At 69.9% G+C, this 55,986-nt stretch carries 57 protein-coding genes (1 of these 57 only partly in view); 22 read left to right on the forward strand and 35 right to left on the reverse strand.

Features of this window, described 5'->3' with window-relative positions; genetic code table 11:
• Positions 1-91: 91 nt before the first annotated feature.
• A complete protein-coding gene (locus ABZX10_RS20915) occupies positions 92-415 on the reverse strand; it encodes a hypothetical protein (protein ID WP_355544557.1) in 324 nt (107 codons plus the stop codon).
• Between the two features lie 483 nt (positions 416-898).
• On the opposite strand from ABZX10_RS20915, the gene ABZX10_RS20920 reads away from it, so the two are divergent.
• Positions 899-2,407 carry a glyceraldehyde-3-phosphate dehydrogenase gene (locus tag ABZX10_RS20920; RefSeq protein WP_355544560.1) on the forward strand — a complete coding sequence of 503 codons (1,509 nt, stop codon included), beginning with the start codon at positions 899-901 and terminating at the stop codon, positions 2,405-2,407.
• An 85-nt stretch (positions 2,408-2,492) separates the two neighbouring features.
• Here the strand turns inward: ABZX10_RS20920 and ABZX10_RS20925 are convergent, their stop codons facing one another.
• The gene (locus ABZX10_RS20925) at positions 2,493-3,500 is read right to left on the reverse strand and encodes a DUF5685 family protein (RefSeq protein ID WP_355544563.1); all 1,008 of its coding nucleotides are present in this window, start codon (positions 3,498-3,500) and stop codon (positions 2,493-2,495) included.
• 58 nt (positions 3,501-3,558) lie between these two features.
• Entirely contained in the window at positions 3,559-4,101 is a 543-nt protein-coding gene (locus ABZX10_RS20930) for an Imm51 family immunity protein (RefSeq protein ID WP_355544566.1), read from the reverse strand.
• 182 nt (positions 4,102-4,283) lie between these two features.
• Between ABZX10_RS20930 and ABZX10_RS20935 the strand changes: the two genes are divergently transcribed.
• Positions 4,284-4,733, forward strand: coding sequence for a hypothetical protein (locus tag ABZX10_RS20935; RefSeq protein WP_355544569.1), 450 nt, complete (start codon positions 4,284-4,286; stop codon positions 4,731-4,733).
• 84 nt (positions 4,734-4,817) lie between these two features.
• Here the strand turns inward: ABZX10_RS20935 and ABZX10_RS20940 are convergent, their stop codons facing one another.
• Entirely contained in the window at positions 4,818-7,394 is a 2,577-nt protein-coding gene (locus ABZX10_RS20940) for a LuxR C-terminal-related transcriptional regulator (protein WP_355544572.1), read from the reverse strand.
• Between the two features lie 147 nt (positions 7,395-7,541).
• On the opposite strand from ABZX10_RS20940, the gene ABZX10_RS20945 reads away from it, so the two are divergent.
• Both ABZX10_RS20945 and ABZX10_RS20950 read left to right on the forward strand, forming a co-directional pair.
• Entirely contained in the window at positions 7,542-7,904 is a 363-nt protein-coding gene (locus tag ABZX10_RS20945; protein ID WP_068572557.1) for a hypothetical protein, read from the forward strand.
• Between the two features lie 67 nt (positions 7,905-7,971).
• Positions 7,972-9,393: a cytochrome P450 gene (locus tag ABZX10_RS20950; protein WP_355544577.1), complete on the forward strand. Its 1,422-nt coding sequence runs from the start codon at positions 7,972-7,974 to the stop codon at positions 9,391-9,393.
• Here the strand turns inward: ABZX10_RS20950 and ABZX10_RS20955 are convergent.
• On the reverse strand, positions 9,390-10,133 hold the full coding sequence (locus tag ABZX10_RS20955) for a YggS family pyridoxal phosphate-dependent enzyme (RefSeq protein ID WP_355544580.1): 744 nt from the start codon (positions 10,131-10,133) through the stop codon (positions 9,390-9,392). The genes ABZX10_RS20950 and ABZX10_RS20955 overlap by 4 nt on opposite strands.
• Before the next feature lie 48 nt (positions 10,134-10,181).
• The gene (locus tag ABZX10_RS20960; RefSeq protein WP_355544583.1) at positions 10,182-11,792 is read right to left on the reverse strand and encodes a bifunctional NAD(P)/FAD-dependent oxidoreductase/class I SAM-dependent methyltransferase; all 1,611 of its coding nucleotides are present in this window, start codon (positions 11,790-11,792) and stop codon (positions 10,182-10,184) included.
• A 68-nt stretch (positions 11,793-11,860) separates the two neighbouring features.
• Here ABZX10_RS20960 and ABZX10_RS20965 point away from each other — a divergent pair, with 68 nt between their 5' ends.
• Positions 11,861-12,427, forward strand: coding sequence for an XRE family transcriptional regulator (locus tag ABZX10_RS20965; RefSeq protein WP_355544586.1), 567 nt, complete (start codon positions 11,861-11,863; stop codon positions 12,425-12,427).
• Positions 12,428-12,472: 45 nt separating this feature from the next.
• Positions 12,473-12,715, forward strand: a complete 243-nt coding sequence (locus tag ABZX10_RS20970) for a hypothetical protein (RefSeq protein WP_068572888.1) — start codon at positions 12,473-12,475, stop codon at positions 12,713-12,715.
• A 12-nt stretch (positions 12,716-12,727) separates the two neighbouring features.
• On the opposite strand, the gene dnaG is transcribed toward ABZX10_RS20970, so the two are convergent.
• From dnaG to ABZX10_RS20985, 3 genes are read right to left on the reverse strand one after another with little or no spacing between them, the layout of a single operon-like run.
• Positions 12,728-14,653, reverse strand: coding sequence for a DNA primase (gene dnaG / locus ABZX10_RS20975; protein WP_355544590.1), 1,926 nt, complete (start codon positions 14,651-14,653; stop codon positions 12,728-12,730).
• Between the two features lie 20 nt (positions 14,654-14,673).
• Positions 14,674-15,996 carry a deoxyguanosinetriphosphate triphosphohydrolase gene (locus ABZX10_RS20980; protein WP_355544593.1) on the reverse strand — a complete coding sequence of 441 codons (1,323 nt, stop codon included), beginning with the start codon at positions 15,994-15,996 and terminating at the stop codon, positions 14,674-14,676.
• Positions 15,997-16,464: a cold shock domain-containing protein gene (locus tag ABZX10_RS20985; protein WP_355544596.1), complete on the reverse strand. Its 468-nt coding sequence runs from the start codon at positions 16,462-16,464 to the stop codon at positions 15,997-15,999. It abuts the gene before it with no gap.
• A 50-nt stretch (positions 16,465-16,514) separates the two neighbouring features.
• Between ABZX10_RS20985 and ABZX10_RS20990 the strand changes: the two genes are divergently transcribed.
• Positions 16,515-16,925, forward strand: a complete 411-nt coding sequence (locus tag ABZX10_RS20990; protein WP_355544599.1) for a lipoprotein LpqH — start codon at positions 16,515-16,517, stop codon at positions 16,923-16,925.
• Positions 16,926-16,980: 55 nt separating this feature from the next.
• On the opposite strand, the gene ABZX10_RS20995 is transcribed toward ABZX10_RS20990, so the two are convergent.
• A complete protein-coding gene (locus tag ABZX10_RS20995) occupies positions 16,981-18,384 on the reverse strand; it encodes a glycine--tRNA ligase (RefSeq protein WP_355544602.1) in 1,404 nt (467 codons plus the stop codon).
• Positions 18,385-18,562: 178 nt separating this feature from the next.
• Between ABZX10_RS20995 and ABZX10_RS21000 the strand changes: the two genes are divergently transcribed.
• Together ABZX10_RS21000 and ABZX10_RS21005 are read left to right on the forward strand one after the other, a co-directional pair.
• Entirely contained in the window at positions 18,563-18,904 is a 342-nt protein-coding gene (locus ABZX10_RS21000; protein ID WP_355544710.1) for a metalloregulator ArsR/SmtB family transcription factor, read from the forward strand.
• Between the two features lie 95 nt (positions 18,905-18,999).
• The gene (locus ABZX10_RS21005) at positions 19,000-19,377 is read left to right on the forward strand and encodes a Fur family transcriptional regulator (RefSeq protein ID WP_355544713.1); all 378 of its coding nucleotides are present in this window, start codon (positions 19,000-19,002) and stop codon (positions 19,375-19,377) included.
• 33 nt (positions 19,378-19,410) lie between these two features.
• Here the strand turns inward: ABZX10_RS21005 and ABZX10_RS21010 are convergent, their stop codons facing one another.
• The 5 genes from ABZX10_RS21010 to ABZX10_RS21030 are packed head-to-tail and all read right to left on the reverse strand — an operon-like array spanning position 19,411 to position 22,854.
• Positions 19,411-20,016: a TetR family transcriptional regulator gene (locus ABZX10_RS21010; protein WP_355544605.1), complete on the reverse strand. Its 606-nt coding sequence runs from the start codon at positions 20,014-20,016 to the stop codon at positions 19,411-19,413.
• On the reverse strand, positions 20,013-21,197 hold the full coding sequence (locus tag ABZX10_RS21015) for an FAD-dependent oxidoreductase (protein ID WP_355544608.1): 1,185 nt from the start codon (positions 21,195-21,197) through the stop codon (positions 20,013-20,015). Before ABZX10_RS21015 ends, ABZX10_RS21010 begins: the two co-directional genes overlap by 4 nt.
• Positions 21,194-21,382 (reverse strand): rubredoxin, encoded by a 189-nt coding sequence (locus ABZX10_RS21020; RefSeq protein ID WP_068521261.1) that lies wholly within the window; start codon positions 21,380-21,382, stop codon positions 21,194-21,196. Before ABZX10_RS21020 ends, ABZX10_RS21015 begins: the two co-directional genes overlap by 4 nt.
• Before the next feature lie 51 nt (positions 21,383-21,433).
• Positions 21,434-21,595, reverse strand: a complete 162-nt coding sequence (locus ABZX10_RS21025) for a rubredoxin (RefSeq protein WP_355544612.1) — start codon at positions 21,593-21,595, stop codon at positions 21,434-21,436.
• Positions 21,592-22,854, reverse strand: coding sequence for an alkane 1-monooxygenase (locus ABZX10_RS21030; protein WP_355544615.1), 1,263 nt, complete (start codon positions 22,852-22,854; stop codon positions 21,592-21,594). Before ABZX10_RS21030 ends, ABZX10_RS21025 begins: the two co-directional genes overlap by 4 nt.
• Before the next feature lie 211 nt (positions 22,855-23,065).
• Here ABZX10_RS21030 and ABZX10_RS21035 point away from each other — a divergent pair, with 211 nt between their 5' ends.
• From ABZX10_RS21035 to ABZX10_RS21045, 3 genes are read left to right on the forward strand one after another with little or no spacing between them, the layout of a single operon-like run.
• On the forward strand, positions 23,066-23,494 hold the full coding sequence (locus tag ABZX10_RS21035) for a MarR family transcriptional regulator (RefSeq protein ID WP_355544619.1): 429 nt from the start codon (positions 23,066-23,068) through the stop codon (positions 23,492-23,494).
• Positions 23,495-23,523: 29 nt separating this feature from the next.
• Positions 23,524-23,946: an organic hydroperoxide resistance protein gene (locus tag ABZX10_RS21040; RefSeq protein ID WP_355544622.1), complete on the forward strand. Its 423-nt coding sequence runs from the start codon at positions 23,524-23,526 to the stop codon at positions 23,944-23,946.
• 34 nt (positions 23,947-23,980) lie between these two features.
• A complete protein-coding gene (locus ABZX10_RS21045; RefSeq protein ID WP_355544625.1) occupies positions 23,981-24,976 on the forward strand; it encodes a zinc-binding dehydrogenase in 996 nt (331 codons plus the stop codon).
• Positions 24,977-25,037: 61 nt separating this feature from the next.
• On the opposite strand, the gene ABZX10_RS21050 is transcribed toward ABZX10_RS21045, so the two are convergent.
• The 3 genes from ABZX10_RS21050 to recO are packed head-to-tail and all read right to left on the reverse strand — an operon-like array spanning position 25,038 to position 27,023.
• Positions 25,038-25,445 carry a hypothetical protein gene (locus ABZX10_RS21050; protein WP_355544628.1) on the reverse strand — a complete coding sequence of 136 codons (408 nt, stop codon included), beginning with the start codon at positions 25,443-25,445 and terminating at the stop codon, positions 25,038-25,040.
• Entirely contained in the window at positions 25,442-26,248 is an 807-nt protein-coding gene (locus ABZX10_RS21055; protein WP_355544631.1) for an isoprenyl transferase, read from the reverse strand. The genes ABZX10_RS21050 and ABZX10_RS21055 overlap by 4 nt, the downstream gene beginning before the upstream one ends.
• On the reverse strand, positions 26,226-27,023 hold the full coding sequence (gene recO / locus ABZX10_RS21060) for a DNA repair protein RecO (RefSeq protein WP_068572882.1): 798 nt from the start codon (positions 27,021-27,023) through the stop codon (positions 26,226-26,228). Before recO ends, ABZX10_RS21055 begins: the two co-directional genes overlap by 23 nt.
• Before the next feature lie 408 nt (positions 27,024-27,431).
• On the opposite strand from recO, the gene ABZX10_RS21065 reads away from it, so the two are divergent.
• Positions 27,432-27,644 carry a hypothetical protein gene (locus tag ABZX10_RS21065; protein ID WP_355544634.1) on the forward strand — a complete coding sequence of 71 codons (213 nt, stop codon included), beginning with the start codon at positions 27,432-27,434 and terminating at the stop codon, positions 27,642-27,644.
• A gap of 3 nt (positions 27,645-27,647) precedes the next feature.
• Here the strand turns inward: ABZX10_RS21065 and era are convergent, their stop codons facing one another.
• From era to hrcA, 10 genes are all read right to left on the reverse strand, one after another.
• On the reverse strand, positions 27,648-28,586 hold the full coding sequence (gene era, locus ABZX10_RS21070; protein WP_355544718.1) for a GTPase Era: 939 nt from the start codon (positions 28,584-28,586) through the stop codon (positions 27,648-27,650).
• Positions 28,587-28,600: 14 nt separating this feature from the next.
• Positions 28,601-28,924 carry a cytidine deaminase gene (locus ABZX10_RS21075; protein ID WP_355544637.1) on the reverse strand — a complete coding sequence of 108 codons (324 nt, stop codon included), beginning with the start codon at positions 28,922-28,924 and terminating at the stop codon, positions 28,601-28,603.
• Positions 28,921-30,237, reverse strand: coding sequence for a hemolysin family protein (locus tag ABZX10_RS21080; RefSeq protein WP_355544640.1), 1,317 nt, complete (start codon positions 30,235-30,237; stop codon positions 28,921-28,923). Before ABZX10_RS21080 ends, ABZX10_RS21075 begins: the two co-directional genes overlap by 4 nt.
• A 3-nt stretch (positions 30,238-30,240) precedes the next feature.
• Positions 30,241-30,780: an rRNA maturation RNase YbeY gene (gene ybeY, locus ABZX10_RS21085; RefSeq protein ID WP_355544643.1), complete on the reverse strand. Its 540-nt coding sequence runs from the start codon at positions 30,778-30,780 to the stop codon at positions 30,241-30,243.
• Positions 30,777-31,826 carry a PhoH family protein gene (locus ABZX10_RS21090; protein WP_355544646.1) on the reverse strand — a complete coding sequence of 350 codons (1,050 nt, stop codon included), beginning with the start codon at positions 31,824-31,826 and terminating at the stop codon, positions 30,777-30,779. Before ABZX10_RS21090 ends, ybeY begins: the two co-directional genes overlap by 4 nt.
• Positions 31,827-31,931: 105 nt before the next feature.
• Complete coding sequence (locus ABZX10_RS21095; protein WP_355544650.1) at positions 31,932-34,298, reverse strand: serine/threonine-protein kinase; 2,367 nt, start codon at positions 34,296-34,298, stop codon at positions 31,932-31,934.
• A gap of 47 nt (positions 34,299-34,345) precedes the next feature.
• Positions 34,346-35,152 carry an alpha/beta fold hydrolase gene (locus ABZX10_RS21100; RefSeq protein WP_355544653.1) on the reverse strand — a complete coding sequence of 269 codons (807 nt, stop codon included), beginning with the start codon at positions 35,150-35,152 and terminating at the stop codon, positions 34,346-34,348.
• On the reverse strand, positions 35,128-35,916 hold the full coding sequence (locus tag ABZX10_RS21105; protein WP_355544656.1) for a 16S rRNA (uracil(1498)-N(3))-methyltransferase: 789 nt from the start codon (positions 35,914-35,916) through the stop codon (positions 35,128-35,130). The genes ABZX10_RS21100 and ABZX10_RS21105 overlap by 25 nt, the downstream gene beginning before the upstream one ends.
• A 6-nt stretch (positions 35,917-35,922) precedes the next feature.
• Positions 35,923-37,089 carry a molecular chaperone DnaJ gene (gene dnaJ / locus ABZX10_RS21110; RefSeq protein WP_355544659.1) on the reverse strand — a complete coding sequence of 389 codons (1,167 nt, stop codon included), beginning with the start codon at positions 37,087-37,089 and terminating at the stop codon, positions 35,923-35,925.
• Between the two features lie 125 nt (positions 37,090-37,214).
• The gene (gene hrcA, locus ABZX10_RS21115) at positions 37,215-38,249 is read right to left on the reverse strand and encodes a heat-inducible transcriptional repressor HrcA (RefSeq protein WP_355544662.1); all 1,035 of its coding nucleotides are present in this window, start codon (positions 38,247-38,249) and stop codon (positions 37,215-37,217) included.
• A 60-nt stretch (positions 38,250-38,309) separates the two neighbouring features.
• Here hrcA and ABZX10_RS21120 point away from each other — a divergent pair, with 60 nt between their 5' ends.
• From ABZX10_RS21120 to ABZX10_RS21130, 3 genes are all read left to right on the forward strand, one after another.
• The gene (locus tag ABZX10_RS21120; protein ID WP_355544665.1) at positions 38,310-38,663 is read left to right on the forward strand and encodes a type II toxin-antitoxin system VapB family antitoxin; all 354 of its coding nucleotides are present in this window, start codon (positions 38,310-38,312) and stop codon (positions 38,661-38,663) included.
• Between the two features lie 11 nt (positions 38,664-38,674).
• Entirely contained in the window at positions 38,675-39,301 is a 627-nt protein-coding gene (locus ABZX10_RS21125) for an SIMPL domain-containing protein (RefSeq protein WP_355544668.1), read from the forward strand.
• Positions 39,302-39,368: 67 nt separating this feature from the next.
• A complete protein-coding gene (locus ABZX10_RS21130) occupies positions 39,369-40,109 on the forward strand; it encodes an SIMPL domain-containing protein (RefSeq protein ID WP_355544671.1) in 741 nt (246 codons plus the stop codon).
• A 1-nt stretch (position 40,110) separates the two neighbouring features.
• Here ABZX10_RS21130 and hemW read toward each other — a convergent pair whose 3' ends face one another.
• A complete protein-coding gene (gene hemW, locus ABZX10_RS21135; RefSeq protein ID WP_355544674.1) occupies positions 40,111-41,283 on the reverse strand; it encodes a radical SAM family heme chaperone HemW in 1,173 nt (390 codons plus the stop codon).
• Between the two features lie 259 nt (positions 41,284-41,542).
• On the opposite strand from hemW, the gene ABZX10_RS21140 reads away from it, so the two are divergent.
• From ABZX10_RS21140 to ABZX10_RS21155, 4 genes are read left to right on the forward strand one after another with little or no spacing between them, the layout of a single operon-like run.
• Entirely contained in the window at positions 41,543-43,264 is a 1,722-nt protein-coding gene (locus ABZX10_RS21140; protein WP_355544677.1) for a nitrite/sulfite reductase, read from the forward strand.
• Entirely contained in the window at positions 43,261-43,983 is a 723-nt protein-coding gene (locus tag ABZX10_RS21145; protein ID WP_355544680.1) for a phosphoadenylyl-sulfate reductase, read from the forward strand. Before ABZX10_RS21140 ends, ABZX10_RS21145 begins: the two co-directional genes overlap by 4 nt.
• Complete coding sequence (gene cysD / locus ABZX10_RS21150) at positions 43,962-44,909, forward strand: sulfate adenylyltransferase subunit CysD (RefSeq protein ID WP_355544683.1); 948 nt, start codon at positions 43,962-43,964, stop codon at positions 44,907-44,909. Before ABZX10_RS21145 ends, cysD begins: the two co-directional genes overlap by 22 nt.
• Positions 44,909-46,186: a GTP-binding protein gene (locus ABZX10_RS21155; RefSeq protein ID WP_355544686.1), complete on the forward strand. Its 1,278-nt coding sequence runs from the start codon at positions 44,909-44,911 to the stop codon at positions 46,184-46,186. The genes cysD and ABZX10_RS21155 overlap by 1 nt, the downstream gene beginning before the upstream one ends.
• Positions 46,187-46,493: 307 nt before the next feature.
• Here ABZX10_RS21155 and ABZX10_RS21160 read toward each other — a convergent pair whose 3' ends face one another.
• From ABZX10_RS21160 to ABZX10_RS21185, 6 genes are all read right to left on the reverse strand, one after another.
• Positions 46,494-47,732, reverse strand: coding sequence for a GNAT family N-acetyltransferase (locus ABZX10_RS21160; protein WP_355544689.1), 1,239 nt, complete (start codon positions 47,730-47,732; stop codon positions 46,494-46,496).
• Between the two features lie 66 nt (positions 47,733-47,798).
• Entirely contained in the window at positions 47,799-48,797 is a 999-nt protein-coding gene (locus tag ABZX10_RS21165) for a TOBE-like domain-containing protein (protein ID WP_355544692.1), read from the reverse strand.
• Positions 48,787-49,605 (reverse strand): sulfate ABC transporter permease subunit CysW, encoded by an 819-nt coding sequence (gene cysW, locus ABZX10_RS21170; protein WP_355544695.1) that lies wholly within the window; start codon positions 49,603-49,605, stop codon positions 48,787-48,789. The genes ABZX10_RS21165 and cysW overlap by 11 nt, the downstream gene beginning before the upstream one ends.
• Entirely contained in the window at positions 49,602-50,393 is a 792-nt protein-coding gene (cysT, locus tag ABZX10_RS21175) for a sulfate ABC transporter permease subunit CysT (RefSeq protein WP_355544698.1), read from the reverse strand. The genes cysW and cysT overlap by 4 nt, the downstream gene beginning before the upstream one ends.
• Complete coding sequence (locus ABZX10_RS21180; RefSeq protein WP_355544721.1) at positions 50,394-51,458, reverse strand: sulfate ABC transporter substrate-binding protein; 1,065 nt, start codon at positions 51,456-51,458, stop codon at positions 50,394-50,396.
• Between the two features lie 188 nt (positions 51,459-51,646).
• The gene (locus tag ABZX10_RS21185; protein ID WP_355544701.1) at positions 51,647-51,883 is read right to left on the reverse strand and encodes a hypothetical protein; all 237 of its coding nucleotides are present in this window, start codon (positions 51,881-51,883) and stop codon (positions 51,647-51,649) included.
• A gap of 172 nt (positions 51,884-52,055) precedes the next feature.
• Between ABZX10_RS21185 and ABZX10_RS21190 the strand changes: the two genes are divergently transcribed.
• A complete protein-coding gene (locus ABZX10_RS21190; protein WP_355544724.1) occupies positions 52,056-53,984 on the forward strand; it encodes a glycoside hydrolase family 15 protein in 1,929 nt (642 codons plus the stop codon).
• A gap of 27 nt (positions 53,985-54,011) precedes the next feature.
• Positions 54,012-55,986 carry the 5' portion of a glycoside hydrolase family 38 C-terminal domain-containing protein gene (locus ABZX10_RS21195; RefSeq protein ID WP_355544704.1) on the forward strand. 1,163 nt of this gene lie beyond the right edge of the window, so the window shows 1,975 of its 3,138 coding nt (coding positions 1-1,975); the start codon lies at positions 54,012-54,014; its stop codon lies beyond the right edge, outside the window.

The raw sequence follows: 55,986 nt of genomic DNA on the forward strand, positions 1-55,986 counted from the left end.
GGAACCCACGCTCACATCCGTTCGTGTGGGTCAAAACCGCGGAGGACATCCTCGCCAAGATCGACCGGAAGAAGACTTCAGCCACGCGCCACTAGTAGTCGGATAGCCGGCTGAATCGAACCTCGGAGCCCGACTCGGGAGTGCTGCGGTCAGGGCGGCATTCAAAGGTCGTGACGCTGAACCCACCGCCGAAGAAGGAGAACTCGACCATGTTGTCTCTCCTCTCCGTGTGGTAAATCTTCTGGCTGCCGATACGACGGTCTCCGTGCTCGTAGAACGCGGCGCGCGGATCAGCCAGGATCGCTTTCGCAGCTTCGGTGAGATGAGGCTCGTCGTACGCCCACCGCGCCTTGTGCGGCAGCCCCGTGAACGCCGCGGCCAGTCCGAGCAGCCCGACGACCGGGATGATCAGCAAAGTGCCAGGCGAAGCGTCTACGCCGCATCACCCAGGTGACGAGGTAACCGAACCAGATGGCGATGAGAGCAAGTCCGCCGAAAATCGCGCCGAGCCACCACGTCAGATCGGCTCCGATGGTCTGCCCCCACAGCCACGCGAGCACCTCGATCACGACGAGTACCGCGAGCACCCCACCGAAGATGCCGAGCGGAGTCACTCCCCGCCGTCGACCCTGCACGACGTCCGTTTCCATGAAGCGACAATAGACATTGACGTACTGCACCTTGCTCATTGCTGGACAACGGCGCTGGCGTCACGATCGACACGCCCGACGACGAGCAGTCGCGCACCGTCGAACACGTCAAGAGTGCACCAGCAGAACGCACCTGGGCACCGTCGGGCACGAGGACGCGAGCCGACCGCTTCACGACCCGACAATCACCTCCCCCACCATCGCCCCACTGACCCACCGGACGCGCGGTGACATGCATAATGTGGAGCGTGACGCAACAGCTGGATTCGGATTCCCCTTCGTACGACGCCAACGCCCGCGGCGCGTACGACAGCCACCGCGACGCCTGGGTGGCGCGCGAGGAGCAGGCCGAGCGCCTGATCCCGATCATCGGTCGCCTGTACCGGCAGTTCGGCGTGGTGTCGTCGATCCACGGGCACCGTCTGATCAACCTCTCCACCTCCGCGGTGATCTCGGCGCACGAGCGCGCCGAGGAGCTGGGCCACCAGGCCCTCACCCTGGAGCAGACGGAGAAAGTGCTGCGCGGCCTGCTCGCGATCGAGCCCGAACCGGCGTCCATCGACATCGCGCGGCTGGCGAAGCTGGCGGGCGACCTCGACACCGACGAGGCGATCCAGGAGCTGCTCCGCGCCGAGATCGCCAAGCGCAACGTCCCCGTGCACGGCGAGGACGGCGGCGCCGACGTCGTGCTGTACGGCTTCGGCCGCATCGGCCGCCTGCTGGCCCGCATCCTGATCAGCCACGCCGGCAACGGCCACGGCCTGCGCCTGCGCGCCATCGTCGTGCGCCGCAGCGTCAAGAACGACCTCGAGAAGCGCGCCAGCCTGCTGGCCCGCGACTCGGTGCACGGCCCGTTCGCCGGCTCGGTCTCGATCGACGCCGAGAACGACGTGATCATCGCCAACGGCACCCGGATCCAGGTCATCTACTCGGACGATCCGGCGACCATCGATTACACCGCGTACGGCATCAAGGACGCGCTGATCGTCGACAACACCGGCCGCTGGCGCGACGAGGAGGGCCTCGGCCAGCACCTCAAGAGCACCGGCGCCGCCCGCGTGCTGCTCACCGCGCCCGGCAAGGCGCCGCTGAAGAACATCGTGCACGGCATCAACGACAGCACGATCGAGGACATCGACACGATCCTCTCGGCCGCCTCCTGCACCACGAACGCGATCACCCCCGTGCTCGCGGCCCTCGACGAGGCGTACGGCATCCAGCGCGGCCACGTCGAGACCGTACACTCGTTCACCAACGATCAGAACCTGATCGACAACCTCCACAAGGGCGACCGCCGCGGCCGCTCGGCGGTGCTGAACATGGTGATCACCGAGACCGGTGCGGCCAAGGCCGTCTCGAAGGCACTGCCGCAGCTCGAGGGCAAGCTCACCGGGTCGAGCATCCGCGTCCCCACCCCCGACGTGTCGCTGGCGATCCTCAACATCACCCTCGAGAAGCCCACCACCAAGGACGAGGTCAACGACTACCTCCGCCGGGTGTCGCTGCACTCGAAGGTGCGCCAGCAGATCGACTACATCGAGTCGCCCGAGGTCGTGTCGAGCGACTTCGTCGGCTCGCACCGCGCCGGCATCGTCGACGGTCTCGCGACCATCGCCGACGGCAAGGACCTCGTGCTCTACGTCTGGTACGACAACGAGTACGGCTACTCCTGCCAGGTGGTCCGCGTGCTCGAGCGCATGTCCGGCGTGCACCCGGTGGTCATCCCGGCCCGCGCCGACGTCCGCGTCGAGGCCTGACAACCGGACCCGATAGGCCAAGGCCCCCAGTAGAACCCGTCACCGCCCCGGTGGAAGCTCCCGCTTCCACCGGGGCGGAGTCGTCTCACGAGCAGTCGCAGCAGCACCCGTCGCCGCAGCAGCAGTCGCCATCGCAGCAGCAGTCACCGTCGCAACAGCAGTCCCCCGCGTTCTCACCCGCGCCCGCCGACTGCCGGCCCTCCTTCTTCTTCGCCTTCTTGTCCAGCGACACGCCGTTGGCCGCGAGCACCGTCGCCATCGCGGTCAGTAGCAGCGGCCGGACCAGTCGATCGTCGCGCATCCGTACCCGACCCAACCGGTCGATCACGATGCCCTGCAACACCTTCAGGCGATCGACCGCCTGCTCGACGGTCGTGCCCGTCGCATCGAGCGGGTTGTAGTCGCCCCGGGCTCGATCCCGTGGAAGGTCCTCCACGGCATCGGCGAGGTGCGCGAACTCCCCGTAGGCGCGTCCCAGTTCGGACAGGGGAACGACGTTCTCCGGGCGTCCGGCCAGCGTCGCCGACGCGGCGAACATCTCCCCCACGGCCTGCGCGGTCGGCGCCGTCACGTCGGCCAGCGAGGTCGCCCGGGCCTCGATCCGCGCCTGGTCCGCCAGGCCGCGCAGCGAATCCGACACACACGCGGCCTCCGCGACCGCAGCGTCCGCCACCGCGCCTCCGGCCAGCCGCCGCTCGGCTCTCCGAACGAGGCCGACGGTACGCCGCCCCACCACCGACGTCCTCCCCGCGAGGCCGAACTCCTGCTCCGCGACCCGGTCACCCAGCTTGGCGGCGGCCAACGTCAACGAGGCCGTACTCGCCAGCCGCACACCGAGTTCCGACGGCGCGATCACCTCGGCGCCCCGCATGCCCCGCAGTACGCACGGTCCGGCCGACCGGGTGGACGCGGGAACGCCCTGCTGCGCCTCGACCAGCGCGGACAGCATCGCCGCATCCGTATTGGTCGCCGCGCGGGCGGGCTGCCCGCCGGTTTCCCTCAGCTTCAGGCACAGCCCGCACAGGTGAGCGCGCCAGCGGGCGCGCAGCTCCGGCTCGAGGTGGGCGACACACGGGCGTACGAGTCCGAGCACGGGCGGTCTCCGATCAGTGGCTACAACCGGGTCAGTACCACCCATTGTGCTGCAATGGTCAGTCGTCGAACTCGAATCCGTCGGCCTCGGCGGCGGCGACCACCTCGCGGAGCCGAGCGGGATCGTTGACCACCGGCGCCAGCTTCGCCCCGAGCAGCACGAGCACATCGCGGTCGTCGGCCCGGGCGCAGAACATGCCGGACTCGCTGTCCAGGCTCACCCGCTCCACGAGCTGCGGCGCCACGCGCTCGGCGACGCCCTGCCAGAAGTAGCCGTTCGGCTCGTGCCCCGACTCGACCACGGCACCGTCGGACGGGGTTCCCCCGGCCACGAGCAGGAGCGAGTGCGCGCCGGGCGAGGTCTCGAGCAGCGTGAGCGGGGCGATCCGGGTGGCGTCGCCGCCCGAGCGCAGCTCGAGGAGCTTGCGCACGCCGCGCCACGCCATCAGGACGGCGAAGGCCCCGATCAGGATCGCCGGATAGCGCAGCCACGGATTCAGCGGCTCCAACAGCCAGAACAGCACGCCGAGGGCCACGATCACGGCGACGAACTCCACGATGTCCCAGGGGGTGAACTGGCGATCCTCGTCGTCGGTCAGCACGTCCCGAACACTACCGAGCCGCTGCGCTCGGACGCCCGGCGGCCATACCGTCGGCGCGTGTGCCGTACCTGACCTCCGCGAGCACACAGCCGACGGAAATCGAGTAGCCCGGTACTCGCGAGTTCTCACCGTTCACGGGTCATCGTGGGATCACCACCGAACAACACGCGACAGGAGTCACCATGACCACCAACCAGATTCGTTCCGCGATTGCGGCAGCATGCCTGACCCCCGCGATACTGCTGGCCGGATCGGGCGTCAGCTCCGCTCTCCCCGGTCCGATCACGACCGAACTCAAGAGCACCCTTCGCTACACGCTGACCGCCAAGGGATTCCCCGCGTCGATCATCAATATCAGCTACATCGGCGACGACGGCCGAGTCGTCGACGAGAACAAGGTCTTCGTCGGCGCGGGGTACAGCTGGACGCGTACGGCACGGGCGCCGATCGGCACCTACCCCACACTGAAGGTGTCCGTCGAGAGTGCCGGCCTCGCAGGAATCGCACTCTCGTGCACTGCGACCAGCACGCCGATCCTGAATCTGGCCAACACCCCTAAGCCGATCGTGAGGTCGGCAACGATCGAGTTCGCCGGCGGCTTCTCCCAGGCCGTCGCGAAGACCTGCGGCTGACCTCCCCGTCGCCGGCCGGCACCCCGCGTCGGGGCACCGGTCGTCGTCGGCGCGCCTACCGACTCGACGACGCGACGCGATCCATCACAGAAATGTACGCAAGGCGGATCGATCGGAGACTCCGGCCTTCGCGAAGATCCGGTACAGATGTCCCTCGACGGTGCGCACGGACACGCCCAACTCACGCGCGATGTCCTTGTTGCTCAGGCCCGCCACGACCAGCGCGGTCACGTCTTCCTCCCGCGTTGTGAGCGTGAGGGTGCGCCTGGCCGCGCGCACCGCCGGCGTGCTCTGCCCGGTTGCGGCTACGAGGCGGTTGAGCCGAGCGCGATGCGAATCGGCCTCGGGCGCGTCCGACTCCATGACGGCGTGCGCCGCAGCGTCCGCTGCCGCGCAGAGCAGTCCCAAGGTCTCGAACGCGTCCGCCGCATCCCGGAGCCGACTCGATGCGTGTCCCGCCAGACCGCGCGCGTGCAGGAGGACGGCCCCGCTGTAGCGACTGCGCAGTCGCCGGTCCAATACCGCAAGTCGGTCCGCGAGATTTCGATCCCCCAACCGCACGGCGAGGTGCAGCGCCAGCACCTCACCTGCGTACGACTGCTGGGACCGGTAGACGGCAGCGGCGCGCATCGCCACATCGCGCGCTCCCGTGATGTTGCCGCGCGCCGCCGCGACGAACGCGCGGGTGAGCTCGAGCGAGGGCTGATAACAGACAAGGTTGGGCAGTACCGCTGCTTCGACGAGTTCGCACGCGGCACCCGCCGCCTCGGCGTCTCCGCGCTCGAATTCGGCGGACGCCAGGATGTGAGCCGCGAGCAGGTGCCACCCCGAATGGACGGGCTGCGCCAGCGACATGCGCAGCAGCCGCACCGCATCGTCGAGCTCGCCGCGCGCCAATGACACTCGTCCTTCCAGCATGTCGACGATGGCTTCGGCCGACGGCTCGCCGCCCGCACGGATCCGCCACCTCGCGATGACCGTGTCGGCCTCGTCCAGGGAGCCCTCGAGCACGTCCCCGAAAACCTGCCCCACGGCGATGTTGAACTGCACCAGACCCGTCGCCGACTGCGCGGCGAAGCCCTCCCCGCGCTTGACCACTGCTCGGAGCGACGCCGATTCCCCCGCCAGGCCGAAGTAGATCGCCGCGGTTCCCGCCAGGCTCACGGCCGCCTCAGGGAGGCCGTTCGGGGCCGCTAGCAGCCTGGGGGCGGCCTCGGCGAGCGACGATCCGTCGCCGAGGAAGAAACGCATCTGCGCCTCGATCCCCTCGATCACGTCCAGAACGGGCGGCAGGGTGGCGATCGACCGGGCGCCGTCGAGCACCTTGAGCGCCGAGTCGGGGCGGGCCTCGTTCCAGTACAGACTCACCACCCGCAGGACTGCGACCCGGATCGCGAGCAACTCCCCGAGGTCCTGCTCGACGTACGGTGCCATCAGGGCCTCGACGTCGCCGCCGCGCCCCTGCCAGGTCAGCGCATCACCCAGGACCAGCGCTGCGGACACACCGCCTCCGTTCGCCACAGCCCACCTCGCGAGTTCCTCGCCGACCTCGAGTGCCGCCATCGCCGTCGCCCGACCGGCGGCGGTGCAGACCTGCTCGAGGTCGACGGGAAGGTCGGACTGGATCCGCAGCCGCGCGGCGCGCACGAGCGTCCGGGCGTCGGGCGCGGCACCGCCGGGGCCCCGTCGTCCCAATTGCTCGGCGAGCCGGCCCCGCAACGATCGCGCGCGAGTCACGCCGGTCCGTGCCCGGACGACGTCGCCGAGGAGCGGATGTTCGACACGAACGACGTGTCCGGAGCCCGCTGAATCGATGATCACCAGCCTGCGGGATTCCAGCTCCGCCATGGCGGCGGTGCCTCCCGCGGCGACGACCGCATCGAGGGCCAGTTCCTCTGCGAGCGCGATCATGGCGAGCGTATCGGACGCTTCGGCGGACAGCCCCGTCAGCCGCTGAGCGAACAGTTCCGCGAGATCGGATCCCATTTCGAGCGCGCCATCCAAACGCCATGTCCCGTGGTGTGCCACCACCGCTCCCGTATCCATGCAGACCCGGACCAGGTTGCTCACGATGAGGGGAACGCCCTGCGCGTAGCGGTGCAGTGCCTCGACGGCTTCAGGCTCGACACGGCCGCCCAGCAGAGCGCACACGAGCTCCTCACTCTGATCGCGATCGAAGCGCTGCAGCGTGATCCGCCGGAGATGCCCGTCCTTCCACAGCCGCGCGATCGGGTCGGGAAGCTGTTCACCCGCCCTGGCGGTGACGATGACCGGCCCTCGACGGGCGAGGACGTACTGCTGGACGACGATAGCGGTGAGCGCGTCCAGCAGGTGCGCATCGTCGACCACGAGCAATCGGTGCGCCTCGTCGGCGAGCGACCGGTGAGCCGCGGCGAGCAGCCCGATGGGATCCATCTCCGCGCGAACAGCGACGAGGTGCCCCAATGCGCCCAGCGGAATGGCTCGCGTCGACTCCGTGCCGGCCACCCATCGTGCATCGACCGAGGGCGCGAATCTCCGGGCGACGGTGCGCGCGAGCACCGTCTTGCCCGTCCCCGGCTCGCCCACGATCAGCGCGCCGCCGTTGGCCCCGGATACCGCGAGCATTGCCTCGGACGTTTCCACACCCCGCCCGACGATCGCCGACTCCCCCGCATCCACGGCAGAATTCTATATCCGTACTTCGTACGAATCCCCGGTTCCGAGCGCTCGCACCACCGTTTTCGAGTAGCGGACCACTCGTGTGCTCCACGGACTATCGCGCCATTGTTCAAAGCGCACAATCCCTCAACCACTGAAGGAGCCCTCATGACGCTCAATCACAAGGTCACGGCCGCACTACTCGGCATTCTCGGCGCGATTCCGCTGACCTTTCTCGGCAGCGGCGCCAGTTCCGCCGAACCGGCGAACGTCGGATTCGACGAGCCCGTCGCCACCCCCGTCGGCGCGAAGATCTTCGTCCGCAACTGGGGCTACGGCGACGCCGGCTGGTGCACGTACCACTCCCGCCCCAAGGGGGCGAGTTTCGACGACGTGCGGATCGGGTTCCGTCTGCCCTCGGCCGGCCGGTACGACGTCTACGTGTACGGAGCGCGGCCGACGGGCAAGCACTACATCATCGGCGTGGACTGCACCAACGCCGCGCCGCACAGCCGCGAAACGATCTACTGACCGTCCGGAACCGCGGCGCCGGGCGCCACCCGGGCGTACTGTCGAACCGTTCGATGGAGGTACCTCGATGGGCGGGTGGCACCGCAGGGCCGCGAGCGCGGCCAGCGGACTCCGTAGTCTCGGCGCGGACGCCGACGCCGCGGAGCCGCTGAACGAGCCCACCGCGTCACACGGCACCGACCGCGACCCGGCCCCGGTCGGGACCGGGCGGGTCACGCCCCGCACCGTCGGCACACTCTTCCGGCATACCTGGCACCACGCGGACGCCATGTTCGACGATGCCGCTCGGCTCGGCGAGGTGGTTCGGTACAGCTACCCCGCAAACCCGGGCCAGACGGTCGTGATCAGCAATCCAGCGCACGTGCGGGCCCTCCTGACTGCGAACCCCAGGTTCGCCGACACTGCGGCGCGGTTGTATCCGATTCGGCCCGTGGTGGGTCGCAGCTCCGTCCTCACCTCGGTCGGGCCGTGGCATGCGCACCAGCGCGACCTGCTGCTACCACGTTTCCACGGCGTCTCCCTCGCGGGACATCGCGCGGCGCTGGAGACCGCAACCGACAGAGCCCTGTCCACACTTCCGATCGGCACCGCCCGATTGGCACGGATCGCCGAGTCGGTCGCCCTCGACGTGATCCTGACGTCGCTGCTGGGGCCGAGGGAGCAGCTGACCGACGCCGAGACCCACCTGCGCGGCGTCTCCGAGTTCCTCCTGTGGGCATCCGGCCGCCACATCGCCAGGGTCGCCCAGATGGTCAACTCTCCGTGGCGCGACGCCCAGCTACTCAACCGGCCACCGATGTGGCTCTGGCGCCGCAACCTTCGACACGTGATCTCCGAACGCCGCCGCTCGCCGGACCCAGGCGACGACGTCCTCGGACTCCTCTTGCGGGCTCACGCCCCTGACGGTTCCGCCCTGACCGACGCCGAGATCTCCGACGAATTGCTCACGCTGCTCCTGGGCGGACACGAGACCACTGGCAACGCGGTGGCCTGGACATTCGAGCGGCTGACGCGACACCGCCGGGCATATCACGCCGTACGCGACGCCGCATTGGCCGGCGAGGACGATGTCGTGCAATCCGCCGTCCTCGAGTCGCTCCGGAGCCGGCCGGTTGTCCCCTATATCACGCGGGAACTCATGGTGCCGTGGCGATTCGGTGACCACATCGTGCCGGCGGGCACGGTCGCCGAGATCAGCGTGCTGCTGCTCCATCACCGAGATGACCTCTACCCCAGGCCGTTCGCCTTCACCCCGGAGCGATTTCACGACGCTCGACCAGCCCCGTTCACCTTGCTCCCGTTCGGCGGAGGACATCGACGATGCCTCGGCGCCCCGCTCGCGAACGCCGAGATCACCTATCTCGTGCGAGAGATTCTGCGCCGAACCGAGCTCCGCACCCACGATCGCCCAGGCGAGCCCGCACGGCACCGCAATGTCACAATGGTTCCCGCGGCCGGCGCCAGAGTTCAGGTGCTCTCGGTGCGTTAGCGCTCGGCGGGCCAGTAATGGCTGTCGGGCAGCGCGCGCGAGCCGAAGATCGCCTGGCCCACCCGCACGCAGGTCGAGCCCTCCTCGACGGCCAGCTCGTAATCGCCGGACATGCCCATCGAGAGCTCGGTGAACTCGGGCCACTTCTCCAGCGACCGGTCGCGCACCCCGCGCAGCACCCGGAAGCACTCACGCACCCGGGCCTCGTCGGAGGAGAACTCCGCGAGGGTCATGAACCCCCGCACGCGCAGCGATGTGAACGTGGGCAGCGCCTCGAGGAACGCCGGCACCTCGGCGGGCGGCAAGCCGTACTTCTGCTCCTCCGCCGACGTGTTCACCTGCACGTACACGTCGAGTCCCCGGCCCAGGGCCTGCAGCCGACGGTCGAGCGCCTCCGCCACCCGCAGGCTGTCGAGGGCCTGGAACTCCGCGGCGACGGCCGCGACGTCCTTCGCCTTGTTCGTCTGCAGGTGTCCGATCACCGACCACGACACGTCGAGGTCCGCCATCTCGGCGCTCTTGCGCTTGGCCTCCTGCGGCTTGTTCTCGCCCAGCTCCCGGCAGCCCGCCGCGACAGCGAGGCGCAGCCGCTCCTGGGGCACCGTCTTGCTGACGGGCAGCAGTCGCACGTCCGACGGTGACCGCCCCGCCCGGACCGCAGCCGCGTCGATGCGGCGCAGGACCTCCGCGATGTTCGCCTCGAACGCTTCGACGGTCTGCGGGGGCGGGTACGAGCTCATGGGTCGAGCCTATCGGCCGGTCGCTGCGACCGTCTCGCGCGCCGAGGCTCAGCCCGCGCGCCGGGCGCGCAGCACGTGATCGTCGACGTGCCGGCCCGCGGACGCCGCCCCGGGCGGACGAGTGCGCGTGTCGTTGATCTCGATGGTCCAGGCGGGATCGGCATCGAGCTCCGCCACGATGTCGTCGATACCGACGTAGGCGTCCGGATCGAACGGCACGTGCCCGTGCCGGTGTGCACGCATCGCGTCGGGATCGTGGCTGAGGACGATCAGCGTTCCGCCGGGCGCGACGGCACCGAGCATGCTGCGCACCCCGCGCCCATCGGGGGTCCGCGGGATCGACGCGTACGCGGCCGTCACGAGGTCGAACGCACCCGCGGCTCCAGGCTCTTCCACGAGAAACGGATCGCGCGCGTTGGCATCGGCCAGCCGGCACGTGACGGGCAGATCGCGACGCCGCGCCTCGGCGCCGATGCGGTCCAGCGCCTGGGACGAGATATCGGTCGCGGTCACGTCCCAGCCCTGTTCGGCGAGCCAGAGCGCATCGCCTCCTTCTCCGGCCCCGACGTCGAGCGCCCTGCCGACGGGCAGGCCTGTGGCCTCGACGACCAACGAGCCGTTCGGATTCCCACTCCAGATCGCGTCACCGCCGTAGCGGTGGTCCCAGTCCGTCGCGGAGCCGGACGGGCGCGCCGCGGCGTGCAGGTCCTCGGTCGCGAGGCCGATCGCCACCGCGCCGCCGACCCGAGCGCCGTGCGCGGCCGCGGAGAGCACCTGCTGACCGGGTTCGGTGATGCTTCCCACTGCGTACACCCCGTCGATCGCGGTGGCGCCCATCGGATCGACCTCGATCACCTCGCCCATACCGCTCGCGTGCGCCGAAGCCTGCACACCGATGCCGGCGACGGGGCCGGATCGCGGATGAAAGCGCGTTCCCACCAGCATGGCGTCCGCGTCCACGCGGGTGCCGTCGGCGAGTTCGACGCCGGCGAAACCGCCGCCAGCGGCGACGATCACCCGCCGCGCCGTCGCGGCGAGACGGACGTCGATCCCGGCGCTGCGAAGGGCCTGCAGCTCCGCGTCGGTGATCTCGACTCCATCGGCGATCACCACGGTGAGCCGGTCGCTCAGTTGCCGCATCAGCGGGACCGCGTGCAGCTCCATCGGGTGGGTGACCAGCTGGACGAGGCGCTGGTCCCGGACCTCGAAGCCGTGGCAGAACGGGCAGTGGAAGACCGCGCGGCCCCACTGCTCCTCCAACCCCTCGACCTCGGGCAGCTCGTCGGACAGTCCCGTCGCGACGACGATGCGGCGCGCCACGATCTCGGTGCCCTCGGCGAGTTCGACCGCGAACGCACCGGCCGCACCGGTCACCCGCGTCACCCGGCCGGAGAGCACTTCGACGCCGTACCCGCGCACCTCCGCGCGCCCCGCCGCGAGGAGCTCCGCGGGATCGGTGCCGTCGCGGCCGAGGAAGCTGTGCATGTGCTCGGCTCGCGCGTTGCGCGGCTCTCCGGAGTCGACCACGATCACCGACCGGCGCTGACGCCCGAGTTGGAGCGCGGCGGCGAGCCCGGCCGCGGAACCGCCGATGACGGCGACATCGCAATGGCGGACGAACGAGGGCGCGGATTCCGTGGCGGCGTGGTGTTCACTCATGCCTTCGACCGTAGATCTCTCCTGCGGAATATGCCATGCTTCTTGCACAATCAGCAAAGGAGGTCGGTGTGAGCCAACTCAGCACGATCGAAGCCGTCGTCCGGGCCCGCCTGCGCAGCCTGCGCACCACGCTCGGCCTGTCCCTGGACGAGCTCGCCGCGCGGACGAACCTCAGCCCGTCCACGATCAGCCGGATCGAGACCGGCAAGCGCGCGATCAGCCTGGACGTGTTGCTTCCGCTGGCCACGGGGCTGAACGTCGGGCTGGATGCGCTGTTGGACACCAGTGACGACGCGGACGTGGTCATCCGCCCCGTACCGAGCCGGTCCACGGGCAGGACGATGTGGGCGCTCAGCAAGCCCGGCGGTAGCACGCAAGCGCTGAAGGCGCTGATCGAGCCGACCGCCGCCCGACCGCGCCAGCAGGTGCACCCCGGGCACGACTGGCTGTTCGTGCTCAGCGGAGAACTCCTCCTGCTCCTCGGCGACCGCGAGATCACCGTCGCCGCCGGGGAAGCGGCCGAGTTCGCCACGATGACCCCGCACGCCTTCGCCGCGATCGGCGGCCCCACCGAGATCCTCATGATCTTCGATCGCGACGGTCAGCGCGCGCACGTGCACAGTGAGGACGACTGACAGCACCGCCCGCGGATGCCGGCCCGCGGCCGGTACAGTGGCCTCATGATCCGACTGGTTATCGCCGCAGGTGCGGGCTACGTGCTGGGCACCAAGGCCGGGCGCCGCCGGTACGAGCAGATCAACCGCACCGCGAAGGCCATCGCCACCAGCCCGGCCACGAAGAAGGCCGTGGAGATCGGGCGCCGCAAGCTCGCCGAGCAGCTCAACCCCGATCCGAAGATGCGCACCATGCGCGAGATCGACGCGCAGACGGTGATCTACTCCCCCAAGACCGACCTGGACTGACCGCGCCGAACGTCAGAAGCCCGAGTCGCCCACGGCCATCTTGAGCAGGCTCTGCCGGTAGCTCTCGAGCGCCACCAGGTCGCCGAACAGGCGGTTGTAGTCACCGTCGGCCCCCGGCGACATGCGCCGCAGCTTGGACTTGAGGTCGGCCACCTGGGCACCGACCCACACCTCCTGCAGCCGCGCCATCACAGACTCGACGTACCGCGGCGACGGGTCGCCGGCCACCTGCAGGGGCTCCACCGCCAGTTCGGTGACCAGCGGTTCCAGCACCGGGCCGTCGACGGTGCGCACCACGGTGTCGACCCACTCCGGGCCGCCGAGGCCCGCGGCGATCCCGCCCGCGGCCTCGATCGCCAGCCGCACCGCGCGGTACGCGGGGTCGGTGAACATGTCGTCGGACAGAGCGTCGAACACCATGCCCGCCAGCGCGGGCACCTGCAGCGCGGCCTTGAGCACCTCGCGCTGCACCCAGAGCACCGGGTCGCTCGGGTCCGGGCGCTGCGGCCCCGTCGGGCGGGATGCCGGGGCCTCGGGGACCGCCTCCCGGACCCGGTTGTTCGACGGTGCCGGCGCCCCCGGCCCGGGACGTCCCTCGCCGCGGCGGATGCGCGCGGACTCCTCGCGCACGCGGCGCAGCACCTGTGTGACGTCGTCCCAGCCGACCCACCCGGCCAGCTGGCGGGCGTACTCGTCCCGCAGCGCCATGTCCTTGATCCGGGCGACGACGGGCACCGAACGGCGCAACGCGTGGACCCGCCCCTCGGCGGTATCGAGGTCGAACTCCGTGATCAGCGTCTTCACCGCGAACTCGAACATCGGCACGCGCTGGGCGATGAGGTCGCGGACCGCCTCGTCGCCGCGGCGCTGCCGCAGCTCGCACGGGTCCATCCCGTCGGGGGCGACGGCCACGAAGGTCTGCCCGGCGATCTTCTGGTCGCCGTCGAAGGCCTTCATCGCGGCGGCCCGGCCCGCCTCGTCGCCGTCGAAGGTGTAGATGACCTCACCCCGGAAGTAGCTGTCGTCCATCATGAGCCGCCGCACGAGCGAGACGTGGTCCTCACCGAACGCGGTACCGCAGGACGCGACGGCGGTCTCCACGCCGGCGGAGTGCATCGCCATGACGTCGGTGTAGCCCTCGACGACCACCACCTGATGCCCCTTGGCGATGTGCTTCTTCGCGTGATCGAGCCCGAACAGCACCTGGGACTTCTTGTAGAGCATGGTCTCCGGCGTGTTCATGTACTTGCCGAGATTGTCGTCATCGAACAGCTTGCGCGCGCCGAACCCGATCACGTCACCGCCGAGGTTGCGGATCGGCCACAGCAACCGGCGGTGGAACCGGTCGATCGGGCCGCGCTGCCCCTGCTTGGACAGCCCCGCGGCCTCGAGTTCCTTGACGTCGAAGCCCTGGCGCAGCAGCGCCTTCGTCATCGTGTCCCAGCCCGACGGTGCGTACCCGCAGCCGTAGAACCGCGCGTCCTCCTCGGTGAACTCGCGCTCGGCCAAGTAGGCGCGCGCGATCTCCGCCTCGGGCGTGCGCAGCTGCTCGGCGTAGAACTTCTGCGCGGCCGTGTTCGCGGCCACGAGGCGCATGCGGGTGCCGCGGTCCTGCTTCGGACCGGGGCCGCCGCCCTCGTAGCTGATCTGGATGCCGACCTTGTCGGCCAGCTGTTCGACCGCCTCCACGAACGGGACGTGCTCGATCTTCTGCAGGAACGAGATGACATCCCCGCCCTCGCCGCAGCCGAAGCAGTGGAAGAAGCCCTGCGTGGGCCGCACGTGGAAGCTGGGGGTCTTCTCGTCGTGGAACGGGCACAGGCCCTTCATCGATCCCACCCCGGCGGGGCGCAGCGCCACGTACTCGCCGACGACGTCCTCGATGCGCGCACGGTCGCGGATCGCCGCGATGTCACGCTCCGGGATTCTGCCGACCACGAGTTCGAGTGTACTGCCGCTCAGCCCTCGAGGACCTTCTGGTCCAGCCGCTCCAGCCGCGTCTCCGTCATCGACGCGATCTGGTCGATCACCACGCGCAGGCGGACGGCGTCGGAATCCGCGGCGAGGTACGCGGGCGAGTACAGCGGGTCGATGTTCGACGGTGAGGCACCCATCAGGTAGTCGGCGACGCGAAGGATCCGGTCCCGCTGCCCCTGCTGCACCGCCAGGTGCAGCTGATTCGAGTAGATGTACTGCAGCGCCATGGTTTTCAGCAGGATCACCTCGGCGCGCACCGACGACGGCACCGCGACATCGGCCTCGTAGCGGCACACGGGCTCGTTGCCGGTAGCGGCGCGGGTCGCGTCGATCGCGGCCGACGCGAACCGGCCCACCAGCTCGCTCGTCATCCGCTTGAGGGCGACGGACGAGGCGAGGCCACCGTCGTACTGCGCGGCCGCGGCGACGACCTCGAAGGAGGCGAGGCGGGCGCCGGCCTCCTCGAGTTCGGCGGCCTCGGCGCCGCGGAAGCTGTCGGCGCCGAAGCCGGACAGGCTGCGCACCTCCTCGCGCGAGGACAGCGCGCGCAGGTCCAACCGGCCCGACAGCACACCGTCCTCCACGTCGTGCACCGAGTACGCGACATCGTCGGACCAGTCCATGACCTGCGATTCGAGGCTCTGACGGGTCCCGTGCGGCCCGTTCTCGCCGCCGCGCATCCAGTCGAGGACGTGCGCGTCGTCGTCGTACACGCCGAACTTGCCGCCGGGCTCGCGCCGCAACCACGGGTACTTCGTGGCCGCGTCGAGGGCGGCACGCGTGAGGTTGAGGCCCACGGACCGTCCCTCGGCGTCGAGAACCTTGGGCTCGAGCCGGGTGAGGATGCGCAGGTTCTGGGCGTTGCCCTCGAAGCCGCCGATGTGCCGGGCCACCTCGTCGAGCGCGCGCTCGCCGTTGTGGCCGTAGGGCGGGTGGCCGATGTCGTGCGCGAGGCCGGCGAGGTCGACGAGGTCCGGGTCGCAACCGATGCCCAGCGCGATGCCGCGGCCGATCTGGCTCACCTCGAGCGAGTGGGTCAGGCGGGTGCGTGGCGTGTCACCCTCGCGCGGTCCCACGACCTGCGTCTTGTCCGCGAGGCGACGGAGGGCGGCGCTGTGCAGCACGCGCGCGCGGTCGCGGGCGAAGGCGGAGCTGTGCCCCTCCCAGCGCAGCGCCTCCCACTGCGGACCGGAGAACAGCGTCGGTTCCGGATCCGCCTCGAGGCCAGCCGTTTTGGGCCGCTCGGCGACGAGCCTCTCGACATCGGCCGGCTGGTAGGCCGCCGGACCGGGCAGCAGCGGCACCTACTCGGTGACCCAACCGCGCGAGAAGGCGAAGTCCGCGATCCGCTGGCGGATCTCGATGATCTGGCCGGCGGTGAGATCGTCCGAGGAGTCGAGCAGCAGCTCGGTCAGCTCGTCGACGAAGGACTGCATGTCGAGCGCGCCGGCGGCGGCGCGCGGTGCGGAGTCCCGACGGGGCGCGTGCTCACGCCGATCGCCTCGGTCGCCCCGGTTGTCGCGCTGGTCACGGTTGTCCCGCCGGGGCGCCGACGATGCCGCGGGCGCGCCGCCCACGACCGCCACGTTCACGGCCTTGAGCCCCTTGTCGCCCTTCTCGACGTCGAAGGTCACCGCGGTGCCGGGCCGCAGGGCCGACTCGTCGAAGTCGATGTCGTTCACGTGGAGGAAGACGTCCTCGCCGCCCGCATCGGGCGCGAGGAAGCCGAAGCCGCGCTGCGTGTCGAAGTGGACCACCTTACCGTTCGTCATGCCATCGAGTATCCCACGGCGCACCGCTATCCGGCCGGTACGGTGTGTCTATGAAAATCGCGCCAGTCGTCCTCGCGGGCGGCGTCCTGGTCGCCCTCGCGGCCTGCACCTCCCCCAACACCGACTCCAGCACCGTGGTCGAGATCGACGGCAAGACCGAGAGCGCAGCCGAATTCGTCAATGCGGGGTGCACCCGCAACGGCGAGTCGATCACCATCGGATCCGGCAGCGCGCAGACGGCGCGGGGCATCGGCGCCATGCTCACCGAGGGCAATCCGCCTACCGTGTCGAGTCTGTTCATCGCCACCGGCGGCAACGTGATGACGGTGCTGAACACCCCTGTGGGGCAGGTCGGCTCGGCGAAGGCGTCGAAGGCCGGCAACCGTTACACGATCACGGGCGAGGCCCGCGCGGCGAACCTGAGCACCAAGAAGTTCCGCGTCGAGATCACCTGCAGCTAGAAACGTCGCCGCCCGCCCCGCGAGCTGCGGGACGGGCGGCGGCGTCGGCGCCTGATCAGCAGCCGGCCAGGCGCGCGGCCAGATACTGCTGGATCTCCGAGAGCGGCACCCGCTCCTGTTCCATCGTGTCGCGCTCGCGCACGGTCACGGCGTCGTCCTCGAGGGTGTCGAAGTCGACGGTGATGCAGAACGGCGTCCCGATCTCGTCCTGGCGGCGGTAGCGCTTGCCGATGCCCTGGGCATCGTCGAACTCCACGTTCCAGTACTGGCGCAGCTGCGCGGCCAGCTCGCGCGCCTTCGGCGAGAGCTTCTCGTCGCGGGAGAGCGGCAGCACCGCTGCCTTCACCGGCGCGAGGCGACGGTCCAGCTTGAGCACGACGCGGGTGTCGGTGCCGCCGTTCGCCTTCGGCACCTCCTCCTCGGTGTACGCGTCGACGAGGAAGGCCATCAGCGAGCGGGTGAGGCCGGCCGCGGGCTCGATCACGTACGGTGTGTACCGCTCGCCGGTCTGCTGATCGAAGAACTCCAGCGACTCACCCGAGTGCTCCGAATGGGTGCCCAAGTCGAAATCGGTGCGGTTGGCGATGCCCTCGAGCTCGCCGAACTCGCTGCCCGCGAACTCGAAGCGGTACTCGATGTCGACGGTGCCCTTGCTGTAGTGGCTCAGCTTCTCCTGCGGGTGCGTGAACAGGCGCAGGTTCTCCGGGTTGATACCCAGGTCCGTGTACCACTTGAGCCGGTAGTCGATCCAGTACTGGTGCCACTGGTCGTCGTCGCCGGGCTTGACGAAGAACTCCATCTCCATCTGCTCGAACTCGCGCGTCCGGAAGATGAAGTTGCCGGGCGTGATCTCGTTGCGGAAGCTCTTGCCGATCTGGCCGATGCCGAACGGCGGCTTCTTACGCGCCGTGGTCATCACGTTCTTGAAGTTCACGAAGATGCCCTGCGCGGTCTCCGGGCGGAGGTAGTGCAGGCCCTCCTCGGACTCGATCGGGCCGAGGTAGGTCTTGAGCATCATGTTGAAGTCGCGGGGCTCGGTCCACTGCCCCTTGGTGCCGCAGTCCGGGCAGACGATCTCCGACATCGGCACGTCGTCGGGGTTCACCTCGTCGCCCTTGGCGGCGCGCTTCTCGGCGTAGGCCTCCTGCAGGTGGTCCTGACGGTGCCGCTTGTGGCAGTTCAGGCACTCCACCAGCGGATCGTTGAAGACGGAGACGTGGCCCGATGCGACCCAGACCTGGCGGGGCAGGATGATCGCGCTGTCGAGGCCCACCACGTCGTCGCGCGAGGTGACCATGTTGCGCCACCACTGCTTCTTGATGTTCTCCTTGAGCTCCACACCCAGCGGCCCGTAGTCCCAGGCCGACTTCGTGCCGCCGTAGATCTCACCCGACTGGAAGACCAGCCCCCTGCGCTTGCACAGGTTGGCGACGGTATCGACTTTGGTTGCTTTGGCCACGGCGCGCTTCATCTCCGAGAAGGTTGTGGATAGGTAAGACGTACGGATCGACTCTACCGTTCGCCGCCCCGCCGGCGGCGCGATGGGACGTCTCCACCGGCGCGCTTGACGTAGTCGATGCCGCATATGAAAATGATTGTTGATAACAGGAGGTAGTCCCATTCCCACCGACATCGACATCGTCGCCGAGTGCCCCGTCGATCCCGAGTCCGCGCCGGACACGCAGCCCGATCCCGAGGTGCTCATCGCCACCGGCGACCTGCTGCGCGCCCTCGCCGCGCCGGTCCGGATCTCGATCGTGCTCGAGCTGATGCACTCCGAACTCTGCGTGCACCAACTGGTGGACGCGCTCGGCGTGACCCAGCCGCTGGTCAGCCAGCATCTGCGGGTGCTCAAGTCCGCGGGCGTCGTCCGCGGCGAGCGCAACGGCCGGGAGATCATCTACCGCCTCGTCGACGACCACCTCGCGCACATCGTGGTCGACGCCGTGGCCCACGCCACCGAACGGGCGGGCGCGTGACCGAGGCGACGCGCGCAGCGAAGGGCACAGGTGGGCGCGCGACCAGTGCGGAAGGGCCGGCGACCGCGAGCGGCGCTGCGTCACGGGGCACGGGCATCCGCGCGACGAAGCAGCGCGGCGCCATCACCCACGCGCTGCAGTCGGTGTCGGAGTTCAAGTCGGCGCAGGAGCTGCACGAGCAGCTGCGCACCGACGGGGAGTCGATCGGCCTGACCACGGTGTACCGGAATCTGCAGGCGATGGCCGACGCCGGCGCCGTCGACACCCTGCGCACCGACAGCGGCGAGGCCCTCTTCCGGCTGTGCTCCGACGAGCACCATCACCACCTGGTGTGCCGGGAGTGCGGGCGCACCGTCGAGGTCACCGACCGGTCCGTGGAGGCCTGGTCCGCCCGGACCGCCGCCGCCCACGGCTTCACGGAGGTCACGCACACGCTGGAGATCTTCGGGCGGTGCGCCGACTGCTCGGCGTGAGCGCCCCGGCAGCCCGACGGGACGCCGCGGTCGTCAGGCCCGGACGGCCTGGGTGAGGTACGGCGACAGCACGACCGAGACCTCGCGCGCGGCCTCGTCCGGCCCCTCGATCGGCATCGTCAGGTGACTGAAGGCGAGACGCACCAGCACGGCTGCCGCGACCTGGGCCTCGGACCGCCGGACCTGTGCCCAGCTCATCGCCAGGATCTCCGCGAGCCCCTCGGTGGCCCGCTGCATGATCGGCGTACCGTCGATCGTCACGATGCCCATGAGGTCGCGGTGCGGGTTCGGGCCCACGATGTTGAGCACCACCGGGTCGCCTATACCGATCTGGAACACCCCGCGCATCGCGTCCTCGACGGCAGCGTCGATCCGGCCGGGATTCGCGTCGATCCGCTCCTGCACGAAGGCGAGCAGTCCGTCGACGAACCGCGTCACGTAGGCCACGGCCATCCCCTTGCGGGAGCCGAACTCGTTGTAGAGCGTCTGCCTGCTGACGCCGGCCTCCCGGGCGACGGCCGCCATGGTGACCGCCGACCACTCGTGGCCGCGCAGGAACCCGCTCACGGCATCGAGGGCCTGATCCCGCACGGACTGCTTGGGGGCGGCATCGGCGTCACGCCCGGCGAGGACGGTCATCGCACGACCGCCGCCGCGATCTGCTCGGCGAGCTCCCCGCGCGCCGCGCGGAGTTCCTTCGGCCGGCCCATCGCGATGGCGCCGACGAACGATCCGCCGCGGTTGCAGCGGGCGAAGAAGGCATCACTGGAACTCGTGTCCATCGAACCGTCCACCTCCAGCGCGTCCTCCGCCGCGGGCCATCCCGCGAACTGCAGCACCGCACCGAACTGGGCCGACCAGCCCCACGGGACCGTGGGCGCCGGCGACTCGCCGAGGAGCACCTGCGCGACGGCCGTGCCCTGGTCCTGTGCCGCCGACCAGTTCTCAGCCCGGTAGGTGCCACCCTCCAGCGGATGGGGCACCCGTGCGCAGTCGCCGATGGCGTACACGCCGTCGGCGGATGTGCGGTACCGCTCGTCCACCAGGATACCGTCGTCCACCCGCAGTGCCAGCCGCTCGGCGAGCCCGGTGTCGGCGGCGGAGCCCACCGCGACGACGAGCACGTCCGCGACCAGCGCGGCACCGTGGGGCAGCGCAACCGCTACCTGGTCGGTCTCGACGGTGATCTCACCCGGCCGGACGCCGAGCAGCAGGTCGATCCCGGCGTCGCGCTGCAGAGCGGCGAGCCGCTCCCCGATCGACGGGGGCACGACGCGGACCAGGGGCAGTGGCGCGGGTTCGATGACGGCGACCGAGGCGCCCAGCTTCGCGGCGGCGGATGCCACCTCGGAGCCGATCAGACCGGCACCGAGCACGATCACGCTTCCGGCCCGGCCCAGTTCGTCGCGCAGGCCCACCGCGTCGGCGAAGTCGCGGAGGTACCGGACGCGGGGCCCGGGCGGCAGGCCCGGCAGGTGCCGGGCCGCGCCGCCGGTGGCCAGCACCAGCGAGCCGTAGGTGAGGGCGGAACCGTCGGACAGCTCCAGGGTGCGCGGGCCGGTCTCGCCGCCGGTCACGGTGACTCCCGTGCGGACCGTGACGCCGATGTCCGACCAGTGCTCGGCGGGCTTGATGAGGGCCTTCTCGACCGGCATGCCCGCGAGCAGTACGTCCTTCGACAGCGTGGGCCGCCGGTACGGAAGGTGTGGATCGCGCCCGATGAGGGTCACGTCCCCGTCGTATCCGCCGGTCCGCAGCGCCAGGGCCGCGGTGGCGCCTGCGACGCCCGTGCCGACGATCACCACACTGTCGGTGCTCATGCTCGCGACACCTCGACCATCTCGAAGTCGGCCTTGGCGGCGCCGCAGTCGGGGCAGGACCAGTCGTCGGGGATGTCGTCCCAGCGGGTGCCGGGCTCGATGCCGTCCTCGGGCCAGCCCTCGGCCTCGTCGTACTCGAATCCGCACTGGAGGCAGCGGAACAGCTTGAAGGGTGCGTCACTCATGATGGATTCCTCTCGTGTTCTTGCTGTTTCGGTGTTGCGGTTGCGGCCGGGTCAGACCGGCTCGAAGTCGATCTTGTCGCGGACCCCGCAGTCGGGGCAGTTCCAGTCGTCGGGGATGGTGTCCCACGCGGTACCGGCCGGCCAGCCCTCGCGGGGCGCGCCCGCCGCTTCGTCGTACACGTAGTCGCAGACGGGGCACTGGAAGGAGCTCATGCTGCGGCCTGCTCTCCGGTCGTCGTGGCGCCGTACTTCGCCAGCACCTTGTCGCGGACACGGGGGTGGATGTTGACCTTGGTGATGTCACCGTCGTAGTGGTCGAGGACGCGGTGGTCCATCAGCCGGCGCCACAGCGGCGGGAAGTAGGTCAGGCCGATCAGCGTGGCGTAGCCCTGGGGCAACGACGGAGCCTCCTCGAACGACCGGAGCGTCTGGTAGCGGCGCGTGGGGTTCGCGTGGTGGTCGCTGTGGCGCTGCAGGTGGTACAGGAAGACATTGGTGATGATGCGGTCGGAGTTCCAGGAGTGCTTCGGGGCGCAGCGCTCGTAGCGGCCGGAGGCCAGCTTCTGGCGCAGCAGGCCGTAGTGCTCGAGGTAGTTCACCGACTCCAGCAGACTGAACCCGTACACGCCCTGGAGGATCAGGAAGGGCAGCACGTACCAGCCGAAGCCGGCGACCAGGGCGCCGAACAGGACGACGGTCATGATCCAGGCGTTGAGCACGTCGTTCTTGAGCGTCCAGGGGCTCTTGCCGAGCCGCTGGAGACGGGTCTTCTCCAGCTCCCACGAGGACTTCAGGCTGCCCCACACGCTGCGCGGCAGGAACTCCCAGAAGGTCTCGCCGAAGCGGCCGGACGCGGGATCCTCCGGGGTGGCGACACGCACGTGGTGGCCGCGGTTGTGCTCGATGAAGAAGTGGCCGTACATGGCCGGCGCGAGGGTGAGTTTGGCGATCCATCGCTCGTTCTCGGGCTTCTTGTGGCCGAGTTCGTGGCCCGTGTTGATCGCGATGCCGGCGACGACGCCGAGGCTGAGAGTGACGCCGATCTGGCTGATCAGGCCGAGCCCGCCGCCATCGGCGTAGACGCCGCCGAGCCAGGTCAGATTGTCAGCGGTGATGAAGTAGCACATCGCCACCAGCGACAGCAGCTGGAAGGGCAGGAAGATGTAGGTGAGCCACTTGTAGTACGTGGAGTTCTCCAGCGCCTCCATCACCTCCTCCGGCGGGTTCTCGCCGTCGTCTCCGGCCTTGATGTCGACGATCGGGAGGATCACGTACAGGAGGATGGGGCCGATCCACCAGAGCACCGGCGCGAGGTACATCAGCGGGGTGCTGCCGATACCCAGCAGCATCATGAGCCCGACCGCGAAGAACAGGGCGGTGGGAACGAACAGGCCCCACAGCCACAGGCGCTTCTTGTGGTCGGTCCAGACGGCGGGGTTGCCGTCCGCGTCGATATAAGCCAGGCCCTTCATGGTGCCCTCCTTATCCTTGTCGCCCCGGGTGGGGCTGTGACTGATGTCATACGCTCTGGCACGAGTATTTGACACTTGAGCCTCATTTGTCAAGTGATCCATGGACATCTTTCGTATAGATGTAAACCTGCAGGTAGACAGCCTGGAGAGATTTGTCGATACGGCGGAATTTTTGATTGCATCCAATTGAATTGTGTGCAATCATTCTTGGGTGGATGCGGACCAGACACTCGACTCGCAGCTGTGCTTCGCCCTGTACTCAGCGGCGAAGGTGGCCTCCAACGCGTACCGCGAGGAGCTCACGGCTCTCGGGCTGACGTACACCCAGTACGTGACCCTGCTCGCCCTGTGGGAGCGGGACGCGGTCACAGTACGGGCGCTCGGCGAGCGCCTGCAGCTCGACAGCGGCACGCTCTCCCCCCTCCTCAAGCGTCTCGAGGGGATGGGCTACGTGGAGCGCCGCCGCGATCGGTCCGACGAACGACTGGTGACGGTTCACGTCACCGACGCCGGCCGCGCCCTGCAACCCCCGGTCGCGGCCGCCCGGAGGCGCGTGTACGAGGGCTTCGACTTCCCCGTCGAGGACGCCGTCCGGCTCCGCGATCTCGCCACCCGCTTCAGCGACGCTCACACCCGATAGACCCAGACCCGACGAAGAGGAGAACGACAATGGACGCCGTGTACACCGCCGAGGCCATCGCCACCGGGGCCGGCCGCGACGGCCGCACCCGCACCGACGACGGGCGGGTCGACCTACAGCTGGCCATCCCTCAGGAGATGGGCGGCTCCGGCCAGGGCTCGAACCCGGAGCAGCTCTTCGCGGCCGGCTACGCCGCGTGCTTCCATTCGGCCCTGCAGATGGTCGCCCGGGCGCAGAAGGTCGACCTCGGCGACTCGAGCGTGGGTGCCCGAGTCGGCATCGGCCCCAACGGATCCGGCGGGTTCGGCCTGACCGTGGCCCTCGAGGTGGTCATCCCCGAGGTCGAGCACGACGCCGCCCAGGCGCTCGCGGATGCCGCCCACCAGGTCTGCCCGTACTCGAACGCGGTGCGCGGCAACGTCGATGTCACCGTGACCGTGGCCGACGACTGAATCGCTTCACCACCCTACGAAGGAGACATCACCCATGCGCGCACTGATCCAGGACGAGTTCGGCGACCCCGCGAGCGTCCTGTCCGTCCGTGACGTCCCGCTCCCGGAACCCCGCCCCGGCCAGGTCCGGGTCCGAACCCTGCTCTCCCCCATCCACAATCACGATCTCTGGACCGTGAAGGGCGACTACGGCTACAAGCCCACGATGCCCGCCGCCGCAGGCTCCGAGGCCGTCGGCGTCATCGACGCCCTCGGCGAGGGGGTCGAGGGATTCACCGTCGGCCAGCGCGTCGCCACCGGTTCGGCGTTCGGCACCTGGGCGGAGTACTTCGTCGCCGGGGCCGCGGGCTTGCTGCCCGTCCCCGACACGATCCCGGACGAGGCCGCCGCGCAGTTGTTCTCGATGCCCTTCAGCGCGATCAGCCTGCTGGACTACCTGAACGTCCAGCCCGGGCAGTGGATCGTGCAGAACACCGCGAACGGCATGGTCGGGCGCCTGCTCGCGCAGCTCGCCACCGCCCGCGGGATCAACGTCACGGGCCTGGTCCGACGGTCCGCCGCCGTCGACGAGCTCGCGACCTTCGGCGTGACGAACGTGATCGCCAGCGATACCGAGGGCTGGCGCGCACGCGCCAAAGAGCTCGCGGGCGAGGCCGGCTACGCGGCCGCCGTCGACTCGATCGGCGGCGCGGCGAGCACCCAGCTCGCCCTCCTCCTCGGTCAGCGCGGCACACTCGTCTCGTTCGGCGCGATGAGTGCCACCAACCCCGGCGAGGGCGCGATGTTGGAGATCCCGGTCAACGTCGCGATCTTCAAGGAGATCGTCGTCAAGGGTTTCTGGGGCCGCACCGTGAGCCAGGAGATGGATCCCGCGAAGCGTGCCGAGCTGATGGGCGAGGTCGTCCAGGGCGTCGCCGCGGGCACGCTCGCGCTCCCGGTCGACGGGGTGTACCCGCTGGACGAGATCTCCGCTGCGGCAACCGCGAGCGGTCGTCCGGGCCGCGTGGGCAAGGTCCTGCTCCGCCCCTGATCAGATCGGCGGAATGTGCGGTCATTCGTACTCATGATCATGAGTACGAATGACCGCACATTCACGCGACGAGGCGGCGGCGCGCGTCGACGCCCTGCGCCAGGACGAACAGCACGAACTCGCGCAGCGCGCTCCCCGCGAGCGTGCCCGCCGGGAACGAGTAGTGCAGCACCAGATCGGCGGAGACCTCCCGCTCCATGAGCCGCAGCGATCCGAACTGCACCGTCTCCGCGACGGAACGGACGTCGGCGCGCAGGTCCTCGCTGAGCGGGAGGTCCCAGGCCACGACCTGGGTCAGCGAGTACACGTCCACGTCGCGGGCGAGTTCGAACACCTGGACCGAGGCGGGCGTGTCTCCGAAATCGATGAGCACCGCCTGACTCTCGTCGCGCCGGAGCGCGACCCCGTCGGCCAGCGCGGACTCGAGGCGCGAGCGCAGCGCATCGAGCCGGGGATCCTGTGCCGTCACTGCGCTCCCCCGAACCGGCGGTCGCGCTGGGCGTACTCGAGGCATGCGGCCCAGAGGTTGCGTCGGTCGAAGTCCGGGAACAGCGTGTCCTGATAGACGTACTCGGCGTAGGCGCTCTCCCACAACAGGAAGTTCGAGCTCCGCTTCTCGCCGGACGGGCGGAGGAAAAGGTCCACGTCCGGCATGTCGGGCTGGTACAGGTACTGCTGGAAGGACTGCTCGGTGATCCGGTCGGGGTTGATCTCCCCCGCCGCGGCCCGACGCGCGATCTCCCGTGCGGCGTCGACGATCTCGGCCCGGCCACCGTAGTTGACGCACATCGTCAGGGTCATGACGGTGTTGTGCTTCGTGAGCTCTTCGGCGACCTCGAGTTCCTTGATCACGCTGGCCCACAGGCGGGGACGACGACCGGCCCACTTCACCCGGACGCCCATCTCGTGCATCTCGTCGCGGCGGCGCCGGATCACATCGCGGTTGAAGCCCATGAGGAAGCGCACCTCCTCAGGGCTGCGCGACCAGTTCTCCGTCGAGAACGCGTACGCCGACAGCTGCTTCACGCCGATCTCGATGCACCCGCACACGGTGTCCATGAGCACGGCCTCGCCGCGCTTGTGGCCCTCGGTGCGGGCCATTCCGCGTTCCTTGGCCCAGCGGCCGTTGCCGTCCATCACGAGGGCGACGTGGTTCGGGACCAGCTCCGCGGGGATCTCCGGGGGCGTCGCGCCGGAGGGGTGCGGGTCCGGTGGCCTGACGGTGACCGGTGCCGGTGGTGTCTTCGACCTACCCCGCCGCAGTCCCGGCACCGTCGACCTCCCTCTCACCGGCCGCGAGGGCCGGACTGTGCGGCGCGTGCCGCTCGATCATCGGCAGCGATCGCAGCTGCCGTCCCACGTGCCACTGTAGGTGCGCGGCGGCCAGGCCCGCGCCCTGCCTGCGCACCCGGTCGCCCATCGTCTCGGCGAAGTCGAAATCGGCCCGGGCCAGCGCGGCCATCAGGTCCAGCACGCCCTGCCCCGGCACCGCCGACCCCGACGGGCGGCAGTGCACGCAGACCGCGCCGCCCGCGGCCACGTGGAAGGCGCGGTGCGGCCCCTCGTCGCCGCAGCGGGCGCACAGCGTGAGAGCGGGCGCCCAGCCCGCCGAATCCATGGCGCGCAGCAGGAACGAGATCAGCACGAGGTCGCGGTCGCGCACGCCCGCCGCGATCGCCCGCAGGGCCCCGACGGTGAGCCGGTGCAGCTCCGGCGCGGGGGCCCGCTCCTCGCCCGCGAGCCGCTCCGCGGTCTCGATCACCGTGCAGGCGGTGGTGTACCGGCCGTAGTCGCCCGCCAGATCGCCCGAGTAGGCGGCGATGGAGTGCACCTGCGTCACCACGTCCAGGCTGCGGCCGGGATGCAGCTGCAGGTCGACATGGGCGAACAGCTCCAGCCGGGCACCGAACCGCGACCGCGGCCGGCGCACCCCCTTCGCGACCGCGCGGACCAGGCCGTTCTCCCGGGTCAGCAGCGTGAGGATGTAGTCGGCCTCCCCCAGCTTGTGCTGCCGCAGCACCACAGCGCTGTCCCGGTACGACCTCATGAGGAACATCATCCCACCCCGCGCCGACACGCACCCCCACGCCGCGCCGCCGAACTTGTCGGTGGGGCGGCGCACGATGAGATCAGATTCGATTTCTTCGGGGGGAGAGGTCATGACACCGGGATGGGCCACGATCATCGTCGGTACCGCAGCCGCCATCATCGCGATCGTGACGATCGGCCAGAAGCGGCTGGCGGACAATCGCAAGGAGTGGTGGACACGGTGCCAATGGGCACTGGAAGCCACCTACTCCGACAACGTCGATCACCAACGGGACGGGTGGGCGCTCGTGGACGATCTCATCGACTCGCCACTGGTCACGACCACGGAACGACGAGTTGCGATCAGGCTGGCATTCACGCGATATCGCAGGGATACTCAAGATGCAAACCGGTCAGGGGGTCAGAGATGAGCGAAGCGGTAGAGACCACGACACCGATCGACGTTCGGCGGGCGATGCTCCGGGTCGTGGTGAGCGGCATGCGCGGGTTCAAGGATCCGGTTCCCCAGCAGATGATCGACTTCGTCGAAGGTAGGACCGACGACCCCGGCCCCCTGCCGGACATCGAGAAGTACCGCCACATGAAGCCCAGCTGGTGGCAGCGGATGCTCGGCCGCTGAACCCTAGAAGCCCAGACGCCCCAGCTGCTTCGGGTCGCGCTGCCAGTCCTTGGCGATCTTCACGTGCAGCGACAGGTACACCTTGCGGCCCAGGAGCTTCTCGATCTCCTCACGCGCGGCGGTACCCACCGACTTCAGGCGCGAGCCGCCCTTGCCGATGATGATCGCCTTCTGCGAGGACCGCTCCACGTACAGCAGCGCGTGCACCTCGAGCAGAGCGGGCTTGCCGGACTTCTCCTGCGCCGGGGTCTTCTCCCGCTCGACCACCTCCTCGATGACCACGGCCAGCGAGTGCGGAAGCTCGTCACGCACGCCCTCGAGCGCCGCCTCGCGGATCAGCTCGGCCATCATGGTGTCGTCGTCGGTGTCGGTGACCTCGCCGTCCGGGTAGAAGGCGGGCCCCGGCTTCATCTTCGAGGCGACCAGCTGGACCAGCTCCTCGACCTGCTCCCCCGACGTCGCCGACACCGGGATCACGTCGCAGCCCTCGCCCAGGAACGCGGAGACGGCCAGCAACTGCTCGGCGACCCGGTCCCGGCCCACTTTGTCGATCTTGGTGACCACGCCCATCAGCTGCGTGCGCGGTGCCATGTGCCGCACCTGATCGAGGATGTACTTGTCGCCGGGGCCGATCTTCTCGTCCACCGGAATGGTCAAGCAGATGAGATCGACCTCGGAGTAGGTGTCGCGCACCAGGTCGTTGAGCCGCTGCCCCAGCAGGGTCCGCGGGCGGTGCAGGCCGGGCGTGTCCACCAGCACCAGCTGGCAGTCGGGCCGGTTGACGATGCCACGGATCGTCGAGCGGGTCGTCTGCGGCCGCGAACTCGTGATGGCCACCTTGGTCCCGACCAGGGCGTTGGTCAGCGTGGACTTGCCCGTATTGGGCCGCCCCACGAAACACACGAACCCGGACCGGAAGTCCTCGTCTCCGTCGCCGTCCATCTGGATCTCCTCGGTCACCGTCGGGCCTCCCCGCGCTCGTCGAACAACAGAATCGGCGCCGCCGGCGACACCTCGTGCAGCGCATCGGCCCCCGGGTCGTCGGGCCCCTGGGCTCCCACCAGCACAGCAGCCTCGAAGCCCTCCGCCCCGGAGCTCAGCGCGGTCGCGACCGCGACCTGCAACCCCGTCAGCGCCAGGGACCGCAGGGCGACGGGCGCCCCGGCGTACGTGCGGCCGTCGAGATCCCGGACCGCCGCGCCGTGCGCGGCCCCGGCCCGGCCCATCGCGCCGCGTGCCAGGGTCACCAGCTTGCGGTCCTCGTCGGAGACGTCCATCATGCGGATTCCTTCTCGTCGCCGGCGGCGCCGTCGTCGGACGACTCCGGCTCGGGTGGTACGCGGCGCACGAGCACCGTGGTGATCCGCAGCCGGCCGCGGCGGTTCGTGGTCCCCTCGGCCTCCAGGAGCAGTCCGTGCGCGCGGGCCTCGGAGCCCGGCAGAGGCACCCGCCCCAGTGCGAGGCCGAGCAGGCCGCCGACGGTGTCGACCTCGTCCTCCTCGATGTCCTCGTCGAACAGCTCCCCCAGGGTCTCGAGATCGAGGCGCGCGGACACCCGGAAGAGCCCGTCGCCGAGCTCTTCGACGGGAGCGATCTCGCCGGCGTCGTACTCGTCGGTGATCTCGCCGACGATCTCCTCGAGCACGTCCTCGATCGTGACGAGGCCCGCGATCGAGCCGTACTCGTTGACCAGCACGGCCATGTGATTGTTCGTGTGCTGCATCTCGCGGAGCAGCGCATCGACGGGCTTGGAGTCCGGCACGAAGACCGCCGGCCGGGCCATCCGGCCGACCTCGATGGCGTGCCGGTCGGCACCGTCGGGGAGGGCGACGAGATCCTTCAGGTAGACCACGCCCCGCACGTCGTCGACGTTCTCCCCGATGACGGGGATGCGCGAGTGCCCCGAGCGCACCGCGAGCCGCGTGGCCTGCGAGACGGACTTGTCCGCCTCGATCCACACGATCTCGGGGCGCGGGACCATGACCTCGCGCGCAGCGGTGTCCCCGAGCTCGAAGACGGACTGGATCATCTTGCCCTCGTCCTCGGCGACCACGCCGCGCTGTTGCGCGAGGTCCACGAGCTCGCGCAGTTCGACCTCCGTCGCGAACGGGCCGTTGCGGTAGCCGCGACCCGGCGTGATGGCGTTACCGAGGAGGATGAGCAGCCGGGTGATCGGGCCCATGAGGATCGCGATCGCCTGCAGCACGACGGCCGCGGTGCAGCCCAGCGTGTACGCGTGCTGCCGGCCGAGGGTGCGCGGCCCGACGCCGATCAGGACGTAGCTGATCACCGTCATCAGCGTTCCCGTGAGCACCGCGGTCCACACCACCGTGAGGTAGCGATCGAGGACGAGGAAGACCAGCACCGTGGCGAGCACCTCGCACGCCGTGCGCAGCAGCACCACGAGGTTGACGTACATCGGACGGTTGGCGAGCACACGCTGCAAGCGCCGCGCACCGGGGCGGCCGTCCTCGACGAGGTCCTCCACCCGGGCAGGGGACACCGTGAGCAGCGCCGAGTCGAGCGCCGCGAACAGGCCGCCCAGCAGGACGAGCACGACGACGCCGACGATCAGCAGGATCGACGAGAACACGCGTCAGTCCCGCCGCCCCAGGAAGCCCGTGCGGCCCAGCAGCTTGTCGTCGCGCGCGGACTGCCGGGCCAGGCGGTCCCGCTCGCGCTGGTGCGCGTAGTAGTCGGCGAGGATGCCGTCCTGGAGCGCGAACATCTCCCGCTCCTCCTCCGGCTCGGCGTGATCGAAGCCGAGGAGGTGCAGCACGCCGTGCACGGTGAGCACGTTGAGCTCGTGGCCCGTCGAATGTCCGGCGGCCTCTGCCTGCTCTGCGGCGAACTGCGGGCACAGCACGATGTCGCCGAGGGTCGCGGGACCCGCGTCCACCATGTCCGGCCGCCCGCCCGGGGTGAGCTCGTCCATGGGAAAGCTCATCACGTCAGTGGGGCCGGGCAGGTCCATCCACTTGACGTGCAGGTCGGCCATGGTGTCCAGGTCGACGGCGAGCATGTTCAGCTCGGCGCCCGGGTGCACGTCCATAGCTGCGATGGCGAACGCGGCCACGGCCACGACCTCCGCCTCATCGACGTCGAAACCGGACTCGTTGGCGAATTCGATGCTCATCGGCGCCCCGGGATCCGTCGTGCGCCGCCCAGCTGCGGCCGCTTGGTCTCCGCCAGTTGCGCCTCGAACTGCGCGTAGGCGTCCACGATCTCGGCGACCAGCCGGTGCCGCACCACGTCGGCGCTGGTGAGCTCGGCGATGTGGATGTCGTCGATGCCGCGCAGGATGTCCACCGCGGCCCGCATCCCGCTGGTCGCTCCGCCCGGCAGGTCCACCTGGGAGGCGTCGCCGGTGACCACGATCTTGGAGCCGAAACCGAGGCGGGTGAGGAACATCTTCATCTGCTCGGCGGTGGTGTTCTGCGCCTCGTCGAGGATGATGAAGGCGTCGTTGAGCGACCGGCCGCGCATGAAGGCCAGCGGCGCCACCTCGATGACCCCGGCCTCCATGAGCTTCGGGATCGCCTCGGGGTCCATCATGTCGTGCAACGCGTCGTACAGCGGCCGCAGGTAGGGATCGATCTTGTCGTTGAGCGTGCCGGGCAGGAAGCCCAGCCGCTCCCCCGCCTCCACCGCCGGACGAGTCAGGATGATGCGGCTGACCTGCTTGGTCTGCAGCGCCTGCACGGCCTTCGCCATCGCCAGGTAGGTCTTGCCGGTGCCGGCGGGGCCGACGCCGAAGACGATGGTGTGCTCGTCGATCGCGTCGACGTACTTCTTCTGGTTGACCGTCTTCGGGCGGACCGTCTTACCGCGGCGCGAGATGATGTCGAGCGTGAGCACCTCGGCGGGCGACTCGCCGGAACCGTCGGTCATCATCGCGACGGAACGGCGCACCTCCTCCGGGCTCACCGCGACGCCGCTGCGGACCGCCGCGAGCAGCTCGGCGACGACGCGCTCGGCGAGCGCGACATCGGCCGGGGTGCCGGCCAGGGTGATGACATTGCCGCGGGCATGGACGTCGGCGCCGAGCACGCCTTCGAGGGCGCGCAGATTCGCGTCCGCGGGGCCGAGGAGTCCGAAGGTCAGCTCGATGGGGATCTCGATGGTGGACCGCGCCGGGGTCACGGCTTGGGCGCGGATATCGGAACTGTTGCTCTCTGGCACGCGGTGCGTCAATCCTTATCTCGACGGTGACCGTCCTGACGGGGCGGTTCTAGGTCCAGCTTAGTCCCCCGGACGATGGCGCCGCCTCAGAGATTCTCACGGCAATCACACCCCGCGCACGAGAGCCGGGGATGTCAGGTCCCCGACGTACACACCCGCCCCGAGAACCCTGAGCTCCGCGGCGTCCCCCGATGCCGTACGGAAGTTCGCCGACCAGCAGTAGCCATTGGGCTTGAGCGCGGCCACGGAACCGTAATCGCCGGTGGTGACGATGCAGGTGCCATCGGTTCCCAGCAGGCTCTTGATCTTCGTCGACCCGTCGCCGAGTCGGCCGCTCGCCGCCGTATACAGGTCGACCACCCAGTACGGTCCGCCGTTGCGGTAGCCGATCACCAGTTGCCGGCCGAACGCGGTGTAATCGGGGCTCGTCGTCGCCCGCACCACATCCTTGTCCACCTGACGCGTCCAGAGCAGCGTGCCCGTGTCGGGATTCACCGCCGCAACGGTGTCGGCCTGACCGTTGGGTTCTACGAGCGGCAACGACGGCGCCACATCGACCGTGGGAACCAGAGTCAGGAGAGCTCCAGATCCTGAAAGCGCCCCGCGACGCGTGCCATCCGACGCGAAGAATTCGATCGTCGCATCTCTCTTCACGGCGAATCCGCCCTGGTAGGCGGCCCATCCGCTACGCGCACTCCCTGTCGCCGGCAGTTCCGCCAGCACGGTGCCGTCGGTGATCCGGCGAAGCGTCGTGGTCTCCTTTGCCGGAACCAGCGGGTCCGCGGACGTGGTCTTCATGGTCACCGCGATCACTCCCGCGGCGGGCCCGCCCGCGACGGCGTACGCGTCCCACGGAATCGTCCATGCAGTCGAGCCGTCCGGGCGCAGCACCGCAGAACCCTTCATGGCGTCCTTGGCGAGAAAGACGCCGTTGGACGCCGCGGGCTGAAACCCGATGACCGCGTCGATCGGTTGCTTGATCCGGGTCGCAATGCGAGACACGAGATCGACTCGGATGAGGCCGCTCGGATCGCTAACCCCACACATCGCCACTTGGCCGGTCAGCGCGCAACTCGACACCCCACTCGCGCCCGGAACCGGGATGCTCACCTGTGACTTCCCTGTGTTTGCGTCGAGCACGTCGAGCGTGTTCACCTTCTCATCGCCGCGCGATACCTGGTACGTCACCAGAACGCGCGTGTCGTCGCCGCCCACGAACGTCGCGCCGGCCCGGGGATTCGGTGCTTGGAAGGTCCACCGCGACTGGGCGGGCGCGGCGGTGAGCGCCGGCATGAGCGGGCTCGCGAGCAGCGGCGTGAGCTTCGCGGCCTCCGGCGACACGGCACCGTCATACCCGTCACCGCTCGACTGGCCACCTCCCCCGCCGAAGGCGATCACCCCCACGATTGCCAGGACCACCGCCAGGGTGACTGTTCCGCCGATGAGCAGCGGGCGGCGGTTCCGGGCAGCGCCGCTCGCCTCGCGTGCCTCGACCTGTGCCGGGGGCGCCTGCGTCGGCGCGCCGCGGACGACGGTCGCAGCATCCGGCGCGATGGTGGACGGGACCGCGGAGCGCACGAGCGTGGGGTCACCGTCGGCCGCGCCGGGCGCACCGGCGCCGTCCGGGAGAGGAGCCGGTTCGTTCGCGCCGGCAAGCGCCTGCGTCAGGTCGGCGGCGAAGGCAGCACTCGACGGGTACCGCTCGCCGGGTGACTTCGCTGTCGCGCGGGCGAGCACCGCGTCAACGCTCGCGGGGAGCCCGGGCCGGGCGGTCCGCACGGAGGGCAGCGGCTGGCCGAGGTGCCCGGCCATGACCACCGCGGCGTTCGTCGCCGCGTACGGCGCGGCACCGGTGAGCAGCTGGAACGCGGTGCATCCGAGCGAGTACTGATCGGAGCGGCCGTCCAACTGCAATCCCTGGAGCTGTTCCGGCGAGGCGTAGTTCAGCGTGCCGACGGCGATACCGGTCCCCGTCAGGTCCGACGATTCCGCACCCATCCGGGCGATGCCGAAGTCACCGAGGAGCACCCGGCCGCTGGCGCTGAGCATGATGTTGGCTGGCTTGACGTCGCGGTGCACGAGCCCCGTCGCATTCGCCATGTCCAGCGCCGCCGCGACCTCGCTGACCACGGCAGCGACGCGATCGGCAGGCAGGCGCCCGCTTGCGGCGGCCACGTGCGCGAGGTCCTCGCCGTCGACCAGTTCCATCGCGATCCACAGGTGCCCGTCGAACTCACCCCGGTCGTAGACGCGGACAATCGCCGGGTGCACCAAGCCTGCGGCGAGATCCGCCTCGCGCTCGAACCGCGCGCGGAACTGCGGGTCGGCCGCGAACTGCGGCAGGAGCACCTTGAGGGCGTCCGATCGCGGCAGCCTTGGGTGGCGGGCGACGTAGACCTCGCCCATTCCGCCCGCACCGAGCATCCGCTCGATCGTGTACCCCGCGAACACCGCACCCGGTTGCAGCGCCATCCTTCGATCCCCACCCCTCCGACGCCATGGACGCGTCAGCGGCCAGGTTACGCGCCGGAGAGCTCCTCGATCGCGGCGACGGTGGCGGCGTGCCCCTTCGAACCCGGCTCGAGGAAGTCGTCGTGACCTTCCTTCTCGATCATCGTCAGCGTCACGTCGTTCATGCCGTTCTCCTGCGCCTTCTGCAGGAACCACTCGGAGAGCTGGTAGGGGACCTGCTCGTCGAGCCGCCCGTGGAGCGCCCGCACGGGGGTCGTGAAGGGCATCTGCCCGACGGGACTGGCCTCCGCGAAGGTGCGCTTGAGCAGCCGCGGGTTCGCGTTCGGGCCGAGGTCGAAGAGCAGCCGCATGGACTGGTCACCGTCGCCGCGCTCGATCAGGTCGAGGACCCCGCCGCGGGAGATGACGCCGAGCAGGTCGTCGGGCCGCTGCGCGGCGGCCCACACGGCGAGCGTGGCGCCGGCGCTGTGCGCGGCGACGATGTGCCCGGCGCCCTTCGCGAGCTTCGCGGTGCCGTAGTCGATGGCGGCGAGCACGTCCTGGCTGAGGATCGGCCAGGTCACGCCGGGCTCACCGACACGCCGGTACTCGACGTTCCACACCGGGTAGCCGCGGTCGCTCAAGTCCTTGGCGACCTTCGCCTCCATCTTCATGGTGTAGAGGCTGCGCCAGAATCCGCCGTGCACCAGCGTGATGAGCGGCTTGTCCGCATCGCCCGGGTAGAAGTGGCCGTGCTGCGAGTCCTCGCTGCCGTAGAAGATGCGACGCGCCATCGTGTCCGAGCCCTCCTGAGCCACCCCGCCGCACCGGCGTCCCACCGATCCGGCCGTCAGTCCGGCGGCGTGCCGGACCATCTGTCGGTCATTACTCCCAGAGCACCCAGGGCGACGGCGGCCGCGGTGGAAGTCCGTAGCACCGTCGGGCCGAGGAGCGCGGGCTGCGCGCCCATCCCGACCAAGGCATCCAGTTCCTCGGGGCTGATTCCGCCCTCCGGCCCCACCACGATAACGATGGTTCCGGTTACTGAGAAGTCAACCTGGCTCAGCGGGACCGCCGAACCCTCATGTAGGACAACTACATTCGCATCCATACTGGTGAGTAGTGGAACGAGTTCTCGTGTGGTCACGACGTCGTGGATCTCCGGAACGTACGCTCGCCGAGCCTGTTTCGCGGCCGACCGGGCGACCGCGCGCCACCGCGCGATCCCCTTCTCGGCCTTCGCCGAGCCCTTGCCCGAGCCCTTCCCACCGGACCCACCGCCGTCCCAGCGGGACACGCAGCGCGCGGCCTGCCACGGGATGATCGCGTCGATCCCCGCCTCGGTGGCCAACTCGACGGCGAGCTCGGAGCGGTCGGACTTGGGCAGCGCCTGCACCAGCACGACGCGCGGGGACGCGGGTGGCACCGTCCACGTCTGCGAGCAGCGCACCGTCACGTCGGCCTTGCCGACGACGGTCGCGGTGCACCGGGCGAAGCCCCCGGCACCGTCGGACAGGACGAGTTCCTCACCCACCCGGATGCGCCGCACCGCCGCGGCGTGCCGGCCCTCGTCACCGTCCAGCAGGTGCTCCTGCCCCTCGGCCGGGAGCCGGTCTGCGAGGAAGACGGTGGCCGCCACGGGCGGCTACCGTCCGGCGAAGGTGTCGCGCAGGCGGGAGAAGATGCCGCCGCCCTGGTCCTGGCCACCGCGGCGCGCCGCGTGCGGGCCCTCGCCCGGGAACAGTGCCTTGAGCTCGCGCAGCTTGTCGGCCTGCTTCTTGTCGAGCCGCGACGGGACCGCCACGTCGAAGTGGACGACGAGGTTCCCACGGACCTGCGAGTTGACCTGCGGCATGCCGTGGCCGCGCAGGACCTTGCTGTCGCCGGTCTGGGTGCCCGGCGGCACCTCGACGGTCAGCTCGCCGTCGATCACGGTGGGCACCGAGACCTCGGCGCCCAACGCCGCGTCGAACATCGGGACCCGAGCGGTGACGTGCAGCGTGCTGCCGTCGCGCGTGAGGAACTCGTGCTCACGTTCGGTGACCTCGACGTACAGGTCGCCGGCGGGGCCGCCGCCGGGGCCGACCTCGCCCTGGCCGGCCAGGCGCACGCGCATGCCGTCGCCGACGCCGGCGGGGATCTTCACGGTGAGGTTGCGGCGGGTGCGGACCCGGCCGTCACCGCTGCACTTGCTGCAGGGGTTCTCGATGATCTCGCCGACGCCCGCGCAGGTGGGGCACGGCCGCGAGGTCATGACCTGGCCGAGGAAGGAGCGCTGCACCGACTGCACTTCACCCGCGCCGCGGCAGGTGGGGCAGGTCGTGGGCTTGCTGTCGCCCTCGGTGCCCGAGCCCTGGCACTTGTCGCACAGGATCGCGGTGTCGACGGTGAGCTCCCGGCTCACGCCGTTCGCGCACTCGTCGAGGTCGAGCTCCATGCGGATCAGCGCGTCGTTGCCCTCGCGCACGCGGCCCCGGGGGCCGCGCCCGCCGCCGCCCATGCCACCGCCGAAGAAGGCCTCGAAGACATCGCCCAGGCCGCCACCGCCGAAGCCGCTGAATCCGCCGCCGCCGAAGCCGCCGGCGCCCGGCGAGCTGTCGAGCGGATCGCCGCCCATGTCGACGACGCGGCGCTTCTCCGGGTCGCTGAGCACCTCGTAGGCGTCGGAGACGTCGCGGAACTTCTCCTGCGCGGCGTCGTCCGGGTTCACGTCCGGGTGCAGTTCGCGGGCCAGCTTGCGGTACGCGCGCTTGATCTCCTGGTCGGAAGCCTTCGCATCGACTCCGAGGATGCGGTAGTAATCACGTGCCACAGCGGCGAATCCCTCTAACTCGTGGACGACAATCAGCGGACCTGCTCGGACCGCGCTCAACCCATGATTCCATCACCGGGCCGAATCGGACCATTCGCACAGGTCAGACGGGCGCCCGACCGCCGTCAGCGCTCACCGAGCACCTCGCCGACGTAGCGCGCGACGGCGGCCACGGAGGCGATCGTGCCCGGGTAGTCCATCCGGGTGGGACCGAGCACCCCGACGCCGCCGAACACCGCGCCGGGCGCTCCGTAGCCGGTGGAGACCACCGACGCGCCGCGCAGATTCTCGTCCTGCGTCTCCGACCCGATCGCGACCGAGACCGTGCCGGGCTGCTGCCGCGCGGTGAGCAGCTTGAGCACCACGACCTGCTCCTCCAGCGTCTCGAGCACGCTGCGCAGGGAGCCGGACACCGCGTCGAAATCGGCGGCGTTGCGGGTCAGGTTGGCGGTGCCGCCCAGCACCAGCCGGTCGTCGGCGCGCTCGACCAGGGTCTCGACCAGCACCGTCGACACCCGGATCACCGCGTCGCGCAGGTCCCGGGGCGCGAGCGGCGCGAGGTCCGCGACGCCCATCGACGCGTCCGGGATGAGCTTGCCGTGCACCGCCGCACCGAACAGCTCGCGCAGGCGGGAGAGATCGTCGTCGGACGCCGCGCCGCCCAGCTCCACGAGGCGCTGCTCGACGCGACCCGAGTCGAGGATCACCACGAGCAGCAGCCGCGTGGGCGCCAGGGCCACCACCTCGAGGTGGCGCACCCGCGCCGAGCTGATCACCGGGTACTGGATCACCGCGACCTGCCGGGTGAGCTGGGCGAGCAATCGGACCGAGCGCTGCAGCACGTCGTCGAGATCGACCCCCGTCTCGAGGAACTGCACGATCGCCCGGCGCTCCGCCGCCGAGAGCGGCTTGATCTGCGCGATCCGGTCGACGAACTGCCGGTAGCCCTTCTCCGTCGGGATACGCCCGGAGCTGGTGTGCTGCTGCGTGATGTAGCCCTCGGCCTCGAGGACCGCCATGTCGTTGCGGACCGTCGCACTGGACACGCCGAGCTGATGCCGGTCGACGAGCGCCTTCGAGCCGACGGGCTCGTGCGTCTCGACGTAGTCCGCCACGATCGCCCGGAGCACCTCGAACCGCCGGTCCTCCGTGCTCGACATCGTGTGGCCCTTTCGCCTGTGTACCTCGAACGTCCAGCTTACGCGGGCTAGAGTCGACCCGTGATCTTCAAGGGCGTACTCGACGGGAAGCCGTACCCGGAGCACGGCCTCAGCGCACGCGAGTGGTCGCAGATCCCGCCGCAGCAGGTCCGCCTGAGCGCCCTGGTGACCACGACCACCGTGCTCGCGCTCGACCGGCTGCTCTCCGAGGACTCGACCTTCTACGGCGACCTGTTCCCGCACGCGGTGGCGTGGAACGGCGACCTGTATCTCGAGGACGGCCTGCACCGGGCCGTGCGGTCCGCGCTGCGCGGTCGCGAGGTGCTGCACTGCCGCGTGCACTCACTGCCGCCCGGTACCCCCGCGCGTCCGGCATCCTCGGGGAGGCACGGCAAGCACGCGCGCCAGGACTGAGAGGTAGGCCCATGACCCGCACCATCCGCCAGACCGGCACCGGATCCGCCGCCGCGATCCCCGACGTCGTGATCGCCCGGATCGGGGTCGAACACCGCGCGAGGGACGTCGTGGCGGCGTTCTCCGGCGCCGGCGATGCGGCTCAGGCTGTCGTCGCGGCCGTCCGCGCCGCCGGGGTCGCCGACGGTGACATCGCCACCTCCGACGTCGGCCTGCAGACCGTGGAGACGGGGCCCTGGGAGGACCGCAGACGCGAGGGCTACTCCGCGTCCGAGTCGCTCGTGGTGACCGTCCGGGACGTGGCCAGTGCCGCATGGGTGCTGCAGGCGGCCACGGCCGCAGCGCGCGATGCCACCCGGATCGACTCCGTCACCTTCGCGCTGTCCGACGGTGCCGCCCCGGCAGCCGCTGCCCGCGACGCCGCGTTCGCCGACGCACGGGCCAAGGCCGAGCAGTACGCCGACCTGTCCGGCGACGCGCTGGGCGCCGTGCTCAGCATCGCCGACGACCCGTCGTCCGCGCCGCGGCCGCAGGTGATGTTCGCGGCGAGGGCGGCGGCGCCGGGGTCGGGTCCCGCGATGGAGGCCGGCGAGCGCATCGTGACCGCGCAGGTGGTCGTCGAATGGGAGTTGGTCTAACCGGCGAAGAAGTTGCCGTAACGACCGATCAGCTGCGAAGGAGCGCCGCTCCTGCCACTCTGACACCATGACGAATCGGAGATCCGGAACAGCGCGGAACTGGCGCGTCGCCGGCATCGCACTCCTCGCCGGGCTCACGATGGCGGGCTCGGTGTCCGCCTGCGGCTCGTCCAGCACCGCCAACGACTCCCCGCGGGAGATCACCGCGGTCGGCACCGGCGAGGCCTCGGGGAAGCCCGACGTCCTCACCGTGCAGTTGGCGGTGCAGCACCAGGCCGCAGACGTGACGACCGCGCTCAACGACGCCTCGGCGAGCGCACAGAAGGTGATCGACGCGGCCACCGCGAACGGCGTGGACTCCAAGGACGTCCAGACCGCGAACGTGCGCGTGAATCCGCGCTACGGCACCGACCGGCAGATCACGTCCTACGAAGCCACGCAGTCGCTGACCGTCAAGGTCCGCAAGCTGGACACCGCCTCGAAGCTCCTGGGCGACCTCGCAACCGCCGGCGGCGACGCGACGCGGATCAGCTCCGTCGGCTTCGACATCGAGAACGACTCGGCGCTCAAGGCGACCGCCCGGGACAAGGCGTTCGCAGAAGCGAAGAGCCGCGCCGAGCAGTACGCCAAGCTCTCCGGCGGCAAGCTCGGCGAAGTCCGCACGGTGTCGGAAGGCGCGGCCGTCCGCCCGACCACGACCCGGCAGTACACACCTGACACCGCCGGCGTGGCGGCCTCCCCCGTCCCGATCGAGAGCGGCGAGCAGTCGCTGACCGTCACGGTGACGGTGGTGTGGAAGCTGTCGTGACTCAGTCGAGGATGCGCCGCACCACCCCGTCGGCCAGCAGCCGCCCGGCGTCGGTGAGCACGTACGCGTCGCCGTCGCGTTCCAGGTTCCCGACGGTGACCTCCCCCTCGGCCCGTACGACCTCCTCGGCCCGGAGTACCTCGACGGGGATGCCCGACCGCATCCGAACCCGGAGCATGACGTCCTCGACGTGCCGGTCCTCCGCGGTCAGCACCTCGTGGCCCGCGACGGGCAACTCGCCGCGGGAGACGGCGTCGGCGTACCGGGCCGGGTGCTTGATGTTCCAGACGCGAGTGCCGCCGACATGTCCGTGCGCGCCGGGGCCCGCGCCCCACCAGTCCGCGCCCTCCCAGTAGAGCTCGTTGTGCCGGCACCGCCCGGCGTCCGATCGGGCCCAGTTGGACACCTCGTACCAGTCGAAACCGGCGCCCCGCAGGGTGTCGTCGACCATCTCGTACCGGTGGGCGAGCACGTCGTCGTCGGTGTCGGGGAGTTCGCCGCGACGGATCCGGCGGGCCAGCGCCGTCCCGTCCTCGACGATGAGCGCGTACGCGGAGACGTGGTCGACACCCGCGTCGAGCACCGCGTCCAGGGACGCTTGCAGGTCGTCGTCGGACTCCCCCGGCGTGCCGTAGATGAGGTCCAGGTTGACGTGGTCGAAGCCCGCCGCACGAGCCTCCTTCGCGGCGGCCACGGCGCGGCCCGGAGTGTGCGTGCGGTCGAGCACCCGCAGCACGTGCGCCGCGGCCGACTGCATACCGAGGGAGACCCGGGTGAAGCCCGCCTCCCGCAGCCGGCCGAAGAACTCGGGCGAGGTCGACTCCGGATTGGACTCGGTGGTCACTTCCGCGTCGTCCGCGAAGGTGAAGTGGCGACGCGCAGTGTCCAGCAGGGCGGCGAGCCCGTCGCCGCCCAGGAGCGACGGTGTCCCGCCTCCGACGAACACCGTCGACACCGGTACGTCGCCGACGGTGCGCCGCGCCAGCGCGAGCTCCCCGTCGACGGCCGCTGCCCACGCCTGCGGCGACGTGGACGCGCCCAACTCGCCGGCCGTGTAGGTGTTGAAGTCGCAGTAGCCGCAGCGCGTCGCGCAGAAGGGAACGTGCAGATACAGCCCGAACGGCGTCGCGGCACCGTCGGGCCTGCGGAGCTCGGGGGTCGAGGGCGCGGACACCCGCCCAGTCTTGCAGGTGCGCCGATCGGGCGATTTCACGCATCACTGAGCGAAACCCGATTCCACTTCTGCGCCCATCCGGTGGCACAATGATCTCGATGGATGGACAGGGTGAGCTGCTGGCGTCGCGCCGGCACATCGATTACCTGCGGGTCTGCAGCAGCGGCTGTCGGGCCTGATTCCCGGCGCCTTCTTCCGCGTCGAGTCCCCTGAGCGCCACCAGCCCTGGCGCGCCATCCCATGAATCCCAGGAGCCTTCATGACGTCGATCACCGACGCCCCTGCCCCCTCCGCCGACGCCGCGCCCACGCGACCGGCTCGCAAGCGCCCGGCACAGCGCAAATCGGAGGGCCAGTGGAAGCTGGGCTACCGCACCCCGCTGAACGCGAACGAACAGTCCAAGCGCGACGACAACCCGCTCAACGTGCGGCGCCGCATCCTGGACATCTACTCCAAGTCGGGGTTCGATTCGATCGACAAGGCCGACTTGCGCGGCCGGTTCCGGTGGATGGGGCTGTACACGCAGCGCGCCGAGGGCTTCGACGGCAGTTACAGCGGTGACAACCATGTCGACCTCATCGAGGCGCCGTACTTCATGATGCGGGTCCGCACCGACGGCGGGAACCTCACCACCAAGGGCGTGCGCACCCTCGCGTCGATCTCGCGCGACTTCGCGCGCGGCACCGCCGACATCACCGACCGGCAGAACATCCAATACCACTGGGTGGAGATCGAGTCGATCCCGGAGATCTGGCGCCGCCTCGAGGAGGCCGGCCTGGAGACCACCGAGGCCTGCGGCGACTGCCCCCGCGGCATGCTCGGCTCCCCGCTGGCGGGCCTCTCGCCCGACGAGGTGCTCGATGCCTCCCCCGCACTCGCGGAGATCAAGCGCCGCTACATCGGCAACCCGGAGTACTCGAACCTGCCCCGCAAGTTCAAGACCGCCGTCTCCGGCCTGCAGGACGTGGCGCACGAGATCAACGACGTGAGCTTCGTCGGCGTGCACCACCCCGACCACGGGCCCGGCCTGGACCTGTGGGTCGGCGGCGGCCTGTCGACCAATCCGATGTTCGCGCAGCGGCTCGGCGTGTGGGTACCGCTCGACGAGGTCGCGGACGTCTGGGAGGGCGTGGTCGCGATCTTCCGCGACTACGGCTACCGCCGCCTGCGGAGCAAGGCTCGGCTGAAGTTCCTGGTGAAGGACTGGGGCCCGGAAAAGTTCCGGCAGGTGCTCGAGGACGAGTACCTCGGCCGCAAGCTCATCGACGGTCCCGCCCCGATCGCGCCGAAGACCACCATCGACCATGTCGGCATCACGAAGCAGAGCAACGGTCTCAACGCCGTCGGCTTCTCGGCCGTCTCGGGCCGGCTCTCCGCCGATGCCCTCGACGCGATCGCCGACGCGATGGAGGAGGCCGGCACCGATCGGGTCCGCGCCACCCCCTACCAGAAGATCGTGGTCGTCGACGTCCCCGACGACAAGGTCGCCGGCCTTGAGGCAGCGCTGGAGAAGGTCGGCCTCACGGCCCGGCCCTCGCGGTGGCGCCGCAACCTCATCGCGTGCACCGGGCTGGAGTACTGCAAGCTCTCCTTCACCGAGACCCGCAGCCGCAGCCAGTCCCTCGTGCCCGAGCTGGAGAAGCGCCTCAAGGACCTGAACCAGCTGCACGAGACGAACATCAGCATCAACGTCAACGGCTGCCCCAACAGCTGCGCGCGCGTCCAGATCGCCGACATCGGCTTCAAGGGCCAGCTCGTGGACGACCACAACGGGAATCACGTCGAGGGATTCCAGGTTCATCTTGGTGGCAGCCTCGGCGAGGACACCGGGTTCGGGCGCAAGCTCCGGGCCCACAAGGTGCTCGCGACCGAGGTCGTGGACTACGTGGAACGAGTGGTGCGGAAGTTCGCCGAGCAGCGCGAGGGCGAGGAGCGATTCGCGCAGTGGGTGGCCCGCGCCGCGGAGGAGGACCTGCGATGACGGCACCGTCGAACCCCCTGACCGGACGCGACGCGGACGAGCTCCGCGCGCTCGCGGAGCGCGCGGCGAAGGAGCTGGAGGGCGCCGACGCGCTCACGCTCCTGCAGTGGACGCTGGACACCTTCGGCGAGGACTTCGTCGTCGCGTCCAACATGCAGGACGGGGTGCTGGTGCACCTCGCCAAGCAGGTGCAGGCCCGCCCCAAGGTGCTCTTCCTCGACACCGGCTACCACTTCCCCGAGACGATCGGCATGCGCGACGCGGTCGAGGCGATCTACGAGGTGGAGCTGCTCAACGTGACGCCCGAGCAGAGTGTGGGCGAGCAGGACGCGACCGTCGGCAAGGACCTGTTCGCGAGCGACCCGGCACAGTGCTGCAACCTGCGCAAGGTGGTGCCGTTGCGCGAATCGCTCAAGGGCTACCGCGCGTGGGTCACCGGTATCCGCCGCGTCGAGTCGCCGACCCGCGCGAACGCCCCGTTCATCTCGTTCGACGAGGGCTTCGGTCTGCTCAAGGTGAACCCGATCGTCGACTGGTCCGACGAGCAGATGCAGCAGTTCATCGAGGAGAACGGCATCCTGGTCAACCCGCTGGTGGACGAGGGCTACCCGTCGATCGGCTGCCAGCCCTGCACCAACAAGCCCGCCCCGGGTTCCGATCCTCGCAGCGGCCGCTGGGCCGGTTCGACCAAGACAGAATGCGGATTGCACGCCTCATGACCATCACAGAACCTCCCACGTCTCCGACGGTGCCCGACTTCGGCACGCTCGACGCGCTCGAGTCCGAGGCCATCCACATCTTCCGCGAGGTCGCGGGCGAGTTCGAGCGCCCCGTGATCCTGTTCTCGGGCGGCAAGGACTCGACGGTGCTGCTGCACCTCGCGGTGAAGGCCTTCTGGCCGGCGCCGCTGCCCTTCGCACTGCTGCACGTCGACACCGGCCACAACCTGCCGGAGGTTCTGGACTTCCGCGACCGGATGGTCGAGAAGTACAACCTGCGCCTGCACGTGGCGAAGGTCGAGGACTACCTCGCCGACGGCCGGCTCGAGGAGCGGGCCGACGGCATTCGCAACCCGCTGCAGACGGTGCCGCTCCTGGACGCCATCTCGGAGAACCGGTTCGACGCCGTCTTCGGCGGCGGCCGCCGCGACGAGGAGCGGGCCCGCGCCAAGGAGCGGATCTTCTCCCTGCGCAACGCCTTCGGCCAGTGGGATCCGAAGCGGCAGCGCCCCGAACTGTGGAACCTGTACAACGGCCGGCACGCGCCGGGCGAGCACGTCCGGGTGTTCCCGATCAGCAACTTCACCGAGCTCGACATCTGGCGGTACATCGCCCGCGAGGACATCGAGCTGGCCTCGATCTACTACGCGCACGAGCGTGAGGTGTTCGACCGCGACGGCATGCTCATGACCTCCGGCGTGTGGGGCGGCGCCCGCGACGGCGAACAGGTCCGGACCCTGTCGGTGCGTTACCGCACCGTGGGCGACGGCTCCACCACCGGCGCCATCGAGTCGACCGCGTCGACCAACGAGCAGATCATGGCCGAGGTCGCCGCGTCGCGCCTCACCGAGCGCGGCGCCACCCGTGGCGACGACCGTGTCTCCGAGGCCGCCATGGAGGACCGCAAGAAAGAGGGCTACTTCTGATGTCGCAGGCTCCTGCACTCCTCCGCCTGGCCACCGCCGGCTCCGTCGACGACGGGAAGTCCACCCTCGTCGGGCGCCTGCTGTACGACACGAAGTCGGTGCTCGCCGACCAGATCGACGCCGTCACCCGCGCGTCGGTCGACAAGGGCCTCGATACCCCGGACCTGTCGCTCCTGGTCGACGGCCTGCGCGCCGAGCGCGAGCAGGGCATCACGATCGACGTGGCCTACCGCTACTTCGCGACGCCCAACCGGTCCTTCATCCTCGCCGACACCCCGGGCCACGTGCAGTACACCCGCAACACGGTGTCCGGCGCGTCGACCGCGCAGGTCGTGATCCTCCTGACGGACGCGCGCAAGGGCGTGATCGAGCAGACCCGCCGGCACGCGGCCGTGCTGTCGCTGCTGGGCGTGCCGCGCCTGGTGCTCGCGGTGAACAAGATCGACCTGGTCTCCGACCCCGCGTCGGTGTTCCAGGAGATCTCGGCGGAGTTCCGGGAGCTGACGGGCTCGCTGGGGTGGTCCGACGATGCCGTCCACGCCATCCCCGTCTCGGCCCTGCACGGCGACAACGTGGCCTCGCGTTCGGACCAGACGCCCTACTACGACGGACCGTCGCTGATCGAGCACCTCGAGGCGATCCCGACGGACCCGGACACGACGCCGATCGGTTTCCGCTTCCCCGTGCAGTACGTGATCCGGCCGCGCACCCCCGAGTACCCCGATTACCGCGGCTACGCCGGTCAGGTGGCCGCCGGCACCGTCGACGTGGGCGACGAGGTCCTGGTACTCCCCGCAGGCACCCGCAGCAGGGTCGAGCGCATCGACACCCCCGACGGCGAGCTCGCCTCGGCCCATACGGGCCGGTCGGTGACGGTGATCCTCGCCGACGACGTGGACGTTTCGCGCGGCGACGTGATCGTCTCCGCCGCCGACGCTCCCGAGCCGCGCCAGCAGTTCGAGGCCACCGTGTGCTGGCTGGCCGAGAAGCCGCTGCGCATCGGCGCCCGCCTGCTGCTCAAGCACGGCACCAAGACCACGCAGGCCATCGTCGGCGGGCTGGACGCCGTCTTCGACGAGCAGAACCTCACCGTCGGCGAGGGCACCACGCTGGAGCTCAACCAGATCGGCCGGATCACGGTGCAGACCGCCGAGCCGATCGTCGCCGACGACTACGACAAGAACCGGGAGATGGGCAGCTTCCTGCTCATCGACCCCGCCGGCGGCAACACCCTCGCCGCGGGCCTGGTCGGGGACGCTCTGGCCCACCTGGTCTAGGCGGTTCGACGGTCCGCCGGCCGCACTCCGTTCGTCGGGGTGCGGCCGGCGCCGTTCGGGGCGGCGGCGTGCGCACGAGCGGCTGCTGCGTCGCAGGGCATCGGTGACGGTTCCGAGGCATCGCAGCTACACACGAGTGACACTCGGATTCTGACCGGTACGGACTCGCTGGCCGCATCGGACAGAATCCGAGAGCGCGGCGACAGTCGTCACCGTCCCTCGGGCACCTCACCGATTCGATACCGCCCCGTCCCGGGCATGTCTCGCTCCACCCGCCGGAACGCGGGCGAGGTAGTCGGATCGCGCATCAGAAGTGCTCGACCGACCAGGGCCGGCGCGGACTGAACACCATCAGGTCGGCCCGGGCGGCCGCACCGTCGGAAAGCTCCCGGATCGAGCCGACGGCGACCCGGCGCGCAACGGGCTCGTCGGAGAGCCACAGCCGCCCGAGGTCCTTCACGTCGAGAGCGAGGTCGGCGGGCTCATCGGTGGGCACGCACTCCCCCTCGCCACCGTCGGACGCGATCAGGAACCGCCCGTGCGCCGGGCCGGGCCCGGCACCGTCGAACCCGGGATCGGTCACGTCGAGCACGAGGCGGCCCGGGGCGGCGTAGGTGCGCGCGGAGAACAGCGCGGGCACGTCGAGGGGCCGGATCCACAGCATGTCGCAGCGGTTGGACACCTGGACGGTCCGCGGGTCGGCGGGGACGGTGCCGACGATGTCGTCGGGAGCGCGCTGCGGCGCGAGGACCGTGCTCACCCAGTCGATGCTCATGACGAACGCCCACAGCTCCCGCTCGGCGGCGGCATCGATCCCCAGCAGCTCGGAGACGGTGACCGTCGAGTCGGGGCGGGAGTCGGTCCACTTGTTCGCGACAGTGTACGTCAGCACGCCCACGACGTCCCCGTCGCGACGCAGCACCAGGCGCTGCTTGTCGTCGCTCTTGCCGAGCAGACCCGCCGACTGTCGGCCGTTGATGTCGAGCCGGGAGACCCGGCCAGGGATGCTCACGCGCTCGCGGATCCGGTCGGCGGCGGTCAGGTATTCGTCACCGGCGACGTAGCGGAGCTCCTGCGATGTCCGTTGCGGGAGCTGAGCACGGTCGACCGCGATGCGGTAGTCGACGACCTCGGTGCTCTGCCCGAATCCGTACCTGGCGTAGATCGCGTACTCCGCGGCGACGAGCGTGGCCGCGGCGGCCCCGTCCGCGAGTGCGGCGGAAAGGCATTCCCGCATGTGCGTGCCGAGGATCCCGCGGCGCCGATGCGTCGGCAGCACCGTGACGGCGGAGACGGCGCGGACGGGCACCGTCGCCCCGCCGACCGCGGTGAGCCGCTGGTCGAAGGACAGAAAGGTCCCGACGGTCCGCCCGTCCGCGACGGCGACCCGGTGATCGAGCGCATCGAGGTCGGCGAGGATCGCCTCGGTCCACGCCTCGGCGTTCTCCATCCGCTGTTGGAAACCGATGGAGGCGCACTCCTGGAATCCGGTGTACTGCTCCGGGGTGCGGACGCGCTGGAATTCGATATCGCTCGAATCGGTCATACCGACGACATTACCGACGCGCACAACATGATTTCCGCGCCGTGAACGCGCGCAGCGGCCCGGACACTAACTCGACGCGGCGATCTCCGGCACATGGGTGGCGCGCACGTACACGGCGTCCCCCTCGGACAGGTCCAACGCGGTGGCGTCGCCGCGGGTGATCTGGGCGTGGAAGCGCTCGCCGGTGGCGGCGTTCTTCAACTCGACCCGCACCTCGAAGCCCAGGTACACCACGCGCTCGACCTCGGCGCGCAGGACGCCCGCCTCCTCGGAGGTCTGGCCGCCCGCGCGGGCCAGCTCCGGCGTACGGCCGACCCGGATGTCGTGCGGCCGCACCAACACCCCGTTGAGCTTGGCCACCGAGCCGAGGAAGGACATGACGAACTCGGTCTCGGGTCGGTCGTAGACGTCGGCCGGAGTGCCCACCTGCTCGATCCGTCCCTTGTTGAGCACCGCGATGCGGTCGGCGATATCGAGCGCCTCCTGCTGGTCGTGGGTCACGATCACGGTGGTCACATGCACCTCGTCGTGCAGGCGACGCAGCCACGAGCGCAGCTCGTCGCGGACCTTCGCATCGAGGGCGCCGAAGGGCTCGTCGAGGAGCAGCACCTGCGGGTCCACCGCGAGGGCGCGGGCGAGCGCCATGCGCTGACGCTGGCCGCCGGACAGTTGCGCCGGGTAGCGGGTCTGGAAGCCGGTGAGCCCGACGACCTCGAGCAGGTCGTCGACCTTCGCCTTGACCTCGGTCGCGGGGCGCTTGCGGATCTTCAGCCCGAAGGCGACGTTCTCCCGCACCGTCATGTGCTTGAACGCCGCGTAATGCTGGAACACGAACCCGATGTCGCGCTGCTGCGGCGACGCGTGCGTGACATCGGCGCCGTTGATCTCCACGCGGCCGGAGTCGAGTCGGTCGAGGCCCGCGATGGACCGCAGGAGCGTCGACTTGCCCGAGCCCGAGGGGCCCAGCAGCGCCGTGAGCGAGCCGTCGGGGATCTCCAGGGACACATCGTCCAGGGCGGCGAAGTCACCGTAGTGCTTGTTCGCGCCGATCACGCTAATCGTCATCGCGGTTCCTCCTGCGGGTCGCTTCGAGCAGGGACATCACCACCAGCGCGATGAGCGCCAGCAGCATCAGCAGCGTCGCCGCCGCGTAGGCCCCGAAAGTGTTGTAGTCGTCGTGATTGCGCGAGCTCACCAGCAGCGTGAGCGTCTGGGATATGCCCGGAAAGTTCGACGAGACCATGGTGACGGCGCCGTACTCGCCCAGCGCGCGGGCGATCGTGAGCACCACGCCGTAGGTCAGGCCCCAGCGGATCGCGGGCAGCGTGATTCGCCAGAAGGTCTGCCAGGCGTTGGCGCCCAGGGTGGCGGCGGCCTGCTCCTGATCCTCGCCGATCTCGTGCAGCACCGGCTCCACCTCGCGCACCACGAAGGGCAGCGTCACGAAGGTGGTGGCGAGAACCATGCCGGGCAGCCCGAAGATGATGCGGAAGCCCAGCGACTCGACACCGCCGAACCACCCGCCGACGCCCCACAGCATGATCAGGGCCACGCCCACGACCACCGGCGAGACGGCGAAGGGCAGGTCGACCGCGGCCTGCAGCGCCGCCTTCCCGCGGAATCTGCCGCGCGCCAGGGCGAGGGCGGTGAGCACGCCGAAGACCACGTTGAGCGGCACCACGATCGCCACGATGAGCACCGACAGCTCCAGCGCCGAGATCGCGGCCGGCGTGGTGATCCAGTCCCAGAACTGGCCGAAGCCGCGCTCGAACGAGCGGTACAGGATCACCCCGATGGGCAGCACCAGCAGCACCAGCAGATAGAGCAGCGCGACGCCTCGCAGGCTCAGGACCGTCTTCTTGGAGAGATTCATTCGGCGTTCTCCTCCCGCTTCGCGCCGCGTCCGCCCACGAACCGCATCACGGCCAGCAGCACGAACGCGATCACCAACAGTGCGACCGACACCGCGGACGCGGCCACCTGGTTGTCCACCTCCAGCTGCTGCTGGATGTACTGCGACGCCACCTGCGTCCTACCCGGGATGTTGCCGCCCACCAACACCACGGAACCGAACTCACCGATCGCGCGGGTGAACGCGAGGCCCGCGCCCGAGAGGATCGCCGGGAGCAGCGTGGGGACGATGATCTTCCGCACGATCACCCGGTTGGGGGCCCCGAGCGAGGCCGCGGCCTCCTCGACCTCGCGGTCCAGCTCGATCAGCACCGGCTGCACCTGGCGGACGACGAACGGCAGCGTCACGAACGCCAGGGCGATCACGATGGCGGGCTGGGTCGCGTTGAGCGTCAGCCCGACGGGGCTGTCCGGCCCGTACAGCGACAGGAGCACGATCGACGCGACGATGGTCGGCAGCGCGAACGGCAGGTCGATGAGGGCGTTGACGATGCCCTTCCCCGGGAAGTCGTCCCGAACCAGTACCCAGGCGATGACGGTGCCCATGATCACGTTGATCACGGTCACCAACAGCGAGACCCACACGGTGATCACCAGCGTGGACACCGCGTTCTTCGCCGTCAGCGCGTCCCAGAAGCCGGACCATCCGCTGTCGAACGCCTTCGTGGTGATGGCCGCGATGGGCAGCAGCACGATGATCGAGATCCAGAGCCAGGCCACGCCGATGCGCAGCGAACCGAGCGCGCGCATCTACTTGCCCCCGTTCTTGTAGGCCGCGGCGATGGTGCCCTTGTCGCCGAACAGCGCCGCGTCCACCGCGGGCCAGCCGGTCAGGTCCTTGCCGTTGTTCTTCGCCGCTGTGCCCTTGCCGAGCACCGCTCCCAGCTCCTCGATCGTCCACAGCCGCTGCGGCTGTGCGGAGAACAGGTGCGCCGTCTCGGCGGCGATGGCGGGGTCCCCCGATCGGAAGCCCGAAGCCGGGATCGCCCGCTGCGCCTCGGGCGAGAACAGGAAGTCCACGAACTTCTTCGCCGCGTCCGGCGCCTCGGACGTCTTCACGACGGCCACCGGGAGATCGATCCGGAACGACTGCGGCGGGATGAAGTACTCGGGCTTCGGCGTGCCGTCCTTGACGCTCTGCCGCTGCAGCAGGACGGCCTCGCTCTCGTAGCTGAGCAGCACGTCGCCCTGGCCGGACTGGAACGCGGCGGTGGCATCGCGGCCCGACCCGGGGCTGACCTTGGTGTGGTCGCGAATCAGTTCCTTGACGAACGCGAGGCCCTTCGCCGGGTCCTGCCCCCCGTTGGACAGCGCGGCGTAGGGCGCCAGCAGGTTCCACTTCGCCGAGCCGGAGCTGGCGGGGTTCGGGGTCACCACCTCGACGCCGGGCTTGAGCAGATCGGCCCAGTCGTGGATGCCCTTCGGGTTGCCGGGCCGCACGACGACGGCGACCACGGAGGTGAACGGCACCGACTTGCGCGGGTACGCCTTCTCCCAGTCCTTGTCGATCAGCCCGGCCTTGACGATGCGGGTCACATCGGGTGCCACGGAGAGGTTCACGACATCGGCGGGCACGTGGCGCGCCACCTTGCGCGACTGATCGCCCGACGCTCCGTAGGACTGCGAGAACCCGATGTCGGGGTTGGACTCGCGGAACAGCGGGATGGTCTGGTCGAAGACGGGCTTGGGCGTCGCGAACGCCACGAGTTTCACCTGGTAGCGGCCGCTGGAGATGTCCACGCCGTGCGGCACGTCGGTGGAGCCGCCCCCACATGCCGTGAGCACCACGGCCAGGACGACCGCGACGATGCTCATGGCAGGGCCGCGGAGCGTGGGTCTGATCACTTCTCGCCGTTCTCCTTGCTGGGGACTGGTCAGGCGAGAATCCTACGAATCGAGGTCAGCGCAGCAGCGCCCACGCGACCACGAGGAGCACCAGCAGCGCGATCAGCGCGAGCGTCACCTTCGATTTGGGCACCAGCGCCCGCCATCCGCCGCCTGTCTCAGACACTCTCGTCATCCCCTTCTCCGGCCCCATGACCTGCGGCGTCGGCGCGGGAGGCCCGCACGAGGCGGGCGTCCAGCGCGTCCGCGACGAGGTCGATGAGGGCGCTCAGCACGCGCACCACCAGCATTGCGATCACCGCGAGTACAACCATGACCAGGCTGACCTGCAGCGCGAAGGGCAGACCCGTGAGCCACAGCTCCACCGAGTCCCACCACTGCGCTTGTCGATGCACACGCCCAGCGTAGCGACCGTCCTGCGCGAACCGGTCGCCGTGCCTCATCATGGACTGCATGTCATCGAAGAACGACGCCCCGACCTCCGATGCCCCCGGCCCCGACACCGCCCACGACGAGGTCGCCGGCCCCGACACCGCCCAGGACGAGGTCTCCGGCCCCGAGGCGCTCATCACCGACACCCCGCCCCTCGGTGACGCGGTCTTCCCGCCGATCCACGACTACGCGTTCCTCTCGGACTGCGAGAACACCTGCCTGATCGCGCGCGACGGCAGCGTCGAGTGGATGTGCATCCCCCGCCCGGACTCCCCCAGCGTCTTCGGCGCCATCCTCGACCGCGGCGCAGGTTCCTTCCGGCTCGCGCCGTACGGCGTGCGGGTCCCCGTCGACCGTCGCTACCTGCCGGGCAGCCTCATGCTCGAGACCACCTGGCAGACGTCCACGGGCTGGCTCATCGTCCGCGACGCGCTCGTGATGGGCCCGTGGCACGACACGCAGACCCGATCCCGGACGCACCGTCGGACCCCGACGGACTGGGACGCCGAGCACATCCTGCTCCGCACGGCGCGGTGCGTGTCCGGCACCGTCGAGCTGCAGCTCAACTGCGAGCCCGCCTTCGACTACAACCGGGCCGGCGCGGAGTGGGCCTACTCCGGCGACGGCTACGGCGAGGCCGTGGCGCGGGCCCGCACCGACTTCGGGGCGCACCCCGAGCTCAAGCTCACCACCAACATGCGGCTCGGCCTGGAGGGGCGGGAGGCCCGCGCGCACACCCGCCTCAAGGAGGGCGACGAGGTCTTCGTCGCCCTGTCCTGGAGCAAACACCCCGTGCCGCAGACCTTCGCCGAGGCGGCGCAGAAGATGTGGTCGACGGCGGAGTCGTGGCGGCAGTGGATCAACGTGGGCCAGTTCCCCGATCATCCGTGGCGCACGTATCTGCAGCGTTCGGCGCTCACGCTCAAGGGCCTGACCTACTCGCCCACCGGGGCGCTGCTCGCCGCGTCCACCACCTCGCTCCCGGAGACGCCCGGCGGCGTCCGCAACTGGGACTACCGGTACGCCTGGGTCCGCGACTCCACGTTCGCCCTGTGGGGCCTGTACACGCTGGGCCTGGACCGGGAGGCCGAGGACTTCTTCTCCTTCATCGCCGATGTCTCGGGCGCCAACAACGGCGAACGACATCCGCTGCAGGTCATGTACGGGGTCGGCGGGGAGCGCACGTTGCACGAGGAGGAGCTGCCGCACCTCTCGGGATACGACGGTGCGCGGCCGGTCCGGATCGGGAACGGGGCCTACGACCAGCGCCAGCACGACATCTGGGGCACGATGCTGGACTCGGTGTACCTGAACACCAAGTCGTCCGAGCGGATCCCGGAGACGCTGTGGCCGGTGCTCAAGGAGCAGGTCGAGGAGGCGCTCAAGCACTGGCGCGAGCCGGACCGCGGCATCTGGGAGGTGCGCGGGGAACCGCAGCACTTCACGAGTTCGAAGGTGATGTGCTGGGTCGCTCTCGATCGCGGCGCCAAACTCGCGGTCATGCACGGCGAGAACGACTACGCCAGCGAGTGGTCGGAGCAGGCCGAGGTGATCAAGGCCGACATCCTCGAGCACGGCGTGGACGAGCGCGGCGTGTTCACGCAGCGCTACGGCGCCCCCGCGCTGGACGCGTCGCTGCTCCTGGTGCCGCTGCTGCGGTTCCTACCCTCCGACGACCCGCGGGTGCGCGCCACCGTGCTGGCGATCGCCGACGAGCTCACCGAGGACGGCCTGGTCCTGCGCTACCGCGTCGAGGAGACCGACGACGGGCTCGCGGGCGAGGAGGGCACGTTCACGATCTGTTCGTTCTGGTTGGTGTCGGCGCTGGTCGAGATCGGCGAGGTCGCCCGCGCCCGGGCGCTGTGTGAGCGGCTGCTGGCGTACTCGTCGCCGCTGAAGCTGTACGCGGAGGAGCTCGACCCGAAGTCGGGCAAGCACCTCGGCAACTTCCCGCAGGCGTTCACCCACCTGGCGCTGATCAACGCAGTGGTGCACGTGATCCGGGCGGAGGACTCCTCCGGGCACGACGCGTCGGCCTTCCTCCCGGCGCATCCGACCCCCTGACGCGCGTGAGGCCGTAGGTTCACTGTCATGCACGACGACCGGCGGCTGACCGAAGAGCGTCTCGACAGATTCACCCGGGACTTCCTGAACGGGGCGGTGTACTCGCACTCCGCGCCGGTCACGGTGACGGGGTGGGCCGCCCCGGGCGAGCCGGTGCCCTTCGCGGAGGCGGTCGTGCGGGAGTTCACGCCGATCGCTGCCGGCAGCCCGTGGGGCGCGCCCTGGTCCACCCTGTGGCTGCACGTGACCGGGGACGTCCCGGCGGACTGGTCCGGTCTCACGGAGTCCGACGGCGCCGGGCACGCCCTGGAGTTGAGGGTGGAGCTCGGCTTCACCGGCGGCCCCGGGTTCAACGCCGAGGGGCTCGTGTACCGCGCGGACGGCACCGTCGTGAAGGGCATCTCGCCGTTCAACGCCTACGTCCCGCTGGAGCCCGGCGAACCCGTGGACCTGTACCTCGAGTGCGCCGCGAACCCCGACCTGGGCGGCGACTTCGTCTCACCCACCCACCTCGGTGACCGGGAGACCGCGGGCGACGGTCCGCTGTACCGGCTCGGCACCATCGACCTCGCGCTCCGCGACCGGACGGTGTGGGAGCTGCAGCAGGACGTCTGGACGCTGAACGGGCTGATGCACGAGTTGCCCTTCGACCTGCCGCGCCGGCACGAGGTGCTGCGCGCACTCGAGCGCATGCTCGACGTGGTGGACCCGCACGACATCGCCGCCACCGCGGCCGCGGGGCGGGCGGCCCTGGCCCCCGCGTTGGCCGCACCGGCCGCCGCGTCGGCGCACCGGATCACGGCGGTCGGCCACGCGCACATCGACTCGGCGTGGCTGTGGCCGGTGCGCGAGACGGCGCGCAAGTGCGCACGAACGTTCGCCAATGTCGTGGACCTCATGGACCGCGACCCGTCCTTCCGGTTCGCATGCTCCTCGGCACAGCAGTTCGCGTGGGTGCGGGACCGGCACCCGGAGCTGTTCGCGCGCATCAAGGATCACGTGGCGGCGGGCCGGTTCGTGCCGGTCGGCGGCATGTGGGTGGAGGCCGACACGAACATGCCGGGCGGAGAGGCGATGGCCCGGCAGTTCGTGGCCGGAAAGCGGTTCTTCCTGCACGAGTTCGGGATCGACACCCCGGAGGCGTGGCTCCCCGACTCGTTCGGCTATTCGGCGGCGATGCCGCAGATCGTGGCCCAGGCCGGCTCGCGGTACTTTCTGACCCAGAAGCTGTCGTGGAACCAGACCAACCGGATGCCGCACTCGTCGTTCCTCTGGGAGGGCATCGACGGCACGGCGCTGTTCACGCACTTCCCACCCGTCGACAAGTACAACTCGGACCTCTCCGGCGCGGATCTGGCTCGGGCGCAGAAGAACTATCGTGAGCAGGGCGTGGGCACGCGCTCCCTCGTCCCGTTCGGCTGGGGCGACGGTGGCGGTGGCCCGACCCGGGAGATGCTCGCCGCGGCGGCGCGGACCGCATCGCTCGACGGTTCGCCGACGGTGTCGGTCGGCACGCCGGTGGAGTTCTTCGACGCCGCCGCAGCGGAACTGGAGCAGCCCGCCCGGTGGTCCGGCGAGCTGTACCTCGAGTTCCACCGCGGCACGTACACCTCACAGGCGAACACGAAACAGGGCAATCGGCGCAGCGAGCACCTCCTGCGTGAGGCGGAGCTCTGGGCCGCCACCGCAGCGGTCCGGACCGGATTCTCCTATCCCCTGGAGGAGCTCGAGGAGATCTGGCATCTGGTGCTGCTACAGCAGTTCCACGACATCCTGCCCGGCAGTTCCATCGCCTGGGTGCACAAGGACGCGGAGCGCAACTACGCCGCTGTGGCGAAGCGACTCGAGCGGATCATCGACGGTGCCCTCGCTGCCCTCGCGAACGCGTCGGAATCCGACAGTGAGAGTACGACTCAGAATCGGCTCGCGGGTGCGGCCCAGGGCGCAACCGAAGTCGGTGGTGCGATTGAGGTCGTCGGCGCGATTGAGGTCGTCGGCGCGG

It is taken from the genome of Tsukamurella sp. NPDC003166, assembly GCF_040611135.1.
GTDB lineage: Bacteria > Actinomycetota > Actinomycetes > Mycobacteriales > Mycobacteriaceae > Tsukamurella.

Bases quoted from the DNA above. Each gene is read 5' to 3' on its own strand.
- ABZX10_RS20935 (WP_355544569.1), top strand. From the start codon at position 4,284: ATGACCACCAACCAGATTCGTTCCGCGATTGCGGCAGCATGCCTGACC.
- ABZX10_RS20945 (WP_068572557.1), top strand. From the start codon at position 7,542: ATGACGCTCAATCACAAGGTCACGGCCGCACTACTCGGCATTCTCGGC.
- ABZX10_RS20950 (WP_355544577.1), top strand. From the start codon at position 7,972: ATGGGCGGGTGGCACCGCAGGGCCGCGAGCGCGGCCAGCGGACTCCGT.
- ABZX10_RS20955 (WP_355544580.1), bottom strand. From the start codon at position 10,133: ATGAGCTCGTACCCGCCCCCGCAGACCGTCGAAGCGTTCGAGGCGAAC.
- ABZX10_RS20960 (WP_355544583.1), bottom strand. From the start codon at position 11,792: ATGAGTGAACACCACGCCGCCACGGAATCCGCGCCCTCGTTCGTCCGC.
- ABZX10_RS20970 (WP_068572888.1), top strand. From the start codon at position 12,473: ATGATCCGACTGGTTATCGCCGCAGGTGCGGGCTACGTGCTGGGCACC.
- ABZX10_RS20985 (WP_355544596.1), bottom strand. From the start codon at position 16,464: ATGACGAACGGTAAGGTGGTCCACTTCGACACGCAGCGCGGCTTCGGC.
- ABZX10_RS20990 (WP_355544599.1), top strand. From the start codon at position 16,515: ATGAAAATCGCGCCAGTCGTCCTCGCGGGCGGCGTCCTGGTCGCCCTC.
- ABZX10_RS21010 (WP_355544605.1), bottom strand. From the start codon at position 20,016: ATGACCGTCCTCGCCGGGCGTGACGCCGATGCCGCCCCCAAGCAGTCC.
- ABZX10_RS21015 (WP_355544608.1), bottom strand. From the start codon at position 21,197: ATGAGCACCGACAGTGTGGTGATCGTCGGCACGGGCGTCGCAGGCGCC.
- ABZX10_RS21020 (WP_068521261.1), bottom strand. From the start codon at position 21,382: ATGAGTGACGCACCCTTCAAGCTGTTCCGCTGCCTCCAGTGCGGATTC.
- ABZX10_RS21025 (WP_355544612.1), bottom strand. From the start codon at position 21,595: ATGAGCTCCTTCCAGTGCCCCGTCTGCGACTACGTGTACGACGAAGCG.
- ABZX10_RS21030 (WP_355544615.1), bottom strand. From the start codon at position 22,854: ATGAAGGGCCTGGCTTATATCGACGCGGACGGCAACCCCGCCGTCTGG.
- ABZX10_RS21040 (WP_355544622.1), top strand. From the start codon at position 23,524: ATGGACGCCGTGTACACCGCCGAGGCCATCGCCACCGGGGCCGGCCGC.
- ABZX10_RS21045 (WP_355544625.1), top strand. From the start codon at position 23,981: ATGCGCGCACTGATCCAGGACGAGTTCGGCGACCCCGCGAGCGTCCTG.
- recO (WP_068572882.1), bottom strand. From the start codon at position 27,023: ATGAGGTCGTACCGGGACAGCGCTGTGGTGCTGCGGCAGCACAAGCTG.
- ABZX10_RS21065 (WP_355544634.1), top strand. From the start codon at position 27,432: ATGAGCGAAGCGGTAGAGACCACGACACCGATCGACGTTCGGCGGGCG.
- era (WP_355544718.1), bottom strand. From the start codon at position 28,586: ATGGACGGCGACGGAGACGAGGACTTCCGGTCCGGGTTCGTGTGTTTC.
- ABZX10_RS21075 (WP_355544637.1), bottom strand. From the start codon at position 28,924: ATGATGGACGTCTCCGACGAGGACCGCAAGCTGGTGACCCTGGCACGC.
- ybeY (WP_355544643.1), bottom strand. From the start codon at position 30,780: ATGAGCATCGAATTCGCCAACGAGTCCGGTTTCGACGTCGATGAGGCG.
- ABZX10_RS21095 (WP_355544650.1), bottom strand. From the start codon at position 34,298: ATGGCGCTGCAACCGGGTGCGGTGTTCGCGGGGTACACGATCGAGCGG.
- ABZX10_RS21100 (WP_355544653.1), bottom strand. From the start codon at position 35,152: ATGGTCCGGCACGCCGCCGGACTGACGGCCGGATCGGTGGGACGCCGG.
- hrcA (WP_355544662.1), bottom strand. From the start codon at position 38,249: ATGTCGAGCACGGAGGACCGGCGGTTCGAGGTGCTCCGGGCGATCGTG.
- ABZX10_RS21125 (WP_355544668.1), top strand. From the start codon at position 38,675: ATGACCCGCACCATCCGCCAGACCGGCACCGGATCCGCCGCCGCGATC.
- ABZX10_RS21130 (WP_355544671.1), top strand. From the start codon at position 39,369: ATGACGAATCGGAGATCCGGAACAGCGCGGAACTGGCGCGTCGCCGGC.
- ABZX10_RS21140 (WP_355544677.1), top strand. From the start codon at position 41,543: ATGACGTCGATCACCGACGCCCCTGCCCCCTCCGCCGACGCCGCGCCC.
- ABZX10_RS21145 (WP_355544680.1), top strand. From the start codon at position 43,261: ATGACGGCACCGTCGAACCCCCTGACCGGACGCGACGCGGACGAGCTC.
- cysD (WP_355544683.1), top strand. From the start codon at position 43,962: ATGCGGATTGCACGCCTCATGACCATCACAGAACCTCCCACGTCTCCG.
- ABZX10_RS21155 (WP_355544686.1), top strand. From the start codon at position 44,909: ATGTCGCAGGCTCCTGCACTCCTCCGCCTGGCCACCGCCGGCTCCGTC.
- ABZX10_RS21160 (WP_355544689.1), bottom strand. From the start codon at position 47,732: ATGACCGATTCGAGCGATATCGAATTCCAGCGCGTCCGCACCCCGGAG.
- ABZX10_RS21165 (WP_355544692.1), bottom strand. From the start codon at position 48,797: ATGACGATTAGCGTGATCGGCGCGAACAAGCACTACGGTGACTTCGCC.
- cysW (WP_355544695.1), bottom strand. From the start codon at position 49,605: ATGAATCTCTCCAAGAAGACGGTCCTGAGCCTGCGAGGCGTCGCGCTG.
- cysT (WP_355544698.1), bottom strand. From the start codon at position 50,393: ATGCGCGCGCTCGGTTCGCTGCGCATCGGCGTGGCCTGGCTCTGGATC.
- ABZX10_RS21180 (WP_355544721.1), bottom strand. From the start codon at position 51,458: ATGAGCATCGTCGCGGTCGTCCTGGCCGTGGTGCTCACGGCATGTGGG.